Below are 57,671 nucleotides of genomic sequence, written 5' to 3' on the forward strand. Positions count from 1 at the left end.
CATATTTTCAAGTCTTTTCTTTGTAAGGGGATATGTTACCAACTCCAACGCTTCATCATTGTTGACCCATTTTACGTCAAGGCTCTCATCCCCCGTAGCAAGCTCTCCGCCTGTGTACTTGCAGGAAAAGTCAATGTTTACCACGTCTTTCTGAATGTTTTTACACACTCCTATGAAGCCTGTGATCTCAACATCTGCACCGGTTTCTTCTTTGATTTCTCTTATAAGTGCGTCTTGCAAAGCTTCTCCGGGTTCAACCATTCCCCCTGGATATTCCCAGCCTCTGTTCGGACTTTTCAGTAGAAGGATTTCGTCCTTATCGTTACGTACCAAGCCAGCTACAGAAACAAAATGTGTGTATTCCACTTTTCATTCTCCCACTAGTAAACTATGATAACAAAATCACCACAACTTGACCCGAGTGCTGATTATAACAAGTATTGCTCTATTTTATCCTTAATTATATTTGAGTTTAACGGCACTTGTGAAGACTCAAATGTCAGAATCATGTTATTTCCTGCGTGATAGCCATTCTGTTCATATATAGATATCTTTTTAATATTTTTATTAGCGTACTCCGGATCATCCATCATTCCAAAATGTTCCCATACATATTCTTTTCTTGCTCTTACATTAAGGCAGATGAAATCAGGTCTGGTTAAACTTTTTCCCATAGTAAGCGGATATTCATATTTATACGGTATATCATAATGCTCTAGAAGGTTTGCTATTATCACTTCTGATTTGGACCTTACCCTTACGCCATTTACGGAGTAGTACTCGTTTGTATCATCAAAGCCAAAACGTTCATATTCTTCGTTTTGCCATAGATCAACATATTCTTTGTCGGAAATGCTAATTGGCTCTAGAAGTCTTTTTCTTCCATCATTAAAGCGCTCTATCGCTTTTTCTACGGATTCATTTATTAACATGCTTTCATAGGAGTTTATGATGCTAAGTTCTTCCTTTGCAATCTGCAATACCAGTTGATTGTAATCTCTTTGCGCAAGTTTAGTTGCAATTGCAATTTCACGTTTAGGAATAAAAACACCATTTTTGTCTTGGGGCTTTTTCCTCCAATAATATTGGAAAGATTTATTACGCTTTAAAACTCTTAGTCCTCCTTCAGGAGCCTCTGCAATTTTTTGCTCCAGCTCTTTGATCATGCTCTCAAGCTCAGCCTTGCGCGCATTAACAGCGCATAAGGTCTCTCGGCTTGTTTCTACTTCTTTACAATCCTGCATAGATTATATTGCTCCTCCACATTTCTACTCATTTGATTATCAGATAATTCCGTCAAGATATGCCTTTGGGATGTACTGCTGTATGTATGTCACCACTTCCTATATCGATATGCATATTAACTTGGCTTGAAGCTAGTCTTTCGTATGTCTTTGGTTCCTTAACTCCCGCATTATCTGCTCTGCCTAAAGCAGCATTGCATATTACTTTGCCGCAACCAACCTATTTAATATGCATTTCACTCGAACTATGACAGCACTCGTCTTCAATATTGAGACAAGAAGCATATGAAACACTTCTTCATATCAAGTTTCGTATGTACTATGCCATATTCCGCACTCGTACAGGACTAACTAACGAGAACCAATGGTCCTTCAATGCATATTAACAGTTCAAATAAGCTTGTCTCATATGCAAATACCAAAAATAACCAATTCCAAAATTCATTCAGGGTATTTTTATAGCTATCTGCGAACCAGATCAGCTATTTCAAAAGAATTCTTGACAGAAATCTCTAGAATAGTATGAAAATACTATACACACGCTAGTAGTTTTTGTAAAGAGCAGGCCGCAGATTCTTTAACCTGCGGCCTGTAATTGAATTATTATATACTCTAAAAGGGTTGTTAAAAGGGTTGTATGCCCCCTTCCTTTACTTTGCTTCCTGCCATCTTCTCCCATCTCTGTTGAAAAAGTAACCCAGATTGATCCTGACTTCGCGCCTGCCAATGTCATCATTTGTATAGCAGCAGGTGTCAAAACCAACAAGCTCAAATCCCTCATGAAGATAAAAGCCTATGGCATTGGTGTTGCAGGACTGGGTCTCAAGGATTATAGCTCTTCTGTTCTGGGCCTTGGCCACCTCTTTTGCCTTGTCCATTAGCTTTTTGCCATAGCCCTTACCCCTGAGGGCATCTGACACCCACAGCTCAGTGACAAGAAGTCTGTTTGACCATTCTTCGGGGCATACCTCGATACATGCAAGCAGTTCATCGTTATCCCCCACAATTCCGAAGGCCTCGGCATTTTCCCAGTGATCCTGGTACAAAGAATCCGGATAATCATACTCTTCAGGTGTATGAAGTATCTCCTTCTCTGCCTTCTTTTTGACAAGTTCTATCTTGCAGCCCTCGCCATCAAGTGGCTTAATATCAAAATCGTAATAGCTGTCGCTCCTTGTAACAAGGGGAATCGCTACTCCTTTCCATTTCTCTTTTGGTAAATCAACAATATTCATGTAATTCTTATGTCTCCTCTAACAAGTCTCGTATTGTGTCTTCCTTGGGAACAGGAACCCAGTGTCCTTCAAGGCAGGTAGGAGCCTCAGACTTCCTGATGATCTCAGCCAGGCTCCTGCTAAGAGCGGGATCCTTTTTCCACTCCGGAAACGTACCGCAGGTAGCATCTCCAACGAACAAAACGCCCTCTCCGGGCACCTCAATAAATGTGGAATCATCGGTATGGGGCGCATCTGCACAGAAGACCTTAACCTGGCAATTACCTGCATCCAGCGTCATGCTATCCTTAAATACCATATCCGCCGGTGTTACGATCACTGGCCTGTTATCAGCATATTCTCGGCGTATACTCTCATGCATGTTCAAAAAGAACTCCGGCCCTTCCTCCGCCAGCCTGTTTCTAAAATCAATCAGATACTGATCAGTGCGTTCATTTGCAAGGCAAAGGCCATTCACCGCATGCATTCCAAAGGTATGATCCCAGTGCCAATGGGTTATCACGGTGAGCGTTGGAAGCGGAAGACCGTTCTCTTCCAGCGCTCTGTAAAACTCCCTTGTGTGGGCCTCAGAGTGCCCTGCGTCCACCGCAAGACTCCAATTATCGCCTCGGATATATCCAAGATTAGGCCTGTCCCGCTCTTCCTCCATGGGATAGTACCAGATTCGATCCGTCAGTCTTTTTAACATCTGTTCACCCCTCCATCTTTATTTCTACTTTCTTGCTATAGCTGTGAATTCCCCCGGAAGCTTCTCATTTTCCCAGGAAGGATGCTCATCAAATCTCTCCAACGTAAACCCATTTTCAATTATTGAATTGATGATTTCACTAATGGTGTACTTCCTGTAGTGGCACTTGGGAATCTGCTTACGGATCTCCTCGTCGTAGAATCTTGCGTGGGCCATCTCACCTTCAAATATGTCTGTGGAAAAATAGCTCATGGTGGGCTGCTGCAGTCCCAAAATATCCGATATCTTGGTAAAAGGGTGGAAGTCGCTGCAGATCATCTTGCCTCCGGGCTTAAGTAGTGACCTCATCACCTTCATAAACGCATCTATATCGTGGAAATAGTGAAGGATTCCGCCTTCCATGAATACCACGTCAAAATAGCCTTCGTACCTGCCCATGTCGATTTCCATGATGTCGCAAACTTCATAGGCTATCTTGGTGCCTGCTGCCTCAGCGGTTTCAACTGCATATTTCTTATTGGCTTCGGAGATATCAAAGACCGTCACCTCTGCTCCAAGTAGCGCCAACGGAACTGCCTTTTTACCGCAGGATCCGCATATATTGGCAACCCTTATACCTTCAAAAGAATCAAAGTAGCCTGCATACTGCTTGAGCATCTTCTTGGGATTTTCCTTGTCCTTCGCTGCCCGCTCCTTGGGCGTCCCCGCAGTTCTTACCCAGAAATCATATGCATCAAACTCCCAGGCCTTCTTGTGCTGCAAACTGTAGTCTTCCATGTCCTTCACCTCCCTGTATTATCCTTTTTCATACACTTACGCCCTATTATAACTATAAAAAAAGCAGCGTACAATCAGTATTTCCGATTATACGCCGCCAAATATGTCACTATTTTCAAGTATCTCGCCGCATCATGATACGCTGTACTCACTATTCATACGCATTCTGCCATTTTCACACATTGATATTTACCATGGCCAGGTCCGCCACTGCCATGCCCATTGAAAAAAACACCATAACTATCAGCAGAAATATCGCTGCCTTATCGTATACAAGCTTTTCCGTAATAACATTGGAGACAAGAAGTTCTATTCCAAGGCCGATGATGATCACAGGCCAAAATCTGAAGATCATTTCATAGCTGATGAGCCCAAGGAACAAATGAAGAATAAAACACACTCCCATCACGATCAGGGTAAGGCCTGTGGTTATGGAACCAACTCTGTGGATTCTTTCAGATTTTTCCATGGCTCAGGCCTCCTTTGTATTATCTTTCTGTGTAAAAAGCTCAGCACTGGCCACCACATCAGCAGCATTCTGCTGCTCTGTAAGTTCTTTCTTTTTGCCGCGGATAAGAACAAATCCTGCGACTATAAGTGCCAGAGCTATGATGGCGCTGGGCAGACGATCGATGATGGGGTAGATATAATCCCAATAGTCACCGGGAATGAACCTGGCGACAATGTCCAACAGATAATTCCAGAGAATTCCTCCTCCAACCAGTATCAGAGTAATTGAGGCAACCGTCCTTAACTTGGAGCTTGAGATCTTAAATGCACCTTTCCTGTCAAACTCTTCCCAAACGTACACATCTTCGAACTGTGAAAAGGTCATATCGTCCATCTTTGCGATGTTTCTGGCATGGAAAAAAGCGTAAAACCATACAATAGCAATAACCGCCATCAGGAAATCAAATCCTGTTACAGCCATAAATCCGCACAGCAGGAAAAATATGGCCATAAGCGTTACTCCATTTTTCATAAAGCCCATGTACATCTCAGCTGCCCCGGGGCAGAAGGAAAAAATAAATGTAAAGAATCTGCTTTTCTTAATTGGTCTCATAATATGCCTCCCTTATCATTTTAAAAATGGACTCGAGCCTTGGCAAAACGCCGTTACTCTCATCGCTTATCACTTCTTCTCTTGTTTTTACCGGTATTCTCGACAACACTTCTTCTCTGCTCTTAACCTGCGTTCCGGAGATTATGTCCTCTCTTGTTGGTACACTGGCTAGGTTGTTTTGCCTGATAAATGGTGTTATCGCAAGTATCATGATCGCTGCAGCTATGGATCCAAACACCTTTAAACAATACACTGCGAAGGAAACCGTATTCCGCGAAACTGCTTTTCTTGGAGGAACCGCTCTGATATTTGATTTCTTTTGAAGGAGTTTTTCTTTTTCCGTGATGTAATCAAGGACTTCGGCTTCCACACTTTCCGGGGCAGACACCGAAATGTCGCTCTCCGCCAGCTCCATCAGCTTATTAAGTTCGTCGTCCGATAAATATTCATAGTCCTTACTCATGCCAGCAGATCCTCCTTTCTCACAGTTTTTCTGAGCATTTCCCGGGCCCTATATATTCTGGTCTGAACAGTTTTTAGTGGAATTTTCTCTTTTTCCGCTATCTCTTTTGCCGTCAGGCCCTTAAGAAAATACATTCCGGCAATGGCCCCGTAGCCTTCGGGCAACTCATTGCATTTATGCTCAACCTGCCGGAGAACATCTTTTGTGGCAAAAAGACCAATTGGCCCTTCTGTGTTATCACCATATTCGGGAAGTTCATCCCCCGCTACAGGGAGCGTTCGTCTCTCGGCGGCCTTCAGATAGTCAATACATTTGTTGCTTGCTATCCTGCAGAGCCAGGCTTTCTCGGAGCCGCCCGTAAATTCCGACAGATGCTCGTAGGCTGAAATAAATGTGTCCTGGGTGATATCCTCCGCGGTAAAATAGTCACCGGTCATCTTAAGGCAGACTGAGAAAACCAGATTCTTATATTCATTCATAAGTTGTATAAGCTTATCTCGCGAATCCGTTTTCCCCACCTCCTTTTTCTCGCCTCTCATTTATTAAAACGAAATACCTTTGAAAAAGTCTTCAGTTTTTTTCAATTTTTTTACATTGAATACCGCCATCACAGGAAGAAGCATCAGAAAAATAAGTACCATTGCCACTGCGCCAACCTGACTTGCGGCCAGAGCAGAAACAACGTATCCACAGAATAAATTAAAGAGAGCATGTAGAACCATGCCGGGCCAAAGTTTTCCTGTTTTTACCCTAATATATCCCCACACCAGCCCGGCAATAAAGGTGGCAAAGAGCTGAGGTATCCCCTGGGATATGGCATGTGGGAGTGCAAAAAGAACTGCTGATATAATGATGGCTTCCTTCTTATCAAGTACCAGGAGCCTTTCAAGAACCATTTTTCTATAAAGAAGCTCTTCAAAAATCGGATTGAATATCAAAAGCAAAATTGCATAGAATATCCAGTTTTTTCCAAAAAGAGCCGCCGACATATCACTGCCGACATTTCCGCCAAGCACTCTGATAATGATGTTAGTAACCGTAGCCACAGGAATCGAGATTCCAAGCTGGATTATAAGACTTTTCAGCAATAGAGCGACTGTTACCGGAGCCTCCCCGCTGGAGCTTTCCTTTTCCATCTTACCTGCGATTAACAAGAAGCCTTCAATCCCCACTGTATTGGGGATAAACATAGCGCTCATAAACAGCATCATATTTTCAGGCAGCTTCCCGGAAAGTCTTGGTCCCAAAATCTTTGAAAAGCCCATGGTGATCAGAAACCACGCCATAAGTCCCAAGGCAACTCTCAACACAACTACTATACTATTCTTCTTCATCCCACTTCTGCTCCTTTCGAAATTCCAAAAGAGCATCGTTCATCTTATCCGTCTTAGCCTTTATCACAAAATAGGTTATTACCTGAACAACGGAAAAACACAAAAGAAAAATCCCTGCATAGATCGGAAGCCTGCTAAAGTCAGGTAATATCTGATTTTCCTGCCTTGAAACATCCATGGCAAATATCAGCGCCACTATCAGAAATAATGGCATAAAAATGAGATTTTTCACAATAAAAGGTTTATCCATCGCCCATTTGCTTGAATCCGCCAGGACTCTGAAAAATATGATAACCCCAAGCACAAGGAAAGTGATCCAGAGCTTGATAAGTTCCACGGGGCCTATATAGGCGCCTTCAAGCGCAAATGCTATCCCGACGAACAATGCTGTTATGGAAAAACATATGGCAGCTCTTGATATGCTTTTTTGAAGGGCTATCCTGATCCGGGCTCTATCTATAAACTTCTTTTCTTCTTTCATGATCAGCTGTCTCCTTTCATTCCAATGCCACGCCTAAAGTCTTCCACGTAGTTTCTGGAAACCACAACCCATTCACCACTTGATAGAAGGAGCTTAAGGCGCCTTGCGCTATCGGGAGATATCCTCCTGACAGCTCTGATGTTGACAATTACTGATTTTGAAATACGGACAAAATGGTCATTTGCCACCATGTCCTCTATGTCGTACATGGTTTTCCTGACCCTATAGATATCCGAATCCGTGCAGGCATAAACGTTTCTGTCAACGGCCTCGAAATAGAGAACCTTCGTAAGATACACCGGCACCTTGTCTCCGCTCTCTTTTTCCCCTATGACGACATTTGAAGCGGAATTAATGGCGCTTATGAGGTTCTCGACTTCGCCGTCCCTCTCCCTGCACCTTATTTCCACTTCCGTCTCTGCCAGATTTTGATTTTCCCGTACAAAAAGCTTCAATTATCTGCCTCCATGTGTCCTTTATACTATGCAAGCATTGCTCCATCAACAGGTTACGAATAACAGGTACATTTACGTGGATGAGATGCCATCATTCAACTTCTCCGGGCACATCATTATCTATTATTTCTTTTTCAGTTCGCATTTAGCACCTTTCTGATTTTGGTGTAATCATACTCCCCGGATATACATTACTTTATAAATCTTAGCAAAAAGTCTGCAATCCCTATAACCGTATATCCATGCTCATCTCTGGTTTCGTTAACAGGCCTATTGATCACCAACACCTTCTGAACCTGATCATTCAGCATGATATATGGCCTTATCTCTCTTGCCTTTGTATCAGCATTTGATATGTCCGTGGTTACTTGGATATAGTATGATCTCACTCCCTTTGTGGCGTAAAAATCTACTTCATTAGTTTTTCTAACAGACTTTCCCTTTTTATCTTTTTCAACAGAATCAAAAGCTCCAACGTTTACAGTATAGCCATTATAACAAAGCTCATTATAAACGATGTTTTCCAGCATCTGTCCCTCATCAGGAAAAGCAAAATTAAGCCTGGCATTTCGAAGTCCCGTGTCGCAAAAATAATACTTTCTTAATGCTCCAATCTCTTTCCTACCCTTAAGATCATATCGTGACGCTTCTCGGAGCAAAAAGGCATCCTTAAAGTATGCTATGTAATTTTCCACAGTCGTTCTGTTTATTTTTTCATGTCGTACGCTCACGAATGTATTTGCAATCTTATCAGCGTTTAGCAATGAACCCGTTGATGAACTGATTATGTTGCATAGTTCATCCAATGCTTCGCTCTTTTTTAGATGATTTCGCTCCACAATATCACTGAAATATGTAGTCTGAAAAAGGTTCTTAAGATATTCTTTTCTTTCTTCATCGCTCTTTAAAACAGCAAGAGGCATTCCTCCATACTGTATATATGAATAAATCGCATCTGTTGCTGATCCTCCTACATACTCAAAGTATTCTTCAAAGGATAACGGTGCCAACGCAATATTAGTTGCTTTGTCTCTAAATTCCGTAACAATATCGGAAGATAGCATTTTTGAATTAGATCCTGTAACATACAAATCTATGTTCTTTTCCCTTGATAATCCCAAGACAACGTCTACAAAAGATACTGTTTCTTCGGTATCTTCACCAGCCAGGACATGCTTTCCTTCTGTAAGCACCGGATTCATTATCTTATATACCTTTTGGATCTCATCAATAAAGACAAAATAGTCACCATCACCCTTACAATAATTCCGAACATATTCACCAAGTTCTATGGGATCACGATATTTGCTATTCCTATCATCGTCCAACTCCATAACAAGGATGTTCTTTTCCTGAACACCATTATTTATCAGGTATTCTCTATATATTTCTTTTAGCAAAAATGATTTCCCACATCGCCTTATGCCGGTAATAATCTTAGGGAAACCATTTTTTTGTGCATTTATAAGTTGGTTTAGGTATTTATCTCTCTTTATCATGTAATCTCCTAAATTGTAGAATTCTACATTTTTTTATATTAGTATTTTATCATTACCTCCGACTCTAAATCAATAAATCTGTAGAATTCTACATTTTTTGACATTTATTATTCCTAATCTTTAAGTAGCTTATCCAGTTCGCAAAGAAGCTTTTCTTTCATCTCCTCAAGTTCTTCGCGTCAATAAGTTATTTATAGCTTGCTCATAATCCGACTCAATGAGTATCACTTCTTCTCCTGCGGCTTTAAAACCATTGATAACCTGCTTGTTATCAGCCTTGAGAGTTATAGCCGTGCAGTACGAATCATCAATCCTTGATTCAATATCTGAGGCATGCGCCTTAATATCAGAAAAATGGGCGTCTATGTAATCATCTGTCAAGGCAAGACAAATAAAACGGATATCCTCAAGGTAGTCCTTACTAAAATCCTGTCTCCAGCCAAAAGGTACATAGCAGCCTTCCACAATAAGATTCTGCCTGTTCTCTATTGCTGTATTGACCATCTCCCGAACTATGGGCCACAGATAATCTGTAAGAACAGCGTCTGAATCTTCAGCAGTCAGCTTGGTATTACCACTTCTGACCAGCCCCATTTTGATATGGTCGATAGACACATATGGATATTTATATTTTTCAAGCATCTTCTGGGCAAGAGCCGTTTTCCCGGTGTGAGATGCTCCTGTTATCAATATGACCATGGCTTATTCCTCATCTTAAGTCCATTCTTGCGTATATCGTCCAGTTCCTCCGGTGTCAGGCATCCACTCTGATACAAACGAAGATATTCCTTGGAAACATCCGAATCGAAGATCAAGACATCGTCAGAACCAATAGTTACGTCTACACCGTTTCGATAAAGTTCCGCAATAGGGTGTGACTTCAGATCTTTTACCCTTCCCAGAAGATAGTTACTGGAAGGAGTAATGTTCAGTCTGATGTGATTGTCTGCGAGGAAGCGAATCACAGAGGGATCCTCTACAGCTGCAATGCCATGCTGAACCTCATCCAATTCCAGACATTCTACTGCACGTCTTACATCGTCTGCAGTTCCCCACTCACCTACATGGGCCTTTAACCTAAGTCCTTCGGCTTTTGCGCGTCGATAGATAGATTTGAAATTCTCTATTGGCTGAGCAAGCTCATCCCCATAAAGGTCAATTGAGTAAAACGCTTTGCATCCCCAAAAATGTGATAAACATTCCTCAAGATATGCTATGTCGCAATGCCTTGACATTCCTATCTGGAGCCGCAGCTCAATCTCAGGAGCAATTTCCTTGTGTGCAGATTCAAACGCCTCCACGAGCTCTTCTATATTTCCATGGAAGAACTCTCCAAGTCCCCAGACATCTTCGCCAATTTCCAGAATAGTAACTCCATCCTCTTTTGCCTGAGCAAAGGTTGCCTTAATAAGCATTCTACGGCCTTCAGGCGAGTTGAAATAATCTCCTATATTCTGAGCATTCCAGGCATGCATTTCATCCATGGAATGGAGTGGCTGCGTAATTGGCTGAATATCTCTTCCGGTATGCTCTTTCAAAAAACTTCTGTTCCCGCCCAGCACAAAATGATTGTGCAGGTCTGCCTTGGGACATTTACGTATATCCGCAAGGCTGCCCTGCTTGAGTGCATCTATGAATTCCATTTTTTCTCCTAATCGGTTATTCTCTGTTTTAGTTTCCGGGATAACTGATCTCATCAAGGCTCATCCACAGCGCTTCCTTGAGTGGATTATCCAAGCCTTCAAATTCCGGATCATAACCGGTTGTAGCCTCTGCTCTCTCTTCGTTTGATTGTTTCTTTTTATCCACTATCGTCCCCCTCCAGAAACGCTGATGTTTACTGTATCCTCTTGATGATACTATATCTAAATGCAGAAAAAAAGAGAGTTCAGAACTCTCTTCTTTCAATAAAGTCAAACCGCTTTTTCATTGTCCTTTGCTTCCAGATATTCTACGATAGACTCTGTATTTTTCTGGTAAGTGCCACCACCGTCTTGTCAATTTTTATCGTCTTGCAAATCGCTTTGCTTCCTTTTCTGTATGAACCTCCCGATATCTGGCCATTTTGTAATCCTCCTTTATCTGACCCTGAAAAAATAGAATACTTCAAACTTTACTCCTCTAAAAAGTGCATATACATTTTGTTGTCTATATAGTTCCGGATGTATTCGTCTGAAGTCACTCCAAAATCTTCCTCAAAGGAACCCGAGGATTCAACAAGGCTATCAAGGCCATACTTTGCGATAAGGTCTTCTGTGATAACCATGGCTGCTTGGTAGGTAAGGTCAAATCCAAGGTCATCCATTTTTTCCATGTTACCGGCTATGTCGTATACGTCTCTTATTGTTTTTATATACTTCAGATTCTCACGGGTTTCCGTTCCAAAGAAAGTCAGATCGGTAAGACCATTTGCATATTCATAGCAGGTATACTGATTATTCTGATCCTTATCTTTTTCTCTCAATTTCTGATAGTAATCTACTATTGTCAATTCATATTCTGCGGCTCCATCCTGTTCCATTTTTGCCATGGATTCATCATCTATAATGCCTTCTTCATACCATTTCTGGAAGGAGTCACCAAACATGTTATGACCACGCACATAGGCCTCCTCATAGTCCCTGCTGTAGTATACTGCCAGCCCTTCAGCAATCCAGCCTTCCTTAAAGGAATAGTTTAACGTATGATGGATATACTCATGAACGAAAGCAATTGGCTGAAGTAGTCTTATTACTCCATCTCTATATGTTGATAATTCGCCCTCGTCTGTCAGAGTAATCTGGACACTTTTGCGAAAGCTTTCTTCAGTATAAATGTCTGATTCTGCTGCGATTCTTTTACACAGATTTTGGATTCCCTCCTCCGCCTCGTACAGAAGACAGTAAACATCATCCACAGTTTTCAGCCACTCAACCTCTGTTATATCCCAGATGTTTCCGGCGCACTTAACAGTGGCGCCTGTTTGGCTTTTAACGGCTGTGGCAGCTTCTACTAATTCATCTAAAAATGGGAGGTATCTATATATAAAAAACCCGGAAACCATTGACAAAACCCGGCTCAGGAGCCAAAATCTTCATTAAATTGAAAAAAGTAACAGTTGGAGGAAAATTTAATGAGAAGAAAAGCAATTACTGCAGCTGCTTTGACCGTCCTTATGACCATGTCATTAGCAGGATGCGGTGAAAAAGCAGAGACCGTCTCTGCCAGCAGCGAGCAGGCATCTATTGTTGATGAACAGGCTCCTGCGACTGTTCCCGCATCACCTGAAACAAATGCAGCTGCGGAAGCAACATCTGAACCTGTTATTGTAGAGCAGATTGCAGAAGAACCGGTTGGCGATGCACCTATTGGGGATGGTGCTGTTGGAGATTCATATGTCACAGATGGTGATGAATACGCAACCTGGCTTACCGGCAGATATGTCTGCACAAATAAAAATGAAGAATCTCTTGCTTTTGAGTTTTTTGAAGATGGTACTGTAGATACTCCGTCTGATGGCAGCGGTACATATTACATCGATTTTGACTGTAACTTCACTGTAAATATTGGCACGCTTACCGGTAAAGGAAATTATGACCCCTTCACTGATACTATCGATTTTACATTTGGATATAGTGTCTATCACATGGAGCGCGATAAGGATTACGATAATTCTGACGTAGAAAAGAACGTTACATTTCTTGAAGGCACATACTATTGCCCTGAACACCCCGATCCCAGCGACGACCTTCATTTCCAAAAAGATGGCACCGTTGATCAGGCCGGTATGCCAGGAACATATCACATTGACTCTGACGGAACCATAAGCATCACATTCCCAAGTATTGGCGGCAGCGGAACCTACAACAAGGACGGTTCTATGGACATAACAGTTGGTAAATTAAAATATCACTACATACCGGACGATAGGCACTAAATAACTTAAGTTCAGTTGGTTACAATTTGTAACCAGCTGAGCTTTTTATATCAGGTGATTATACCCCCCGAACTATCTGATAATACTTAAAGTCAGCATCCTCATTCACATATTTAAAGCCAACTTTCTCCAAAACATGCTGGCTTCTCGTATTGGGTTGTATGGAATCTGCATACAGCGTTGGTATATCCAATTCATTAAAAACATAATCCACAGCAAGCTTCTCTGCCTGCGTCCCTATGCCTTGATCTTTATACTTTCCGTTTTTCAAACATATTCCTAATGTAGCGCAAGTATGATCTTCTATATTTTTTATGATTACTTCCCCGACAATCTCTTCGCCGTGCATGATTGCAAGAGTTTTTCTCTTAAGCGTCATCTGGCGTTTAATATATTGATCAACCTTTTCCTCACTGTACTCGTACGGAACGTACTTTGTTTTATCAAGCCATAGATCCGGGTCATTTTCATATTCTTTAAAATATCTGTGATACATTTCCGGAGTCATCGAAGTAAGGTAAATGGCTCTATCTCTATTGCCTGCAGTCATCTCGGCCATCTTAAGATCACATTCGTCAACATAACCGATATCTTCCTTTAAATCCCACAGACGGATTCGTTCCATTTCATCTCCTTCAGAGTGAATGAATGGCTGCAGTTCTGATAATTCACCGGTAAATACTGCCTGATATTTGATAATTCCCCTGCAATCTCTGACTTTAAACAACCCAGCAAATTCCAAATCCCTTTGTGTCTGATGCGTCTCTTCAAACAACTCACGAATCGCTGCCTCACGGGCTGTTTCTCCCTGCTCTATTCTTCCAGCAGGAAATTCCCACTGCCCTCTCCAGGAATTATATCCAATAAGAAATTCACCATTTACAGATATAACAGCAAACGCACCTGTAACCGGATCGTAGTTCTCTATTTCTTCCTCACTGACCTTTAAATATTCAAGCAGCGTCCATCCGCTTTTATTCTGTGCCAACATATCCTCCATCTATATTAAGTCCTCCTGCCCCCAGCGAGCTTTAACTAAACTAGGTAATTTTCAATCATAGCCTTTATTATATTAGAACTTAAGGCATGTTGAGAAGTTTCAAATGTCATTATCATGTTTTTTCCCTGAAAATATCCATTCTGTTCATAGGTATTAATCTTCGCTACATTCTTGTTGGCATAAGCTATGTTATCCATCATTCCAAAATGTTCCCATATAAACTCTTGTCTTGTACTCACATTTAGGCACATAAAATCAGGACGAACCGTTTCCTGTCCCTTTAGGGTGATTGGATATTCATAACGATAAGGGATGCCCTTTTGCTCAAGCATGTTAGCAATAATCAGCTCTGACTTGGATCTTACCCTGACTCCACAAGTTGAATAAAAGCTTATATCCTCGCTGACTGACATCGGCTCATACCTCACGCTGGTCCACCTCTCAACGAATTGCTCACTAGATAGTTCTATCGGAACAATCAACCTTCTCCTGCCGTCATGTAATGATTCATAGACGTCGGATATCATATTTTTTTCTAGAAGTTTTTCATATTTTTTTGTTAGCTTTATTTCTGCCTCTGCAATCTTTAATACTCTTGAATCATAGTCTTTCTGGGCAAGTTTACAGGCTAACTGGCAATTATCATCTTTAATGTACTCTCCATTAAAGTCTTTCGGATCAGTTCTATAATAATACTGAATACGATTTCCACTTCTTGAGATCCGTAATAGCCCTTCCGGCGCTTTGGCTATTGTCTTTTCTTTTTCAGTGATTATCTTTTTTAGGTATAAGTTTCTCGCCTTTAGCGCTTCAAGAAGCTCTTTTTCTTTATTTGCTCCAATAATTTCATTATACGTTTTTACTGTCATTATCATTTCCCCTTAGTATTAGTTATATTGACAGATAGATTCGGAAATTATCCTTCTCATATCCGTCGTAAATTCTTTAATCAGCTCGCTCAAACGGATATGATTCCAAAAACCAACTTATCTATCCGTCAATTTCGCTCTATATCTCGAAACTCCAGCAGATATAACCGCACAGATTGCCTCAGCTATCCGCCAACATTCTCAACATAATTCTCTTTTATACAGATAGGTTGTGCCAAAACAACCAAGCTATCCGTCATAATAATTGTTAAATGCATTTACTTGCAGATAGATAACACAAATCTCCTGGTTCTATCTGTATAATCTACAAAAATACTCAACAAGTGAAATCCTGGCCGCTCCAGAAAGAGCAACCACTTCAAAAGATACTTTGAAAAAAGAATTCTCTTGAAAATACAATGCATACTATACAGCAAAAAAACATGAAAGTAAAGGCTAGCTATTTCCGCCTTCCCCCTTGACCACCAAAATGCAAAAAACGGATACCTGTCAAGGATGCGCCTATGCGCACGATAGCTTGTCCTTGACAGGTATCCGTTTTTTGCTACAATGCCCTCTCTGTGGGAAGGCGGTTTATCACTCAAGCTCAATGTAGTAAAAGTTCAGTTTCTTCAAGTAATCATGCTCCTAAATAACAAATAACGAGCTACGTCGCATGACGCAGCTCGTAAAATTCCTTTTCGCCGGTAGGGCTCCCATCTGATAAAGTTCCCATTTCGCTTGGTAAGGAAACCAATACATCTCTTCGATGTAACTAAATACTAACATCTCCAAACATATGTTGAAATATCAAAAATACACAAATAATTTTCATTATAGTTAGACGTGATTACATTCCCCTATTGTCGTTAAACGGCTATGCGCTAACTTTGTGTATGCATCAATCCAGCCACGTTCTTCAGCAGTAGTATCAAGCTGACTTGAACAATAATCCAGGAATTCTTGATATCCCTGCATTGCCAATCTGTAATCCCCTGCATGATAGTAATTATCAGCCACCTCAAATAAAGCCTTAAAGCGCAAAGGATGAACATCGTTGTTCTCCCAAAACTGCTTATATAATTTACATGAATATGTATAATCGCCCGCCTTTTGGAGTTCCTGGGCTCGGATTAGTATGTCTGGAATATCTTTATTCATATTTCTTTCCACGCTATTTACCATTATTTCTTCGAATGTTAGCTGTGTCCTGAACTGCTTCAGGCAACCAATCTGCTTTGACATAATCAAGCGGAATGACTAATTCCTGGATTTTGTCATCCTTGCCAGGCCTCTTGATATCGTTTGGCAAATAATCCAGCCCGACTTCCCTTAAGCTCATAACACTATCATAAATCCATCCAACAGCTTGGTTATCACAATACAAGCAATAGCACCCAAACATCTTTTTTACCTTTACATCAAGCTCTATGAGTGCGTCTAACCATTCTTGAACTATTTGCGGATCTTCATAAGCCCTCTTATTCCCTCCGTAATGGTAATCTCATTTATCTTTTCCCACACATCTTTTCTATCATAATAATGCCGGAACAATATGATTTTTGCTCAAATCTTACCTGAGGAAACGATTTCTTGATTTCCTCCACAACAAAATATATCTCATCATCATCCCAGTCACCACCTTCTTCTGCCTTGCATTTTTCAAGATCTTCCCTTGTTTCAAATGCTACATCTCCAATAAGGATCTTTCCGTATTCATTTAACCTGTCTATTAGTTCTGAAAAGAACCCTATCTTCTGTTCATCTGTAAGATGATGTAGGGAATAAGTTCCAATGATGAAATCAAACTTACAATCCTTAAGCTCTTGGACTAATCCTTTTGAAAAGTCTCCTTGATACAGATTCGCATCTGGCATTTTCTCCTTAGCCAGCTCAATCATTCGCTCAGAGAAGTCTTGACCATATATCACGCACCCATTCTCATAAAGCTTTGTAGTAAGTGTACCGGTTCCAAAACCAATATCTAAAACACAGGCATTCTCCTTGGTCATAACCTCTTGAAAAATACCGCCTAAAACATTCTTATATCCTGCAAACGGATACCTTTCTTCTTCATCAGAAAGCCCTACATCTGCATCATATCCATCTGCCCATAAATCAAAGCCTCTATTATCTAGCATATACCCTCCGTAGATTCAGTTTCACCTATCTTGAATTCATACCACTCTTCATCTGTTTTCTTAAATCCTATCGATTCAAACATACACTGACTCTGTCTATTAAAGGAATAGATATTAGCCTTGACTGTCTGCATGCCTTTTTCTTTCGCCAATCTCAGCATATCCTGAATGCAACGTCTTCCAATATGCTGATTCTGATATTCCTTACATACCACAATGGCTACTTCAGCATTCTCCCTAAGCGAAACATCTCCAACCAGCGTCCCCTTGTACTCTATATAGTAACAATCTCCATGAGAACTGAGATAATCATACATACAATGCAAAAGCTCCAGATCATATGGTTCATCCCTGTTATCAACCTGCTTACAAACATCAAGGTCCTGATACCAGGGAAGTGATACCTCATCATTTCTGTAATATGGAATTAGTTTTATTTCATCATCTATAATTCGTTCTTTCATCTTTATTTTTCCTAACCTATTCTTTTACAGGTGATACCATTAAACATCAAGCAGTCCTTTTCAAACGTTAGTTTAAGCATGCCACCCTTTCTGCCATATTCCTTGTCCCCAATCTGCACTCTTTGGCGACACATTCATGATATCGTCCAGGTCTTTTATCGCTTCCTGTAATATTTCCTCATATATACCCATGATCATCATTGCCTGCTTTAACGACTTATGCTGATAACAATTGGTCACGCCTTTCTACATCTAAAGAAAATAAAGTCAGGGTGATGAACCACGCCGCCGAACTGTTCTGGATATTTCCGAATCATATCTTGAGGCACTCTTGATTCTTGACACTCTTCAATAACAAATCCTGCTGATACTATATCATTTACTAACGTCGCAAAAGTTCTGTGATAAAGCTCATATCCATCTACAACCCACTTTATATGCCTTATTCCTTCTATCCCATAGTTGTGTAAATTGGCATATAATCTCTCACCAGTTTCTGTTCTGGTATACCTGTCATAAACGCCATCGTAGGCGGTAGAAATCGGATGAGACATAGAAAACACGCATGCACCATCTTCTTTTAACAGACTATGGATATTCTTCATCAGTAAACCAAAATTCTCTACATAATCAAAAGCTAAAGAGCTGGTAACAACATCAAATTTTTCATCTATGTGAGCAATATCTTCAAAAGCCATTTTTCTATAACTGATGTTCTCTGCAGAATTATTAACTTTGGCATATGCGAGCATCTTATCGGAAATATCGATTCCCAGCACGGATTCGGCTCCGCATTTTGCGTATTGCATGGCATGTTGACCCATTCCACAGCCAAGATCCAGTATCCTTTTTCCACTCAGATCCGGCAGCATTGCTGTAATAATAGGTGTTTCAATCACATCATTAAAATTTATCTTATTGCTTCTAATACTTTTAAAATTATTATAAAAGGCATCGTTGTCATAAATATTCTGCTTTGCCATTCATCTTTACCTCTCTGCCTTTAGTAATGCATAGTAGCACGCATCACAAATTCCCTGATTATTCCAATCAGAACTTCTTAGAGTGCCTTCATACTTCATTCCGCATTTTTTCATTACTTTTCCCGAATTTGGATTCTTAGCATCATGCCTTGCTTCAATTCGGTTTACATCTACAACATCAAAAAGGAAATCAATAACTGCTGCCAATGCTTCAGAGGTGATTCCCTGATTCCACCATTTCCTTCCTGTGCAGTAGCCTATATGTGCGACTGAGGCTTTCTCTTTTATATGAACAACGGCTATATCGCCAACAGGCTCATCTCCATTTTCTTTTAGCACTATAGCCCAATGGTAATAGTTTTCATTTGAATAGCTTTTCACCCATTCATCTATAATCTGCCTCGTTACCTCCGGGCTTTCATGTGTAGGCCAAGTCAAAAATTTCGTAACCTCATCATCAGATGCCCAGTTCTTATACATAGCTGAAGCATCATCTTTAGTGTATCTTCGCAAAATCAATCTATCAGTTTCCAGCTGCAGTGTTCCAACATGATTCATTTTCCCCATACCTCTCCTTATCACTTTAATTCTTCAATGAAATTCAGCATTCTCTGTGTCGCAAGCTCATCCCGTGTCATTGAGCGTAATTCTTTTGCTGTTACCCATTTAAATGCAGATGTTTCTCCTTCCTGCAATATCACGCTGGTTTTATCAGCATCCGTCTCGCATAGGTAATCCACATATATTGATCTATGAAGATGATGCAGAACACGCCCTACCTCAGTAAGCTTATCCGCCTTAATTCCTGTCTCTTCTGAAAGCTCTCTCAGTGCACAGGTCAGCGGATCCTCCCCCTGCAGTGCAGATCCTCCGGCAGTGGCTTCCCACATTCCACCTAAATGCTTTCTTGGATCTCTTTGCATAAGCAAATAAGTGCCATCAGCGTGTCTTACTATTATTTCGCATACAAGGTGAAAAACTCCATCCGGTACCTCTTCCCCTCGAATCAAGGTCATTCCATCGATTTTATTTAGTTTTGCATCATAGGCATCCCATTGTTCCATAAATATCCTCCCGGATAGCATTCCTCCAACGTTGAATTCAATTATATCAAATATTCCTTGATTTTCTTTTCTACATATTTCAAATTTAGCGGTATTTTCACAGACTCCATAGAGATAATCATGTCCTTGCCAATACCTATCCCTGCTTGCTCATATATATGCAACTTTAATAATGCATTTTTAGCATATTCGCCATCAGTTATTAGTCCTAAGTGTTCCCAATAGATTGTCTTTCTCGTTCTTACATTTAGCAAAGCAAAATCCGGATACACTGTTCTTCCGTCATTCAATATCACTTGCGTCTCATAACTATAAGGTATTTCGTACTTAGCAAATAAATCTGCGAGTATTTTTTCTGACTTCGAACGAACTTTTTCTCCGCGTAATGTCTGATACAGTCCTTCTTCCGGGAAAGGATTCATTCCGCCCCTATTCATTGAACGCCACTCACTAATATAGCTCTCATCTGTTGGTATCAAGGGCTTGACCAATGCCTTTCTTGCATCGCTCAAATTATTATATACATCCTCGATTGAGCTAATATCATAAAGTTTCAAAAATCTTTCAATCCTATATTTCATAGTCAGAAGCTTATCAAGCACTACGTTATAATAGTCCCTCTGCACTATTCTTTTTACTTTATCAATATTGCTTTCTCTTATATACTCTAACTTTCCATCATCCTTTTCCAGATAATACTGATATCCATTCTTTCGTTTGGAAATTCTCACAGGTCTATCATCTTGTATTTTTATCGCATTTGCAGCCCTCTGTGTTTCACTGATCAGATTTTCCAGCTTAGAGGCCTGTTCTTTTAATTGTATTGAATAGTCTTCTATTGCTTTTCCCTCCATTTATCCAAGTTCTGTTTCTAATTTTTCCTGTCTGACACTTCTTTACTTCCCCGCCAGCTTTATAAGTGTCTATTATGAGTCTCTTCAAGCCTGTCCAACACTCAATCAGGTAAACATTGCTTCTACAAGTGCTCAAAACTATCTTTTTTACCACATTTAATACCAAGCAAGCACTCCTATATCAATCCTCTTAATCCACGAGTGTTGCACTGTCCAAAACTGACACTCCCTGTAAATAGTAGGCATCATCTGAGTGTTATGGTCCCAAAAGGTCTACACTCCTCTGTACATTGAATCGTTATCCGAGTGTTATTGCTAAGCAACGAACACTCGTCGCTTTATTCATTGGATTTATTCGTGGTAAGACAACTATCACCACAAAAGATTGCTAAAGAAAAATTAGAAATCTAGAAAAATATAACTCAAACCATAGAAAAAATCAACAAATAACCCGCAAAGCATTTTGAACACCAGCATCACAGGCCTGCTGCATCACTCCTCTTCTAGAAATCGCTTGAAAAGCAGCGATTTCTAGAAGCGTCTGTTGTCGCCAAATACTCTACGTATCATTCGAGTTCCACTGTCCCGGGCGGCTTGGAAGTAAGATCATACATTACGCGATTAACGCCCTTGACCTCGTTAATGATGCGGCTCATAACGCGCTGGAGGACTTCGAAAGGAATCTCGGTGGCCTCGGCTGTCATGAAGTCGATGGTCTCCACTGCGCGGAGAACCACTGCGTAGTCGTAGGTACGCTCATCGCCCATAACACCTACGGAGCGCATATTGGAGAGGGCAGCGAAGTACTGGTCTGGAAGCTTCTGCATCTTGCCTTCCTTGAAGGCCTCACCAAGCTCTGTACGGTAGATGTAGTCTGCATCCTGAACGATGCGAACCTTCTCGGCGTTAACTTCGCCGATGATACGAATGCCAAGTCCGGGGCCCGGGAAGGGCTGACGGAATACAAGGTATTCGGGAAGGCCAAGCTCAAGACCTGCCTTACGAACTTCATCCTTAAAAAGTGAGCGCAGAGGCTCGATGATCTCTTTGAAATCTACATAGTCGGGAAGACCTCCTACGTTGTGATGTGACTTGATAACAACGGATTCGCCGCCAAGTCCTGACTCTACAACGTCGGGATAAATAGTTCCCTGAGCAAGGAAATCCACGGTTCCGATCTTCTTGGCCTCTTCCTCGAAGACACGGATGAACTCCTCACCGATTATCTTACGCTTGCGCTCAGGCTCTTCGACGCCCTTAAGCTTAGCGTAGTATCTCTCTGCCGCATTTACGCGGATAAAGTTAATATCGAAATTACCATGAGGACCGAATACGCCCTCAACCTCATCTCCCTCATTTTTACGAAGAAGACCATGGTCTACGAATACGCAGGTGAGCTGCTTGCCGATGGCCTTGGCAAGAAGAGCTGCAAGAACAGAGGAATCAACGCCGCCGGAAAGAGCCAGCAGAACCTTGCCATCTCCAACCTTCTCTCTGATCTCCTTAACAGTATTCTCTACGAAGGAATCCATTCTCCAGGTTCCGGCAGTCTGACAGATGCCGCGAACAAAGTTGTGAAGGATCTCCTTACCCTTAACTGTATGGAGAACCTCGGGATGGAACTGGATCGCATAGAGCTTCTTCTCCTCCCAGGCTGCGGCTGCAACAGGGCAATCCGCGGTGTGGGCAACAATCTCAAAACCCGGAGCGATCTTGCTGATATAATCAAAGTGACTCATCCAAACAATGGTGTCATCTTCGATGCCTGCAAAAAGAGTATCCTTCGCACCATCGATATAAGTCTTGGTCTTACCGTACTCACGAACGGGAGCCTTCTCAACATTACCGCCCATAAGAAGCATCATGAGCTGCGCACCGTAGCAAAGGCCAAGAACAGGGATTCCCAGTTCAAAAAGCTCTTTGGTATAGGTAGGAGCGCCCTCCTCATAACAGGAGTTAGGACCGCCTGTAAGGATGATACCCTTGGGGTTCATCGCCTTGATCTGATTGATGGGGGTGCGGTAGGAATAAATCTCGCAATAGACGTTACATTCTCTGACTCTGCGGGCAACCAGCTGATTGTACTGTCCGCCAAAGTCGATAACTATGACCTTTTCTTCTGAAGCCATGCTTTCCTCCAATGTTTTATATAAACATAATTACTGCATAACTACTACGACGGGAATCTGAAAAAGCACATTCCCAATCGGGTTGATTATACAATAGGTCCATCGATTGCACAACCAACATAACTAACAAAACCATCCTTTTCAATCAGGATGGTCTGTCATCTATGCACAATGCACTGTTATTTCTGTACATTACCACTATTCATGCCCTGGCTGCTCTCCTCAAGAGGAAGCCAGTCTATCACCTTTTTAATCTGCTGATCCCAGAAGTCCCAGTCATGGCCGCCCTTTTCTTCATCCCAGGTAAGGTCAGCACCGTTTTTGACAAAAAAGTCTCTGAGTTCAATGTTGGCAGGATACAGGTCGTCCTCAGTTCCGCAGGACATATAGAGCTTGGGAAGAGGCTTGCCGTTTCTGACAAGTTCATTAAAAGCAACAACCGGGTTCATATTGGTCCCTGCCGCCTCGTCCACATCCCCCATAACAGCATACTCAAGGCCGAGATGTCCGATATTCTTGTCAAAAAGATGTACGGCTGAGGACAGTCCAACCACAGCGCCAAAAGTATCGGGATGGTTAAGTCCGTTTACAATCGCTCCGTAGCCGCCCATGGAAAGACCTGCAATATAGGTATCTTCCCTTTTATCAGATAAGGGGAACATTTTTCTTGTTATATTAACCAGCTCTTTTCCGATGAAATCAGCATAATGCACCTTGGTCACAGGACTGTTCAGGTAAAAAGAGTTATCTCCCGAGGGCATTACCACGGCAAGATTCTTCTCTTCTGCCCATCTCTGGATCCTGGTTCCGCTGACCCAGTCTGTGTAGTTGCCAAATACTCCGTGGAGAAGATAAAGGGTCTTGAATTTACCTCCCTTAGGCATTGCATAGTCGAAGGTGGTGTAATCCAACTTGTCAGCCGGAAGAATGACATTCACCGGCACGGTGCGCATAAGATTTTTGGATAAATAGTTTACCTGAATAAGTGCCATTTTATAAGAACCTCCTTACGGAAATAATTGACCTGTAGGTGGCGGGACTGTACTTGATTCCCGTCTTCTGGGTGCTGGCATGGACAATCTGTCCGCCGCCGATGTAGATTCCCACGTGTCCGCCGTAGTAGATGACATCTCCGGGCTGAGCGTTGGCATAGGAAACCTCTTTGCCGTAGGCCCCTTGCGCCCATGATGTTCTTGGAACAGATATTCCAAAGGCCTTGTAAACTGACTGAACAAAACCGGAGCAATCCGCGCCGTTGGTAAGGCTGGTTCCGCCGGGCACATAAGGATTACCTACAAAGCGGCAGGCATATGCAGCTATGTTACCTCCTGTGGCACTTCCGGGATTGGCTGTGTTACCCGAGCCGCCGGAGCTCTTGTTTCCACCGGAGCTTCCTGATCCGCTGCCGGAATTATCCGCCACGGTTCCGCTATCGCCGTTTTCCTTCTCCGCCTCAGCCTTGGCTGCATCCTCTGCTGCCTTGGCTGCCTCCGCAGCTTTCTTGGCAGCTTCCACTTCCTTCTGCTTGGCTTCAAGCTGCTTCTGAAGGGTTGCAATGCTGGCCTGCTGGCTCTTGACCTGAGCTGTATAGACAGCTGCGTCCTGCTTGGCCTTGGCAAGCTTCACTTCATAATCCGCATACTTGGCCTTGTAATCCGCAAGGAGCTGCTCCATGTAATTCTGCTCCTCTTCAAGCTCGTACTGTGAGGCCTCAAGCTCTGCTTTTTCCTCCTCAAGCTGATTGCCGTAGGCTTCTGCTGTGTTCTTGGCTGCTATATATTCCGCCAGCTTGATCCTGTCATATTCATACAGCTCTTCCACGTACTGAGCCTTGTTCAATGCATCCGAATAACTTGTGGCGGTCAAAAGAATCTGCATGTAGGAAAGATTCCCTTTTTCATACATGAACTTAACCCTGTCCACCATTGCTGCGTAGAGCGTCTCTTCCTGGGCCTTGGCGGCCTCGTACTCCTCATTGGTCTTCTCAATAAGAACCTGCTTGCCCTCAATATCCTCCTTGATAAGCTCGATGTCCGCCATCAGTCCCACGATTTCCTGCTGGGTCTCATCAATGGCATCCTGGGTCTCCGCCTCCGCATCGGAAATGTCATCAATCTTGTCATTGGCTTCGTTAAGCTTGTTCTGACTGGCATTTTTCTCGTTCTCAGCAGCTTTTTTCTGCTTCTCAAGTTCCTTCTTTTCCTTCTCAAGCTTCTTTTGCTGCTCCTGAAGCTCCTCGCTGGTGGTGGCAAAAGAGGAAAACGGACTTGCCGCAAGCATGCTGACAGCAAGCAGAGCTGCCATAAATCTATTTCTAACTAAACTTCTTTTCTTCATATTCCCCCGATTCAAATGAATCACAAAATATATACGCACTTATGAAAATACTACTAAATACAGTATATCAAACCAATAATCATCTATCCACTTAAGATGTCCTACGCTATAAAGAAAGACCCCCTTGCAATTTCCTGCAAGGGGGATGCCTATAGCCTGTACTATTTATGAATAATTTCATGTTTTAATGATATACGAATTGCTCCATGGCTACGCCATTCTCGCAATTCTACAAAAATTCGGAAATCGCGGGGCCCCTGCCCCACTTTATTCCCCTATATCATTAAAAATCACAGTTTCTGGGTGTTCTGGGATAAGGAATTACGTCGCGGATGTTCTCAACGCCTGTTAAGTACATGATGAGACGCTCAAATCCCATACCAAAGCCGCTGTGGATGCAGCCGCCGTATCTTCTGGTGTCAAGATACCAATCGATACCCTCTTTGTCTACGCCCATTTCGTCCATACGCTCGATGAGCTTGTCCAGATTCTCTTCTCTCTGGCTGCCGCCCATAAGCTCGCCTGCCTGAGGAACAAGAAGATCAACTGCAGCAACAGTCTTGTTGTCAGGGTTAACCTTCATGTAATATGCCTTGATGTCCTTCGGCCAGTCAGTGATAAATACAGGGCCGCCAAAGTGTTCAACGATGTATTTCTCATGCTCCTTAGCAATGTCCTCGCCGTAATCAGGCTGGAACTCCCACTTAACATCAGCGTTCTTAAGGATATCTACTACATCGTGGTGGCTGATACGTGTGAAGTGAGCATTAACAATATCGTTAAGCTTGTCCTTAAGTCCCTTGGATACGAACTGGTCGCAGAAATTGATCTCTTCAGGGCACTTGTCGCATACATACTTAACAACAAACTTGAGCATATCCTCTTCGATGTCCATAAGGCCCTCAAGATCGCAGAAAGCCATCTCAGGCTCGATCATCCAGAACTCGTTGGCATGGGTCTGGGTGTTGGAGTTCTCTGTTCTGAAGGTAGGACCAAATGTATAAATATCACCGAAAGCCATGGCGAAGGTCTCACCCTGGAGCTGTCCTGAACCGGTGATGAAGGACTGCTTGCCAAAAAGGTCTTTGCTGAAATCAACCTGTCCATCCTCAGTCCTTGGAAGATCGTTCATATTGAGAGTTGTGATCTTGAACATCTGATCTGAACCCTCACAGTCAGCACCTGTGATCAGAGGAGTGTGAACATACAGATATCCTCTGTCCTGGAAATATGTATGAATCGCCATTGCAGCAACACTTCTGATACGGAATACAGCGCTGAAGAGGTTGGTACGTGGACGAAGGTGTGCCACGCTGCGAAGGTACTCTCTTGTGTGACGCTTGGGCTGGATAGGATAGTTCTCAGGACAGTCGCCAAGAAGCTCAACAGCTGTTGCCTTAACCTCAAAGGGCTGCTTGTTTTCGGGAGTAAGTACCAGATTACCTGTTACCTTAACGCTGGCACCAACTCTTATTTTGGAGATGTCTTCAAAATTATTAAGTTCCTGATCGTAAACAACCTGCAAATTCTCGAAAAATGAACCATCGTTTACGTTAAGGAATCCAAACTGTGCCTGTGCGCGGTTTGTTCGTACCCAAGCGCAGATGGTCACTTCTTTGGAAGCGTATTCAGAGGTGTTTCTGAACAGCTCTTTAATTTTTGTTCTCATCTTTTTTCTCCTTAGTTATTATTTATTCTGCCGACTCAACAACATTAGCATGTTCTGAAAGGAAGCTCATAACCTTCTCGGCCATGAGGTTCTCTCTGTAAAGCTCAAGATCAAGAGAAGCCTTGTAATCCTCAAAGGAGCTAAAGCCTGTTGAAGAAGCGCTCTCGTATTTCTCCTTAAGGAAAGAGTCAACATCAGCCTCTGTGATTTCGATGCCCTGCTCGTCAGCGATTGCCTGGAACATTACGTACTGATTGGCCATATCTGTGGCTGTATTCTTGAAGTACTCTTCCTCAGTTCCTGCAAAGCCTGAGCTCTGCATCATAAGCTTAAGTACATCTGTAGCTGTAAGCTGCTGACCGTACATGTATGAATACATGGTTGCATAGTAGTTAAGCTGCTCAACCTGCTGCTTCATATATCTGTTGACAAGCTTCTCGGGAAGCTCTGCAAATTCTGTACCACTGGTAACGGTCTCAAGAACGCCGTTCTCAACTTCCTGCTTGTAGTTATTCTCTGCCTCTTCTGTGAGGGTCTTGTTAACATGGACATTCAGCTCCTCAAGGTTGCTGACATCCTCATAGCCAAGTCCTGCTGCCCACTCATCTGTAAGATCTGTGCTCTTCTCGCTGATTGTATTGATTGTTACAGTGAAAATAACATCCTTGCCTGCAAGATTGGCTGCTCCGTAGTTCTCAGGGAATGTGAGGTTAAGGTCACGGGTCTCTCCAACCTTAGCGCCGATAAGTCCGCTCTCAAAGCCCTCGATATAAGAATTAGAGCCGATGACAAGATCAGCACCCTGTGCTGTACCGCCATCAAATGCCTCCTTAGTATCGGCATATTTGCCTACATAATCGATATTAACTGTATCTCCGTCCTGAACCGGTCTGTCAACCTGGTTAAGGATAGGATTGGAACTTGTAAGTGTATTGTTGATATAGTCTGCAACATCCTCCTCTGTTACGTTGACAGGTGCAACCTCAACGGTAACTCCGTCATACTCAGTAAGTGTTGCATAATCGGAAGCCTTGATGTCCTGAAGTGACATAGTCTCAAGACCATCAACATATGCGGTTACATCAAAACCGTCTGTCTGTGAAGCTGCGGCCTCAGTGCCTTCTGTTGAAGCACTCTCACTTGCTGCGGGAGTCTCTGTATTTACGGACTCTTCCTTAACTGTTTCCTTTCCGCATGCTGCAACAGTTGTAGCCATTACAGTAGCTGTTAATAAAACTGCTAATTTCTTTTTCATAATTTCTCCTTCATATAGGCTAGTCTACAGTTAGCCCACACATATACTTTCAAATAATCTTTCTTATACTACCACACCTTATCTTCTTATTAAAGGGGAATCTGAAAAAAATGAAAATCATCAAAGATGAATGAAATAGCGCTGCGCAATTCATTGTTTTGCTCATAATTAATACCATGTTATCACATCATCGTTATCACGTGGTAACTCAGTAGCCCAAACTATTCCCCAAGATGATTGCTGCCCCCTCTTATGTAGACCATTTGCAGCATTTCTTTTATTCTGCATCGAAAGTTTTTATGGCTTATCGATACACAGGGGGAAAAAAGCGGAAGGCGGGACGATGGCGTGCAGTAATAAAAGTTTGTCTTATAACGCTGAGGCGAATTTATGAGCGCCTCAGATTGTCAGACGTTCGACTGTCCCGAACAGCGTGAGAGGAGAGCGTCTGGCAAGATGAGGTGCCATAAATTCCCGATGGGTTATGACAAAATTTTATTACTGTGCGTCATTGTTCAGACTTCCGCTCTTTTCCCCCGTCCTATCAAATCCATAAAACTTTCGTTGCCATATATAGGAAAGAATGCTACAATGGTCTAGCATTTATCAAGATTTATTCGGAGGTTTTAGTTGTGAATACCGGACTTATAGTATTTATCGTAATTATGGTTATTTTGGCTGCCGCAATCGTAGCCCTTATATTCCTTGGCAAAAGAGCACAGAAAAAGCAGGACGAGCAGCAGGCTCAGCTCGATGCCATGAAGCAGACCGTCACCATGCTCATCATCGACAAGAAGCGCATGAAGCTCAACGAGGCAGGTCTACCTCAGGCCGTTATCGAGCAGACCCCCAAGCTTCTTCGCAGATCCAAGCTTCCCATCCTTAAGGTAAGAGTTGGTAACAGAGTTATGAGCCTTATCTGTGATGAGAAGATTTTTGACAAAGTTCCCGTTAAAAAGGAAGTTAAGGCTTCCGTAAGCGGAATCTACGTAACAGAGGTTAAGGGCCTTCACGGCAAGGCTCCTGTTCAGGAAGAAAAGAAAGGCTTCTTCAAGAACCTTATTTCCAAGGCTCAGGAAAAAGCCGGTGTCAAGATGGTAAAGTAATAACAGAATATGTAAATAATAACCGGAGGCTGATCAAACAGTCTCCGATTTTTTTATCTCAATTATTATCATAGACGAGGACATCACCTGGCCTCCCATTTCAAGGGCATACTCAGCCATAAGCTTCATTTCTTCGTCCTGCCTTGTCCTTACAAGGTCAAAGCTGCTGGTCCTTACCGTCATCTCCATTGAGCCATAGGGCGAATGGTACTCTGTATCGTACACAAGTCCCTCGCCAAAGGCAAGCTTGGACTCCATGTCACCGCCTCTTATGATCTCAATTCCCTTGCCGTCAGGGGCGATGTTCACTTTGTTATTGATCTTAATACTTCCGTTTCCTGTGTCCTGCTCTTCCACATATTCCAGAATGCAGCCTCCGTCCTCGGTATCTTCAATATAGCCTGACGAATTGGTGATGATCTTCTCCGTGGGCTCGCCGTCTCTTGCGTGTATGCCGGTAACCCGGACTGTCACTTGTTTTTTCATAATAGCACTACTCCCTTTTGCGATCAGTTATCGGGATTGATGGGTCCCGACAGATACACCTCTTTGGTTATCTGACTTGCCAGCACTTTATCCACTGCCTCTTTTGCCCTGTTCTCATCTTCGAATATTGCAAAAACAGTGGGACCGCTTCCTGTCATAAATGCTCTGATAGCCCCCGCCTCTTCAAGAAGACTCTCCAGCTGTCCTATTTCGGAGTATCTTGATGCCGTCACAGGCTCCAGCACATTGCCTATCAGTTCACACATTTTGCGGATATCTCCTGTTTCAATGGCCCCTCTGATACCATCAATGTCCGGATGGTTCTCAATCTCCTTGCTGTCCAATTCCTTGTAGACCCAACCGGTGGACACATCGATTGGCGGCTTGGCAATAACTATAGGACACTTAGGAAGATCTTTAATGATCGTCAGTTCCTCGCCGATTCCCTCTGCCAGGGCAGTTCCGCCCATAATACAATAGGGGATGTCAGCTCCCAGCTTGACAGCCCTCTCACAGAGCTGCTCTTTAGTAAGTCCCAGTCCCCAGAGCTCATTTAATGCGGTATAGGCTGCTGCCCCGTCCGTACTTCCGCCCGCCATGCCGGCTGCCACGGGGATGCGCTTGGTGAGCCTGATGTCAGCGCCCTTTTTTACCCCAAACTCTTCCCGGAGCTGCCTTGCCACCTTACAGATAAGATTGCTGCCATCGGAAGGCACCTTGTCAGACTCGGTAAAAAGATTGATCTCACCGCTGTCATTATCTTCAAAGACAAGGGTGTCATAAAGGTCCACATTCTGCATTATCATTCGAACTATATGATAGCCGTCGGCTCTCCTTCCGGTCACATCAAGGCCCAGATTGATCTTGCCATAGGCTTTCTTTTCAATTGTCATATGTTTCCACCGTCCCGTTGTTATTACTGAAATCGATTAAGGGCAGATATTGTCTGCCTTTTACATTTTTGCACCCCAAAGATTCAAACTCAAGAAAAAAAGTCCAAAAAAATTAAAAAAATTTTTGTCGAAAGGCTAAAGTTTTTTAAAAATATGCCGAAAAGGAGATTAGGTAAACCATGGTTTTCGTTTCAAGCGCGGTATTTAGTTAACCTGTCGCGGAAAAGGAGTTCAGTATGGGCGTAAACGGAGTTACCGAGGTTACTAACAACATCGCAACCACCTATGCTTCCACCGTTAATCCTCAGGTTGAAGAAAAGAAGAAGGATCAGGAAGTACAGGCGAAACCGGAAGCTGCAGCCGTTTATGAGAAATCAGAGGAGAGCGCGCAAACTCCTAAGATTTCCCAGAAGGAAGCGGACAGAACCAAGATCATTAAGCAGATGCAGGCCGATGTGGCACAGCGCCAACAACAGCTGCTTGACATCGTCCAGAAGATGATGGGCAAACAGGCTAAATCTTACGGCATCGCAAATTCTGACAATGATGAAGATTCCATGTGGAAGTTCCTTGCAAAGGGAGACTTCACAGTAGACGCAGCTACCAAAGCACAGGCACAGGCTGACATAGCCGAGGACGGCTACTGGGGCGTCAAACAGACCTCAGAACGTATCCTTGACTTCGCCAAGACGCTGGCCGGAGATGATCCTGAGAAGCTGGAAAAAATGAGGTCTGCCTTCGAGAAGGGCTACGCACAGGCTGAAAAGACCTGGGGCGGCGAGCTGCCGGAAATCTCGAAACAAACCTATGAAGCAGTAATGAAGGGCTTCGACGATCTCACCGGAAAAACAGAGACTTAAAGTTGCTAGTAACGTATTGGACCGGGTACCCACAGTACCCGGCCCAATTTTTTTATGCCCTGTTATAAGGCTTTATTCCACTATACCTCTGAGCTCATTAATATCCTCAACGCCGTATCTGATCATATACTCCTCAATTCCCTTAACTACCTTCTCAGTTGTATAAGGATCATGGAAGTTCATTGCTCCCACTGCAACTGCGGTTGCACCTGCCATAATAAACTCAATGGCATCCTCGGCGTTAGCAATTCCGCCCATTCCGATTATGGGAATATTAACAGCGTGAGCCGCCTCATATACCATGCGGACCGCTACCGGCTTGATTGCAGGACCTGACAGGCCTCCTGTCTTATTGGCCAGCGCAAATTTCCTCTTGTGAATGTCAATCTTCATACCTGTGATGGTATTGATAAGAGAAATCGCATCCGCTCCCGCAGCCTCTGCAGCCTTGGCCATCTCGGAGATACTGGTGACATTGGGGCTTAGCTTCATGATAATGGGCTGCCTTGCCACCTCTTTTATTCTGGAAGTTATGTCAAAAAGGGCTGCACTCTTTTGTCCGAAGGCGATGGCTCCCTCCTTGACATTGGGGCAGGATACGTTGATCTCCAGCATATCAACTCTCTCCTCGTCCGCAAGCCTCTCTACAACCTCTAAGTAATCCTCCACGGACTTACCGCAGACATTAACAATGACCTTAGTATCATATTTTTCCAAAAACTTAAGGTCCCTGTCTGCAAAAACTTCAACGCCCGGGTTCTGAAGTCCGATGGCATTGAGCATTCCGCCGTACACTTCCGCAACTCTTGGAACCGGATTGCCGGGCCAGGGCACATTGGCAACGCCCTTGGTGACTACCGCTCCCAGTTTATTAAGATCTACAAAATCCGCATATTCCATGCCTGATCCGAAGGTTCCGGAGGCTGTCATTACCGGGTTTTTGAATTTAACTCCTGCTATCTCAACCTGTGTATTCATCTTAGCCTCCCTTACATATCCAGATCTTCTGCGTCAAACACCGGTCCGTCGGTGCAGATGCGGGCGTTGTTAACGTGTGAATGATGATCTTCCCTGGTTGTCTTGCAGATACAGCCAAGGCAGGCTCCGACGCCGCAGGCCATACGCTCTTCCAGTGACAGATATGCCTTGATTCCCTTAGCCTGTGCGTACTCCTTGATGGCCCTGAGCATAGGCATGGGGCCGCAGGCAAATATAACATCCGCTTCCACATTCTGTTCTCTCATGGCATCAATGACATTTCCCTTGGTGCCAACGCTGCCATCCTCCGTTGCGATGTGTATCTGTGAATAAAGTGAGAATTCTTCCGAAAGAAATGTATCCGAATTTCTGTAGCCCATAACGGCACTTACAAGCACAGGCTTAACCGGCGTATCCGCCTCGGACAGTCTCTTGGCCGTCTCAAGAAGCGGCGGAACTCCGATACCTCCGCCCATTACAACAACTTTTTTGCCTGCTGCAGCCACAAGAGGAAAGCCGTTTCCAAGAACGCCAAGGATCGTCATATAATCCCCCGGCTGATACAGCGCAAATTCTGCAGTGCCGCTACCCACAACTCTGTATACGAGGCGAATAGCGCTACGCTCCTTGTCCACTTCGCAGATACTGATGGGTCTTGGAAGGAGTGTTGCCTTATTGGTGGGATATACCCCCACAAACTGCCCCGGACAAGCATCCTTCGCTATTTCCGTCTCAAGCCACAGATCATAGATTCCCTCAGCAAGAAGGCCCTGGCTCAAGACCTTTGCTTCTTTTTTCATCTTAACTGACATCTGAATTCTCCCTGATTAAACCATTATCCCTGATATACAATTTTTCCTCTGCAGATTGTACCATAAATCCTGCCCGGAAGTCTCTGCCCAATGAAAGGTGAATTGGAAGATTTGGAAACACTGCTGACATAGCTCCATTCCTCTTCGGGGTTAAATATCACAAGATCAGCGTAGCCGCCTTCCTTCACAGCTCCCGCATCAAAGCCGTACACTTTGGCTGATCCAAGGCTCATTCTATCCAGCAATTCCATAAGAGTAAGATACCCCGGCTTCACCAGCTCTCTGATTCCAAGAGCCAGAGAAGTCTCAAGTCCCGTGATTCCGCTGGGCGCCTTCACCAGGTCACCCCCCTTCTCCTCTCTCGAATGTGGAGCATGGTCTGTGGCGATCATCTCTATAGTTCCATCCTTAAGTCCCTCGATTATAGCCCTGCGGTCACTCTCAAGTCTAAGGGGCGGATTCATCTTGGCCAGCGCTCCGTATTTAAGCACCGCATCCTCTGTCAGGGTAAAATGGTGTGGTGTTGCCTCGGCGTGAACCTTAACTCCCCTCTTTCTTGCCTGCCTTATAAGCTCCACTGACTCCGCTGCGCTGATATGCTGCACCACGATGGAAGCTCCGGTCTTCTCTGCGATGTCGATGTCTCTTTGAACCATTGAGATCTCAGCATCTCTGGGTGAACCCTTGATTCCAAGCCTCTCGGCTACCGCTCCGGCATTTATTCCGTTCTCGCTGATAAAAGAGGGATTCTCTTCGTGAAGACTTATGACCTTATCCCTCTTAGCTGCCTCAACGCAGGCTCTCTCCATGAGATCCGCATCAGTTATAGGCTTGCCGTCATCGGTAAAAAGAATCGCTCCTGCTTCGATAAGTGCGTCCATGTCCACCAGCTCTTTTCCCGCCATTTCCTTAGTGACATTGCCGCAGCAAAGGACATTTATCCCTGTTACAGCACCCCTTGCAAGCACATCCTTGATTGTAGCCACATTATCCATATGAGGATTGGTATTTCCCATCATCACAACGGTGGTAAAACCGCCCTTGGCAGCCGCAGTCGAACCGCTTATTATATCTTCCTTAAAGGTAAATCCCGGATCTCTGAAATGCACATGGCAGTCCACCAGACCGGGCGCCACAACCTTGCCCTCAACATCAATGACCTGATTCGCACTGTCCTTCTCATACTCCGCTATATGGTCACTTCCCGGTTCGCAGATCACGGTTATCCGCTCGCCATCTATAACAATATCTCTTATTTCATCGGTCCCACTTGCGGGATCAATAAGCCTTCCACCCTTTAATATCAGCATTTCGGTCTCCTTTTTCCTTAATCTAATAATTGACTCTCCACAAATTCTCTGAATCTGGGAAGCTTGATTCTTATCTCACCGCGAGTCTCAATATCTATTATTCCTTTTTCTGCCAGCCTTGCTCTTGGTATAGACCACTCACTGTGATTTTTTTTCGTAAGTGTAAGCAGTTCTGTCGCACTCATTGTTTCTTTTTTTACAATAAAACTTAAAAACCACTTATCCTTAGGTGTCAGTTCACTCCAGATTTTCTTATATACTTTTTCGGAAAGAACATCGTCAAAAGCACGCAGCACCTCAGAAGTCATGGTCTCTTCCTTGCTGTCCCACATATACTTCCCCAATGTCTGGTACGCATAGGCATACCCCTTGGTCATGAAAGCCATCTTCTCTGCTTCTTCATAGGAAACATTAAGAGTATTCTGATAATCATCACGAATATAAGTTATATTAAGGGGTGTCATTTCATACTTGGTAGCCCTTAGGAAAAATGTCAGTCCATCTGCGTTTTCTAAGCTCTCAATATCTTCATACAGCCCCGCTACCACCGCAAAGATCGGGAGATTTTCCCTTATAAGTATCTGGAATTCCTGTATAAAATCAACTATCCCCTTGGTTTTCCTCGCTTCATCGATGGTAATCAAAAGCCGCTTCTTTTTCTTCTTTAACTCCTGAAGCAAAACCTTTAAAGCATAATCAATACTGGCTACCGGACTCTTTTTCGAAATGCTGAGTCCTATTCCGAAGGCAGACAGATTAAGATTAGCATCAACAAATTTCGTTAAAAACGGAACTGCACTGTATAGATTGGCAACTATCTCGCTGATAATATCTGAGTCTGAACGAATTCCGATTACAACCCAATCGTCATCTCCTCTGAATTTACGCTCTATATCGGTGAGAGTAACAGTCTTGCCGGTCCCCCTTATTCCCGTAAGCTTAAAGATCTGCTCGTCAGGTTCATCACTTCCGAACTCCTCTGCTATGCTGTCTATTATGAAATTTCTGCTCAGGTATTTGGTGGGAATCTTACCAAAGCTGATGGTATAAGGGTTTTTTACTGCCATAACGCCTCCGAAACAATTCATATAAAACGGTTTATTTTATATAATTCTATATAATAGTATATAATACTATATAATTCTGTTCAATATATATAATTCTATATAATTCTTGTATTTTTATATAAATCAGTGTTTCATTTTTCGTGAAGTCATGAGAGAATATATGAGTCAATTTATCAGTAATGTTTGAAAAGAGGATATTTATATATGATTCGCAGTATTATCGTTGTATTATTTGTTGCCATATTCCTTATCCTAAGCCTTCCCATTCAGGGAGTCTTATGGATAGTCGGAAGATTCAATCCCTGGGCCAAAAAGACAGCATCTCTTGCCATAGTCAGCTGGGCCTTCAGAGTGGTTGCCTTCTTAAGCGGAGTTAAGAAGACCATTATCGGCGAAGAGAACGTTCCCAAGGACCAGTCGGTTCTCTATGTTGGAAATCACAGAGGTATCTTTGATATCGTGCTGTGCTACCCAAGAGTTCCCCGTCCCACAGGCTTCATCGCCAAGAAGGAGATTCTCAAGGTTCCGCTTCTTAATATATGGATGATCTACATGGACTGCCTCTTCCTTGACAGAAGCGACATCAGAAAGGGCCTTGAGATGGTCCTTACAGCCATCGATAAGGTCAAAAACGGTATTTCCATCTTCATCTATCCCGAGGGAACCAGAAACAAGACCGACCAGCCTCTTGGCGAATTCCATAAGGGAAGCTTCAAGATCGCCCAGAAGACCGGCTGCCCCATCGTACCCGTAGTTATCAATCACTCCGAAGAAGTTCTTGAAAAGCATATGCCCTTTATCCGCAGCACCCACGTTACCATCGAGTACTGCAAGCCCATAATCATCAAGGATCTGGACAAGGAAGACCAGAAGAACATTGATCAGTATGTCAAGAACATCATCGAACAAACATATTTAAAGAACCAGTAATACAGGTCTTTCAGCAAATTTTCAGACGCCTTCATCTTAGTATGACAGGCGTCTTTTTTTAATGAAATGTATTGAATATAATTATTAAATTTTTCGAATATTTCGATATTTTTTGAATTTTACTCTTTGTTGTATGGGCAAATCGTAGTATTATAGGAAAAGTATGATAAATGTTACAAGGGGAGTAAAACATATGAAAAAAAGATTGTTGGCCTTATTGCTATCCGTCTCACTCGCAGCGGGAAGCTCAGTAATTTCCTATGCATCCGACTACGAGCCACTTATTACAGAAGATGTAACAGAATTATCGTCAGAAGCGAAAGTTTCGGCTGATGATGAAAATACTGACGAAATAACAACAGACAGCACTACTGAAGACCTATCTGCAGAAGAACTTCTTTTGGAAGAGCTGTCTGAAGAAGAACTTTCTCAGGAAGACTTTTCTGAAGAACTATTGCAGGAAGAATTCTCCGAAGAAGACGCCAACAATTATGAGGTATCAGAATACCCCATCATAGGTTCAGGATACATGGAGATTGAGAATGCCCCGAATATTGTCAATCCTGACATGTCAGGATCCTACTCTCCAAGAGAAGAGGGCTGTCTTGGTCATACCCAGGCAAGTAACGATTATTCCTCTCTCTCTTCCTATAAGACTTCCGGCCTTCCTGCCCTTCGCAACCAGTCTCCCTGGGGAACCTGCTGGGCACATGCCGCTATTGCTCTTGCCGAGATCAATCTGATCAAGCAGGGAATCTACTCCTCAGGAAACATCGATCTATCTGAATTTCACCTTGCATATTTTTCCTATAACTCAGTCAGCGATCCCCTTGGCGGTACAGCCGGAGACAGTAATAAGTTCAAGGGTTCAACCCATATTCTCAACAGAGGAGGCAATCTGCAACTGGCCCAGAACGTGCTGGCTTCCTGGGTTGGCGCAGCAGATGAATCCACTGCTCCTTACCCCACTTCCGAATCCGCATATAAGGCATTAAGTAGCAGTATTGCCTACACTGACAAGGCCCATCTGACTGATTATCTTATCGGAAGCGTCGCTAGCGATAAGAACAGTATCTCCTCCGTCAAAAATCTTATCTATAACTATGGCGCAGTTAACATCGGTGTCTGCGCCGACGAAAGCTACTATGACAGCACCCACAACAGCGTTTATACCCCCGTTAATGTAAGCCAGAATCACGACATCGTACTGGTAGGATGGGATGACAATTTTTCCCGCAATAATTTTATTACCAAGGCTCCCGGCGACGGCGCCTGGATTGTTAGAAACAGCTGGAAAACAGCCTCTTCATCCGCAAACAGTTTTCGCGGTTACTACTATCTGTCTTATTATGACAAGTCCATTTCCGGAGCTGCGATATCCTTTGTTTTCAAAAAGAACAGCAACTATGACCACAATTACCAATACGACGGCGGAATGCAGACAGGCACAGAGAGCTCAGCTGCTGCCGCTGCCAACGTTTTTACCACCAAAGGAAACGAGGATCTGACGGCGGTATCCTTCTATGCTCCCACCCCCGCCTCCTCCTATGACATCAAGATCTATACGCACAAGAGCAGCACCGTTACCAATCCAGAGAACGGCACACTTGTGGGTTCAGCCAGCGGTCAGACCACTTACACAGGCTATTATACCGTTGACCTGACATCACCGATATATCTTGCAGCCGGCACCACCTTTGCTGTCGTAATAACTCTCAAACAAAACGGAGTAAATGCAGGCTACGGCTATGAATCCGCAGTTCACTCTTCGAATTGGTACGATGTAACCACCTCCGCCAAGGCTTATCAGAGCCTGTGCAAATACAGCTCAGGCTGGCAGGACTTTGGCAGCAAAACCAAAGGTAATCTGAGGATCAAGGCTTTTACCAAGGATGCCAAGGCCAAAACAGTGGATGCCACCAAGGTCACCTTTGACAAAGTATCAAACGAAGCCATCTCGCTGGATGTAAATGCCAAGACCACTGTCACAGCCACTGTTTTACCGGAAAATGCCACCAACAAGGCCATCACCTGGAGCACCGGCAACAAAAACGTGGCTGCCATATCCGCATCAGGAAACAGTGTTACTATTCAGGGTGTTTCCTCCGGATCCACAACTGTCACAGCTTCCGTAAACAGCGGCAAGCTCAAAGCCTCTTTTACCGTAAACGTAGTTCAGAAGCTAGGCTCACTCTCCGTGACAGGCGCTTCATCTCTGACCAAAGGAGACACCGCGCAATATACGGTTACTCCCGTCCCTTCTTCCTATAAGCTTGGGACCGTTACCTGGAAGAGCTCAAACACTTCCGTACTCACCGTCAACAGTTCCGGCAAGGCAACCTGCCTCTCTGCCGGCAAAGCAAGGATTACCGCGACATCAGAGGGCATATCAGCCTACATCGATGTAACCTGTGTTGAGCCCGAACCGGAACCCGAGCCTGTACCTATGGAACCTGAGCCGGAACCCGAGCCCTCTGAGCCCGCACCTTCGACACCCACTGAGGATTGGGGCGACATTATCTCCGAAGATCAGAAGCTTTTTGCCAGCGTCAAGGATGTACCCGATAAGGTATGGATCGCAGGTCAGAGCGACACCCCCTACACCGCAGGCCCCATAACCTTCGATGATCTTCGTGTATACGACTGCAAAAAACGACTCACCATAGATAAAGATGTCACCATCAAATACAGCAACAATACCGCTGTCAGCACCGCCACAAGTAAGGCCAAAATAACCGTGACCGGTATTGGCAATTTCAAGGGAAGCACCGCCTTCTACTTCAGCATTCTTCCCCTTGATATCAGTAAGGCCAAGCTTGCGGATATTTCCCTTGAATACAACGGCAAGGTGCAAAAGAGCAACACCAAGGTTCTCTATAAGATCGGCGATACCTACTATGCGCTTGTGAAGGGTACTGATTATACCTGTGACTATTCGCTGGTTAAGGCAGATCCCGGAACCTACAAGGTCACCATAACCGGCAAAGGCACCTATACCGGCACAACCTCCTTCAACGAGATCATTTTTGAACCGGATTCCAAGATAAATATTGCCAAACTCAGTTTCAGAGCAATTACCGTTCAGAAGGCAACCGGCAAAGAGATACGCCCGGAGGTGGTTGTGACAGATACCGCCAACAACTATGTCCTTACAAGCAAGGATATGTCCGTTGAATACTACAACAACATTAATCCCGGAACCGCGACGATTATTATCAAGGGAAAAGGAAACGTCTACACCGGCAGTAAGACAATGACCTTCAGGATAAAGGCCACCTCCATCGCCAAGGCAAAAGCTGATATCAGCCCCATGTCCTATACCGGAAACGCCCTCTCCCCCTCCTATACTCTGACCATCACTTCAGCACAGACCAAGGAGCCGGTGACACTTGTTAAGGGCAAGGACTACACTGCAGAGATAAGCGGTAACGTCAACGCCGGCAAAGGAACAATTACCTTCAAAGGAATCGGAAAATACACAGGAACCTGTACCAAGACCTTTAAGATCACTCCCTGCGATTTTACACTCGGATCCGTTTCGCTTAAGTCCGGAAACCGCAGCTCCTCCTCACAGGAGGCAAGCCTGGGCTCCTTTACCTACACAAAGGGCGGAGTACAGCCATCCTTGAGCCTCTCCTACAAGGGTCAGTCCCTTGTAAACGGCAGAGATTACACCGTCAAATATATTAACAACAAGGCTGTGGGTCAGACAGGCGCCAAGCAGCCAAAACTTGTAGTAACCGGCAAGGGCAACTTCAAGGGAAGCTTCACCAGAACCTTCACGATCAAGCCTTCAAGTCTTAGCAAGACTACAATGAGTATCGACGATGTTGTCTATGTAGGTAAATCCGGCATCTGCAAGCCCACCATCTCCATCTACGATACCAATGGAGCTAAACTCACGGCAGGAACCGACTATGATAAGACCTTCAAGTTCACCTACACCGACGGAAACTACAAGAAAAAAGGCGGAGTCGTAGACAGCAAGGACATTATCCCCGCCGGCACCAAGATAACCATCACCGTCACGGGAAAAGGGGGCTACGCCGGCACAACCAAGTCAGCCAATTTCACCTATGTAAACAGGTCCCTGAATAACGCCACCGTCAAACTCAGGAACCCATCGGTGGTGTACACAGGTAAGGCTGTGTCTGTCAGCACATCGGATTTTACCGTAGCCTCAGGCAAGGATGTATGGCCAACAGGAGCTTATAAGATTGCAAGTATCACACCGGCAACTGATACAGGGGTGGTAAAAGTGACACTGAAGGGTGTCGGAAAATATAACGGAGAATACTACGGCGGACAAAAGACCGTGTCCTTTAAGATAACCGCTAAACCAATCGGATGATCATAAGTAAAGCCCGGGGAATCCAAACAGATTTCCCGGGCTTATTATATCTGTATATATTCTGTAACTCTTAGCCCTTGGCGCCCTTAGTACCGCCGCCAAGCTTAACGCCTTCCAGAACGTTGGTCTCAAAGGAATAAACCACCTTGTGAGCCTCTCTGTCGGCCTTAAGTGCCAGCTCGATCATATTATCAAGAAGTACCTCATACTTCATTCCAAGAGGCTCCCAAAGATAGAAGGAAAGAGAACCCGGAATAGTATTGATCTCATTCAGGTATACCTTGCCACTGGCCTGATCCAGCATAAAGTCAATTCGTGAAACACCGCTGCAGCCAAGGCAGGTAAAGGCATCAACTGCCATTTTTCTGATCTCATCACGCATCTCGGAAGTGATATCTGCGGGAATCTTTCTCTTAAGTGAAGCCATTCCCTTGCTGCCGCCGCTCTTGGCACCGCCCTTAGCTGAGCCCTTGGCTCCGCCGATATACTTATCCTCGAAAGAGAGGATCTCATCTGAGTTGATAGGTTCCTCGCACTCCGATGCCTGTGCGCTCTCATAGTCACCAAGAACTGCGCAGTTGATCTCCTTGAGGTCTGTGATAGCAGGCTCAACAAGGATCTTCTTGGAAAACTCAAATCCAAGCTCGAGAGCTTCCAACAGTCCGTCTCTGTCAGATGCCTTCTTGATTCCGATGCTGGAACCAAGATTAAGAGGCTTGATGATCACAGGATAGGCAAAAGCCTTCTCAATCCTGGAAACAAGTGCGTCAACATCCTCATAGTCCTTCCATGTATAGCACTTGCAGTCAAGTACGGCGATTCCGTTGTCCTTAAGTACAGTCTTCATAACATACTTGTTCATACCAACAGCTGATGAGAGAACATCGCAGCCAACCACAGGAAGTCCCAGGGTAGCAAGGAAGCCCTGAAGGGTTCCGTCCTCAACGTTTGTTCCGTGAACAATAGGGAATGCAACGTCAACGGTTGTGATAACGTTGTTACCAAACTTCTTCTGAGGGTATCTTACAAGAGATACTGTCTCCTTATCCTTGATCCACACTACCTGTGTGCTCTTACTAAGAAGCTGTGGAATATGTGTATATTCCTCGATCTTGCCGATATCCTCGCCAACATAGAAATCATTTTCCTTGGTCATGTATACGGGGATAACCTCGTACTTATCCTTGTTGATATGTCCTATAGCCTGGATTGCAGAGATAATTGAGATCTCATGCTCTGTACTTTTGCCGCCGAATAAAACCGCTACTTTTAACTTCATAATATCCTTCTTTCTTAATAAAACCTATATCAATAATTATCGGGAAGATCGTTCTCCAAAAGGATTACCTTATCCCTTCCCGCATCAAGCTCATACATCAGCTGTGAAGCCTCATTGAAGCTGTTCTTCACAAAGAGCCTCTCGCTGTCAAAGCCGGCCTCCAAAATGCCCTCTTTAATGGCATGGGTCTGCTTCTCTCCAACAAGAATAATATAATCGCAAACAGCTGCTGCCTGCTTGCCAAACTCCTTGTTGTACTCATCCTCTTTTTCACCCAGCTCAACCATTCCGGGGGTAACCAGGATCTTGACGTTTCCTTCAAAAAGAGAAAGTGTATCAAGAGCAACCTTGGCTCCGTTGGGATTGGAATTGTAAGCATCATCCAGAATAGAAACATTGCCGTGCCTTGTAAGTTCAAGTCTGTGAGGCACGCTCTGAAGGCGCCTTACCGCCATCTTCAGCTTGGTAAGGGGTATGCCCAGGCTGCTGGCGCAGGCAATTGCTCCCATGATGTTCTCTACATTGTGCTGACCCACAAGTCTTGTGGAAAACTCAGCTGTCTCGCCGGCAGGAGTTGTTACGGTAAAGCTTGTTCCTGCTCCGGTAACCTTAAGGTCTGTGGCCCTGAAGTCGCATCCTTCAGACAGTCCGTAGGTAACGGCATCCTTGTATTTCATATTGGCGCGAATGATCTCATTGTCGCCGTTGACAAACTTAAGGTGCTTGCCGGGGGCCTTGCCCTCCTCCTTCTCCTTCTGATCCACCGCATCCAGCAGCTCATACTTGGTGCTGATGATGTTATCAAGACTGTTAAAGGTCTCAAGGTGCTGGTAGCCGATAGAAGTGACGATTCCGTCATCAGGATGAACAAAATCCGTGATCTCTTTTATATCATGTAAATGCCTTGCTCCCATCTCGCAGACGAAAATCTCATGGGTAGGCTTCATATGCTCTCTTATGGTTCTGACAATTCCCATGGGAGTGTTGAAGCTCTCCGGTGTCATAAGGACCCTGAAGCCCTCGGACAAAAGAGTTGTCAGATAGTACTTAACGCTGGTCTTACCGTAGCTTCCGGTAATGCCTATGATTCTAAGGTTCTTGTTGCTTCGAAGAATTCTTACCGCATCGTTAATATAATGCTGATTGATGCCCTTTTCAATTGGCATATTGATGAAATTGGCAATTGCCGGGATAAAAGGAATCAGCGCCATATAAATAAACGCAGGTCTGTATATATTTCCACCAATTGACGCATTGCCCCTTGCAGATTCTATAAGCAAAACAATCCAAGGAAGGAAAAGTATCAGAACTGACAATACAGTGTATGTCGCAAACAAGCGCTTAACTCTGGCTGTTACCACGAACTTTTTCTTGGCAGGCTTTGGTATATACCTAAAAAGAAGCCACAAATATGCAGCGCCAAGCACAAGTCCTCCTGCAATTCGCACAGGCTTGTGAAGAAGTTCCACCGCTCTCTCGGCAATTCCCCTTATTAAAAAGAGAAAATGCGCCAGCAGCAACAGCTTACTGTTTCGCAGGTGTCTGAAATACCCCTGGAACTGATAGCTGGAGAGCTGCAGCATATGGGTGTGATAACGAAGTCCCAATACCGCTAAGATTATCGGCGGTGCGTACACCAACAAAACTAATGCAAAAACCATAAAAAACCTCACATCAAGTAAACTTTAGTCAATTCCCAAAAAACTTCCGAGAATCCTGTTGTACAGAACAGGGTTCTCTAAAAATGAATAGTGGCCAACCCCATTAATAACAGCAAGCCCTGCCTCAGGCATAAGTTTCTCCATCTGCTGCCCGTCAGAAAGCGGGGTCGCAGTATCCCTGTCCCCCCAGATAAGAAGAGCCGGCATTGTAACAGAAGGCATATAGGGCGCAAGATCCTCATTGACCACCTTAACAAGACTCTGTCTCATAACAGGCGAAGCAGCCGCATAGTCCGCACTTCCGAACTTCTTCTGAAGAGCATCCAGAGTTCCCGGGAACAGCTTGACGATTCCGGTCTTGGTAATAAGATTCTTGTAGAACTTGTATCTCTTGGTCCTCTTATTCTGAGCCTTAGTCCTCACAGGCTTGATTCCCGCAGCATCTGTAAGAATAACCTTCGGCACGGTAAAATCAGCCTTGATCCTTCCGTCATGTACTGCGCTGGTGAGCTTGATTATAACCCTGCCTCCCATGGAATGGCCAAGGAACATGATCTCCTTCTCATCAGGATACAGCTCCTTAATAAAAGCCAGGACAAAATTCACATAATCATCCACATCCATAGGCTCTTTTGGCTCATCGCTCTTACCAAAGCCGGGCATATCCATCGCAACAACGTGATACTTACCCTTGGTAAAATCAATAATGCCCTTAAAGAGCTCAATGTTGGAGCCCCATCCGTGCAGAAGCACCAGCATGGGTCCTTGTCCCTCATCTATATAATTGATATTAAGTCCATTAATATTTGTATTCATATCGTAACCATCTTAGCACCGACCACCGGCCTTTTCAAATTCCTTATCCTTGCAAATACATGGTAAAAAATGCTGATATCACTTAACGCCGCCCAGCATCAGTATCAAAAGCGCATCCTGCTGCGGATCGTGCATAACACCACTCCTGCCGGCATCCGCATATGTCCTCTCTGTGTCATCCGTAAGGTAATTCACAGCCTCCGGATTCATTCCCAGCATATAATGGGCGTGATTTTCAATAATCGTGGTATATTCGTGGTTATAGATAATATGATTGGTTATTGACAGGCACCTCATATCATCCAGCATTTTCTCAAAATCGCCAGGATTCTCAGGCTCAGCTACTTTAAAAACCTCCTCCGAGGATTCCTTGGCAATGTCCTCCGCCTCTTTCATAAGAGCCTTCATTATAACGCTGCAGCGCTCCATATCAACGGGCTGGCTCGTAGAAATATAGGTCACAGCCCCCAGGAAAATATTCTCATCCTCATGAAACTTATCCATAAAGTCCTTGCCTGCAAAAAAGCTGTCAAGAACCTCCACGTAGGTATCACTTCCCGTCGCTCTGTAGAGCTGCGCGGCAGCCTTGAATGCCCCGCTGCTATCCTCAGCCTTCTGGTTGTTCAAAAAGCAGGTAAAGGCCTTATCGGCAGCCCTAAGACAGGTAGTTGCATAGGAAGAATCATACTTCTGATAAAAATAGGAAAATCTGGCCATCATGGATGCAAAGGATATGGTGGCCTCCATTGACACCGGTGTCACCACAACAGGTCTTGCAAATACGTCCTCGTCCTCTGACCCGGTCGTAAGAGCAGCTCCGTACTCGCCTCCGGTCTTTGGATCCTGCATCTTAAGAAGCCAGTCCACCTCATATCTGATCTCATCCAGAATATCCGGAACACCGTTGCCGCTCTCCGGAATCCCGCTGTCATCGGTATAAGACTCGGGATTAAGCTCATAGGCAATAAGAAGCTCCTCCGCTATCCGGCTGCCAAGAGCAGCGTCTCTGTCACCCTGGCTGTCCATGTGCCAGCCTCCGGTAGCATCCAGTTCTGTCTGGGGATCCTCCTTGAGATGTGCCATAGCGGTATGACAGGCGCTGTGGGCATTCTTGCCGGCATTTTCCTCAGATAGGCTCGTTCCGCATCTATTAATGTAATATCTCTTGCAGGCACTGCTCAGCAGCTCGTCGTACAGATTCTCTTTAATCGTAAAAGAATAGGACTCGCCCAAGGTATCCGTATAAATACAGTATCTGCCCGGTTCCTTGAACTCCGTAAACCTTGCTGCGCAGTACTCCTCATCACCGCTTCGTCCGTAGCTCTGTACCTGTCCGGTATATACAACATCCCCGGTATCAAGGTTTTTAACAAAGAAGTCGCCTTCAAGATCAGTGCCCTTAAATATCACCATCTTATCAGAGTCCGTTTTAAATCCGAGCTGATCCACAAGTGTTCCCGGAAGCTGAACCGGCGACTCATAATCGGTGCTGATATCCCCTGAGACCATATTTACCGGAGCTGCTACAGGTGCCTCGCTTTTTTCCTCAACCGAAGAAGCGCCGCAGCCTGCGACGCTTCCAAGCAGTATTGCAACTGCCAAATATTCAGATAATCTGTCCGCCCTCAAAAAATGCTTCATAACACCTTTATTTTACGCGGTTATAGTTAATCAGGCAACCATCAAGAATAATTTGTCTCTCATCATCGGTAAGTCCGCCAAGAGTCAGGGTAAACTCTGTGAGTGCGCCGTCCTTAACTGCGAAGGCCCTGATCTCGCTGTCCTTGTTCTCAACTGCCTTCCTGATTCCGGGAAGGAAGATGTAGTCAAGGTTCTTGAAGGGAAGCTCGCCCTCCTTGATGATGAAAGGAAGCATACCCCAGTTGATAAGGTTGGAGCGATAACGCTTGGTGGCATACTCGTTGGCGATGTTAGCCCAGCCTCCGAGAACCTTCTGACAGGAAGCTGCCTGCTCTCTCGCAGATCCGTCACCGGGCTTAACTGCGAAAATGGTGGAGCCAATGCCGGTGTTGGCTGCGCTCACCTCAGGGAACTGTGTAAGTACAGCCTTAGCTGCTGCAGCGGTGTCCTCGCTCATCTTGTCAAAAGGAACATCCTCACGTCTCTTAAGCTCCTGTGCATATACCTCTTTGGCTCTTCCAACGTACTCAGGATCCTTTCTGGAAAGAGTGAACTCCGCAAGACCAAGAGGATTGGATCTGTAGGAGGAAGTCTCACCTGAAGGAATGAGCTCATCGGTAGTTGTTACGGGATCGTGGATCTCAGAAACAACCTTAAGGAGGAGATTGTCGGTAAGTGCCACCATGCTGGGCCAGTCCTTGATGTTGGGACCAAGCTGAAGCTCTACCGAAGGGTCTGCCTTGCCCTTGGAATCAAATACGCGGTTAGCGTAGATCTTGCTGTCAAAATGATATTTGTACTTCTCGAAGCTAGCGTCAAACTCAGTAGCCGGAGTCAGTATGCCCTGATTAGCTGCGGTTGCGGCAATTGATCTTGCATCCATAAGTGCAACGGAAGCAACCTGGCCGTTCTGAACCTTGGAACCTTCTCTATTGGGGAAGTTTCTGGTTGAATGTCTGATACTGAAGGCGTTGTTGGCAGGTGTATCTCCGGCGCCGAAGCAGGGTCCGCAGAAAGCAGTCTTGAGGATCGCACCTGACTCAAGGATTGCTGCTGCCGCTCCGTTTTTGACAATCTCCATATAAATAGGTGTGGATGCGGGATATACACTAAGGGTGAATCTGTCGTTACCGATGAACTTGCCCTTAAGGATATCAGCTGCAGCGCAGATATTCTCAAATCCGCCGCCGGCGCAGCCTGCGATGATTCCCTGATCAACAAGGAGCTTGCCGTCCTTAATCTTACTCTGAAGTGAGAAATCAACCTTGTCACCAAAGCTTACCTTAGCGCGCTTCTCAACGTCTGCAAGGATATCAGCCGCATTTGCGTTAACCTCTGCGATCTCATATACGTTGCTGGGGTGGAAAGGCATTGCGATCATTGGATTAAGGCTGGAAAGGTCAACCTTAACAACTCCGTCGTAGTAAGCAACCTTGCCGGGCTTAAGCTCCTTATATGCTTCGCTTCTACCATGGATCTCATAGAAATCCTTGATCTCATCATCTGTCTGCCAGATTGAGGACAGGCAGGTGGTCTCTGTTGTCATTACGTCAACGCCGATACGGAAGTCAGCGGACAGCTTGGCAACGCCGGGTCCTACGAACTCCATAACCTTGTTCTTGACATAGCCGTCGCCGAATACCTTGCCGATTATGGCAAGAGCCACGTCCTGAGGTCCAACTCCCTTCTTGGGTTCGCCTTCAAGATAGATGGCAACAACGCCGGGCATATCAACGTCGTAGGTCTGTCCAAGGAGCTGCTTAACCAGCTCGGGGCCGCCCTCTCCGATAGCCATTGTACCCAGTGCTCCGTATCTTGTGTGGGAGTCGGAACCAAGGATCATAGCTCCGCTCTCAGCCAGCATCTCTCTTGCAAACTGATGAATTACCGCCTGATGAGGTGGTACATAGATTCCGCCGTATTTCTGAGCTGCGGTAAGTCCAAACATGTGATCATCTTCGTTGATGGTTCCGCCTACCGCGCACAGTGAGTTATGGCAGTTGGTCAAAACGTAGGGAATAGGGAATTTCTCAAGTCCTGAAGCTCTTGCTGTCTGGATGATTCCCACGTAGGTGATGTCATGGGAAGTAAGCTTGTCGAACTTGACACAGAGCTTGTCCATATTTCCGGAAGTGTTGTGTTTACTGAGAATTCCGTAAGCGATGGTGTTCTTTTTAGCGCTCTCCTTAGTTACAGAGCCTTCTCCAAGAGCAGCCAGCTGAGCATTAGCCTGTGAATCATCGGGTATCAAAGTATTACCATTTACCAGATAGCATCCGGTTTCCAACGTTGTAACCATAAAATTCCTCCTGCCTTTTTGTACTTTTTTATTGCCGTCATACATGTATACAATTATTCTAAGCGCCATAATACCATAATCGGCACCATGTTGGTAGTGGCAAAATTAATGTGAATCGAGGATTTTCTGCAGTTCTTTTGTAACAAGTTCATATCCCGCGAGCCTAAGGTCCTCTCTGAAGGCCGCCACCTCTTCCTCCGGACTCATCCTGTAGTTACCGTAGATTATCTCCGGGATGTATTTGGCGCATACTTCATTAATCCTGTCCACTCTTTCGCTTATATCTGCCGTGGCAAAAGGATATTGATCCCAAGGGTAGTCCATGGCCACCTGCTCATACTCTTTTAACAGCTCATTGTAATCCTCCCAGGCAGCTCCGGAATCCTGTATCTCCAGAGCATCACGCCTGCCCCACCAGAAGTTGGTGGTTATGCTGTCCTTGTCGGGATTGTAGCCGCTTGGCTTCTCCAGCATGCCCTCATCGTTGATCTCATACTGAGTCCCTTCTATTCCATATCGGATGAGCCTGTAGCAGGTCTCGTCGTTTCTAAGATAATCGTAGACCATAAGGGCTTTTTCCGGATTCTTTGACCTTGCGCTGACGGCCATTGCCCCATGAAGTATACTGGTTCGAAGGAGATTCCCGGATTCCTTGCCAAACCAGAAGAACTTCGCATCAGCCCCCACCTGCGACAGTTCAAGGGAAGGCTTGGTCTCCGTGTAATATTTCTGCGTGTGGTGCTGATCCACAGAGGTGATTCCCTGCAGGAACTCCTCAGTATTGTCGCCGGCAACGGAATTATCAGATCTGAATACCCCGATCTGGTTCCACTCCCTCATGAGCCTGGCGAACTCCACCAGTTCCTCTCCTTTGTAAAAAGGGGATCTTAGCGTACCCAAATCGTTGTTGTACGCACCCCATATTCCGTATGTTGTTATTTCATAAATTGGAACATATTTGGTCTTGGACATGAGATAGCCCAGCGCCACCACAGAAATGTCGCCGGAAGCATCCCAAGGTATCATGTCGGGATAATTCTCCCTGACATACAGAAAATAGTTAGTCAGATCTTCCCAGGTCTCCACAGAGTTGATCCCCGCCTGCCCTGCGATATCACCTCTGTAGATAAAGCCGTGGTTGGTCCACTGCTCATACTCATTCTCCGGGATAAAATAGATATTACCGTTATACTTACAAGCCTCCCACTGGGAGCTGCTGACATTGGCATAGGTCCTGGGACAGTATGTCCTTATCATTTCCTCCGTCATGGGAAGGAAATTGCCGTTTACAACATTTTTCCAGGCATCAAGCCAGTCCGTTCCGGTCCCCACCAGGTCGATGTTAACCGTCTCTTCACTCAATGTCCGGTTATAATTCTCAAGATAATCGGTCCAGCTGACGTAAAAAATATCCAGCCTTGCGTTTATCTCTTTTTCCAGAATCTTATTGATCCTCTCCACAACCTCCTCGGTCCTTCCGTTGGTTGGTTTGTCACCGATGGTCATATAGGTTATGGTTACCGGCTTTTCCATGAAGTTAACAGCCGGATAGAGCGAATTTTCCCTGCTGCCGCCCATGCCGCAGGAGCACAGTATCGGCAGTAGCAATACTATTACAAGTACCATGGAAAAAAGTCTCTTTTTCAACCGGGATTCCCTTTCTGCTCTTTTTCAGCTTTGTTTCTGATCCTCAGTTCCACAAAAAATTCCTTGAGAAGGGCGCTGCACTCGGCCCCAAGAACTCCTCTTTTTACCGTGACCTGATGATTAAAATCAGGGTTGTTCAAAATATCAAGTACTGTACCGCCGCAGCCGGACTTAGGACTCTCAGCTGCCATTATAACCTCCGGGATACGGGCCTGAACTATGGCTCCGGCGCACATCTGGCAGGGTTCAAGGGTCACATAGAGTTTGCACCCCTCCAGTCTCCAGTCTCCTATTACTTTACTGGCCTTCTTGATAGCCGTGATCTCCGCATGGGCCAGCGTTGTCTTGTCTGTATTTCTTCTGTTGTAACCACGGCCTATGATCTTGTCCTCATAGACTATGACGCAGCCGATGGGCACTTCTCCCAGTTTGTAGGCTTTTTTGGCCTGGGTGATGGCCGCCTTCATATATTTGATGTCCTGCTGCTCCTCCGGGCTAATCTCCTGCCGGGGTCTTATCTTTTTTGCCATATAATAACAATTCCTTTTGTCATTTCACACATTTCATATCAAATTAGTAGTAATTGCCAAGATTATCTGATATAATAGGCAACACGCTATTTTAATTATAAGTTCTATTAACATAACACGCAAATCCGGATACAAGGAGAATTAAATGAGAATTTCCACCAAAGGCAGATATGCCCTCAGAGTAATGATAGATCTTGCAGTTAACGACAAGGGTGAATTCATCGCCCTCAAGGATATTTCCGCAAGGCAGAACATCACCATCAAATATCTCGAGCAGATTGTGACCGTCCTTAACAAGGCCGGCTTTCTTCGCAGCATGCGCGGCAACAACGGCGGACACCGCCTGGCAAGAGCCCCCAAGGACTACGTTGTGGGCGACATCCTTCGCGTGATGGAAGGTAACCTTTCCCCCGTGGAGTGCGCCGCCAAGGAGAGCGGTGTTGAGTGCCCCTTATCCGACAACTGCGTAACCTTAAGCTTCTGGCAGGGGCTGGATAAGGTGGTTAATGATTACGTGGATAAATTCACCCTGGAGGATCTTGTGGTTCAGTACCGTAGGGGCGAGAGTGATTGAGGTAGGCACTACATTTAACTAAAGTGACAGGCACTACATTTAACTAAAGTGACAGGCACTACAGTAAACTAAAGTAAAAATCACTTTAGCTTACTGCAGTGCCTGTCACTTTAGTTAAATGCAGTGCCTGTCACTTTATCCCGCCGCAGTGCCTGTCACCAAAAAGCGGCTCTGGGAGAGATGCATGCACGTCCCCCGCAAGCAACAGGCACCCTTACAACACATGAGAGGTTCTGTTTAGTGCTGCTTCGTTCCCGACCTGACACGGTTCGCAGATTCCCATTGCATAAGACCCGCTGCTAAACAAGAAGGACTGCTACATACACCTCTCGCAAAGCCGCTATATAAATATACTTAAAATTAGTAATTTTAGCAAGTACTATTTTATCAGCTGTTTCTGCTCTCCAGATACTTCATATAGCTGATAACCATGAGCGCGATCTTGAAGGTCAGCGCATCGTCAAACTTTCTGACATCAAGTCCCGAGCTCTTTTCCAGCTTCTCAATCCTGTACACCAGCGTATTTCTGTGAACAAACAGCTGTCTTGAAGTCTCAGACACGTTCAGGTTGTTCTCAAAGAACTTGCTGATGGTGTTAAGAGTCTCCTCATCAAGGTCATCCGGAACCTCTTTTCCTCCGAAGATCTCATCTATAAAGATCCTGCACAGGCTCTCGGGAAGCTGATAGATAAGCCTTCCGATTCCCAGCTCGTTGTAAGCATTGACTCTCTTCTCTGCGTAAAAGATTCTTCCAACATCAAGGGCCATCTTGGCTTCCTTGTAGGACTTGGACAGGTCCTTGATCTCCTCAACGATGGTTCCGTAGGATACCCTTACATTAAGCATCGCCTCGGTATTCATCATATCCACGATGGTCGTGGCGATCTGCGCAATGTCGTTGTAATTCTGGCTTCTGGCGAGAGTCTTGATAAGAATGACGTTATTCTCATCAACTGCTGTCACATAGTCCCCGGAGTGCTGACCATACATGCTGCTCAGTAGCTCCTGAGCGGTGTTGTCCTGGGAGTGCCTTGTCTCAACCAGAATAATAACGCGGGGAACATTGACCTCGATCTTGAGCTTCCTGGCCCTGTTATATACGTCAATAAGAAGCATATTGTCCAAAAGAAGATTCTGGAAAAAGTTGTTCCTGTCGAACCTCTCCTTGTAGGCAACTATAAGATTCTGCAGCTGGCTGACACCGATCTTGCCGATCATGTAGGCGTGCTCGCTGTCGCCCTTGGCCAGAAGAACATAAGCGGGATCTCCCTCATCCAGCACCTTGAACAGATGAACATCTCCGATAACCTGGGAATCCACCGGAGAATTGGCAAAACCTATTATTATGGAAATATCAAGAAATTCCCTCTCTGAGGTTGCTGCCACCACTTCTCCACCAAGATCCATGACACATAGCTCAACCTTGGAAATGGCCCCGAGTTCCTCAATACTTGCTCTTATAGTCTGCGCTGATATCATAACTATTGCTCCTTTTTTAGGCATTTACTGCAAATGACACTATATCACATTGATGCGAATTGCTCCATATCTAACATTATAATAGCACAATCTTCCCGGAGTATGTTAAAATCCACAATATATAGAAGCACAATTCACATTTTATTGTTTTTATTCCAAAAAAAGAATACGCGCATGGCCGCAGTATTTCTTCTGGCCAACGGTTTTCTACGCTTGCCGGTCTTGTGCTACAAGAAAATGAGCCGCGGTTTCCCGCGGCTCATCATCTGCCATCTCGTGAATTTTCCGGCAAGGCACGACATTACCACTTCCTCTTCCGGAAGCAATCCGGCCCTTATCATTCCTACGTCTTTTTCCCGTTTCAACGTTCCTGTTCACTATCTTCTTGAACTTACATAACATCAAAACCTCATCTCAAAGCACTAGCTTCACACTTACATATTCACAGTATTAAGTTTTCAGAAATCCTTTGGCCCTCCTGCCTCCTTCTGTTTCCGTAATCCATCGCATCGTACCCCTTAACTTCGTGGGCCCGACTACTGCATACTAACGTAGTTCCGTAGAACCTATAACCCACAAGGGCGCCTACTTCGATCTTCAATACATCCTTGTCCCAACTTCCGATAATCGATTGAACCGGCCGAAGCCGCGAGCAACCAACCCGGGCAAGTTATTAAAGCTGTCCCATTATTCACATCTTTTCAGGAACGCCTCGCCATCTCTTGATTCATTTTGAGTAATTCTAGTTACTCAATATCCTCGTAAAATGACGGCCCTTGCCAGAACGTACTCCATCTTTCAATAAACTCTTGTAGACATCCATCTCCAACTTTTCCGTTAACGTACTTCGGGGACCTCTTCAAACCCTCTCTCAAGGGTCCGTCCTTCGACACCCATCGCTATGTATGTCGCCATGAAAGGCGAGAATCGGCTTTAATATGGCAGCCCCAGAATTGATGCAAGCATCATCCTCTTCATCTCCGGATCGTTCTCAAGGAGATTGTAATATCCTCCGATTTCGGTGATATTCAGAGGTGCGGGAATTCGGGCTCTTGCTGTATCGCATTCCATTGCAGCTTTCCTGAGAGCCAGCCTTTTAAGTTCCATGGCTTCCTCTGAGGTCTCCTGTTCCAGAATCCTGGCCAAAGCAAGCTCAATAGCCTCTGTTCCGATGAGTTTTTCAGCCTCTTTTTGAGTCTCTTTTCCGCCTTCTTTTCCGGTCTCTTTTCCGGTTTCCTTTCCGGTCTCTTTTCCGGTCTCTGCGCCGGTCTCGGCCTTAGGATCTTTATCTTCAGTTCCCATATTTTTTCTCCTTTTCCGCTGCGTTCATTTATCTATGTCACCGATAACATAATTGTGTATTATCATGATTTCCTTGCATCTGTCTTTGGTGCATCTGTTTTCTTGTCGTCAGTTTTCTTGTCATCAGGTTTCTTGTCATCAGGTTTCTTATCATCAGGCTTAGCCGCATTTGTGTCTCCACCCGGCTTGCCGCCCTGAGATCCACCCTGTCCGCAGCAAAGTAGCATATACAGAGCCTCAACAAGCATTTCGAAAGCTGTATGGGATCCGCCACCGCCTGCTCCTCCGGTTCCACCGGCTCCGCCGCCTCCGGAATTGCCATCTCCATTCGGCTTGTTGCCGCCATCCGGATTATTCGGATTACCCTGATTTCTATTTCCGGACTTGGCTGATTGCGCCTTCATTACCTCGGTAGCATAGTCTACGACTTTGTTGACCATCTCCGCATTCTTGTTAAGAACAGTATCTCTTCCCGTCGCATTTGACTCAGTTGCTTTACTCAGAATTTCAGCTGTCCTCTCGATTCCGGTAATATCATTGAATTCCGGAGGAAGCTTTTCTACGAGGCTCTTGATTACATCGTTTACGCTTGTAGGAGTAGCAAGCGCAGGTGATGATATTCCAATAGGCTTAAGTTCTGCAGTGGTCTTGCCGCTTAGATAATCTGTCTTATTCAGGTAGGTGCTGTCAAGCGTCATGGAATCGATAGGTGAATCCTTCCAGTTCCAGAACCTTGTGATATCAATCTTTTCACTTACATTCGTAGCTCCGAGAACGGCTTCACCTATCATGCCATCTGTAGGAATGGATATAACCGTCGACGGTGATCTGAAGCAGGATGCGTGATACAGATACAGTGCATCCTGAACCTCTGCTGCCGTTTTTCCCAGTTTAACAGCAAGTTCTTCCGGATATGTGAACGGGAACAGTATACAGTTTCCATAGAATCCGAGAGGTTTTTTTACATTGATGCAATTAAGAAGAGGAATATCTGAAATATCTTTCTTAGCATCATCACCGATATCACCATAGTAGTTATCAAAATCCATATCTACATTGTACTGCTCAAGAAGCATAGCAAGATCATCTGTCGTCATCGACTGCCATACAGCCCTTGAATAGCGCAGGGTATTGGTCACAATATGCTGGAAAGTTCTCTCAATTTCCTGGAACCCTGCCACTGTAAGCTTAGGAGTTTGTCTTCCATAGGAATGCACGACAGGACTCCGTGACAGCACCGCTTGTGTTTCAAGTGCCGGGCCTTTGGTTAATCCTTCATACACAGTGATTTTCAGATTTCCATAGGAATACAACTCGCTGGCACTGAATGTTGCTATCGGATTAAAATACCACTCAGGAAGTCCTTGCTTGAACTGCGCAACAACTTCCGACTCTCGGTCACGGTCTTTCGTATTATCATATAACTTGTTCATCCAGAGTTTGTAATTCTTAATCGCATAATTTTCTGATTCCGTCTGATCCTTCTCATCCTGGGATAAAGCATAATCCCATCCGTCAGTAATGCTATTTCTTATCTCAAGCTCTGAAATATTATCCTTGGTGGTTCCATAGGGCAAAAGGAACTCAAAAGAAATTGAATTAACATATTCAGCGTTATAATTCCTGCTAAATATTACAGCCTCTTTAACTTCCTGCCTTGTATGAGGTTCATGTGCAAGCTCATTAGCATTGGAAATATTAAATTCTTTCGCTGCAAAACCGAGACCAAGCTCTCTCAGAATAAGTGGTGAATAGGTGTAGTTAATCACCCTTCCATATATGGGCTTAGTTCCGTTATCAAATGAGATCTTTGCTGACAGATTATCAAATTCCAGGAAGTTTCCGGTTACCTCAATGTAATATCTTTCATCTGTCGTATTTAGATCAAACTTATCAATTTTAAAATATGGCATTGCATAAAACTTCTGCATCAGATCAAGACCGTTTCTGTATGAATACGGTATCATACTTCTGATTGCACTATAATGCCTTATGACGTTCTGATATCTGCTCTTGAAACTTGAACAGGTCATCTCGGAGGCACTGCTGAGCTTTCCGCTTTCACACTCAGGTCCATACCCAAAGTTTAGTTCCAAAGCTTGAGTCTCAGGTAAAAATCTTACCGGTTTAAGCGGTACAAATAGTACCAGATCGATTCCCTGTATTGCAGTCTCCAATCGGTATCTTCTCACAACCTCCCAATACTGCACTGTCATTGTGTGAGAGTGATTGTGATTGGCTACTATCTTTGTTGCAACAGAATCTCTCTCCTGACTTGTGGCCGCACGAATATTGACTCTGTTAGCCCTTTCATAGAGGCTTGCAGCAACCGTGAAATTCTGGTTGAAGGCCTGCGCAGCAACAGAAGCTTCATTATGCCTGTTAGTCTGACCGGCGCTGGAACTTGCGCTCCCACTGGATTTGGAAGTTGCCCCTGAGCCGCTTCCAAACAGGCCTCCAAATATTCCTGAAATCGCACCAAAAATTCCTCCACCGGCACTTCCACCTCCGGAGGTAGTCTTTGTAGAATAATCCATCTCGGAATATCCGTACATACTCTGCCCCATAGCATAGTCATACATTGCCAGGATGGCATCTGTCTGCGATTGTGTCTGGCTCGTTGACTTATAGTCCTGCGCATCAATATTGTCCTGAATCGCATATGAACTGCTACTGTCCCTTACAATAAGTCTCTGTTCCTCGCCCGGAGCCAGTATTAATGAATACAGAAGCTCGCCAAGCGCAAATCCATCCGGAACCCATGACTGGCTCAGGTTAAGGGTATAGCCCATACCAAGAGATGACATGATAGGATACCCATCAGGGTTCCTGCCAAAACTTTTTTGGAATTCCGTCACATCTGCTGGCCTATCCAGCTTACGACGTTGTCTTTTCTTACCCTCCTCATCATAATCGCCCATTTCAGGATATATTGACGGTTCAACCAACCTCTGAAGCAGTGAATAGCTAAAGGTTCTTGAGGGCGCCTTATCTGTCGGAAGCATAACCGCATCTTCGCCTTCGCCCATTAGCTTCACACTTGGAAGAGCTTTGGGATGATCATCCTTATACCCCTTAAAGACTTCCTCAATGAGTACAAAGCCTTCCTCTCCATCCTCAAGGCCATACTTCCATACAAGTTCAATGAGTCCAATAAGATAAGAAACCTTCCTCTGTTTTTCTTTCTTCGGAGCTTTTTGGCCAAAATCCTCATCAATGATACAGTCTCTTGCCTTGCGATAATTGTTTATCTCACCCTCAAGATACTTATCTATCATCTGTGGCAGCATCTTGTTATAATTTAGCTGCAGATTCTTGGTAAGATCATCGTCAAGATCAAGGATCTCGACCCTGTTCCTGAGCTTTTCAAGCAGTTCCTTTTTGGCTCTGGTCTCAATTGTTTCCTCATCATCTTTGGCAGACTCAATCTCTGCATGAAGATCAGCCATAACCTTAACTATTTTCCGGTCATAAGTATAAACACTGATTATATTGTTATACTCATCAATTGTTTCCAGATCCTCCAAAAGCTCAGAGGTCGATTTTTTTATCATCGAATCCTTAACAACTGCATTTCTTATAAGATCCACCACATCAAATTTGAAGACCTGCTTACAGCCTCCCTGGGAGATGGTAAAAGTAATAAAATCCCCCCATGTATAGTCCTTTGGAAGAGTAATGATAAAAATACCCTCTGCATTCGTATATGCAAAATTTTTCTCTGAAGCCG

The 57,671-nt window shown here is 44.5% G+C and carries 54 protein-coding genes and 1 other RNA gene (2 of these 55 cut by a window edge); 7 read left to right on the forward strand and 48 right to left on the reverse strand.

From position 1 onward, the window contains the following. From NXH67_RS07700 to NXH67_RS07780, 17 genes are all read right to left on the reverse strand, one after another. Positions 1-366 carry the 5' portion of an NUDIX hydrolase gene (locus tag NXH67_RS07700; protein WP_272796989.1) on the reverse strand. 90 nt of this gene lie to the left of the window's left edge, so only the first 366 of its 456 coding nucleotides appear in the window; the start codon lies at positions 364-366; its stop codon lies beyond the left edge, outside the window. A gap of 62 nt (positions 367-428) precedes the next feature. Then, positions 429-1,244, reverse strand: coding sequence for a hypothetical protein (locus NXH67_RS07705; protein ID WP_272796990.1), 816 nt, complete (start codon positions 1,242-1,244; stop codon positions 429-431). 650 nt (positions 1,245-1,894) lie between these two features. After that, a complete protein-coding gene (locus tag NXH67_RS07710; RefSeq protein ID WP_272796991.1) occupies positions 1,895-2,479 on the reverse strand; it encodes a GNAT family N-acetyltransferase in 585 nt (194 codons plus the stop codon). Between the two features lie 7 nt (positions 2,480-2,486). After that, positions 2,487-3,167 carry an MBL fold metallo-hydrolase gene (locus NXH67_RS07715; RefSeq protein WP_272796992.1) on the reverse strand — a complete coding sequence of 227 codons (681 nt, stop codon included), beginning with the start codon at positions 3,165-3,167 and terminating at the stop codon, positions 2,487-2,489. A gap of 24 nt (positions 3,168-3,191) precedes the next feature. After that, the gene (locus tag NXH67_RS07720; protein WP_272796993.1) at positions 3,192-3,944 is read right to left on the reverse strand and encodes a class I SAM-dependent methyltransferase; all 753 of its coding nucleotides are present in this window, start codon (positions 3,942-3,944) and stop codon (positions 3,192-3,194) included. 175 nt (positions 3,945-4,119) lie between these two features. Beyond that, positions 4,120-4,413 carry a LiaF transmembrane domain-containing protein gene (locus NXH67_RS07725; RefSeq protein WP_022779010.1) on the reverse strand — a complete coding sequence of 98 codons (294 nt, stop codon included), beginning with the start codon at positions 4,411-4,413 and terminating at the stop codon, positions 4,120-4,122. A 3-nt stretch (positions 4,414-4,416) separates the two neighbouring features. Next, entirely contained in the window at positions 4,417-5,007 is a 591-nt protein-coding gene (locus tag NXH67_RS07730; RefSeq protein WP_022779009.1) for a hypothetical protein, read from the reverse strand. Then, a complete protein-coding gene (locus tag NXH67_RS07735; protein ID WP_272796994.1) occupies positions 4,994-5,470 on the reverse strand; it encodes a hypothetical protein in 477 nt (158 codons plus the stop codon). Before NXH67_RS07735 ends, NXH67_RS07730 begins: the two co-directional genes overlap by 14 nt. Continuing rightward, on the reverse strand, positions 5,467-6,009 hold the full coding sequence (locus NXH67_RS07740) for an RNA polymerase sigma factor (protein WP_272796995.1): 543 nt from the start codon (positions 6,007-6,009) through the stop codon (positions 5,467-5,469). Before NXH67_RS07740 ends, NXH67_RS07735 begins: the two co-directional genes overlap by 4 nt. Positions 6,010-6,012: 3 nt before the next feature. Next, positions 6,013-6,804 carry a CPBP family intramembrane glutamic endopeptidase gene (locus NXH67_RS07745; protein WP_272796996.1) on the reverse strand — a complete coding sequence of 264 codons (792 nt, stop codon included), beginning with the start codon at positions 6,802-6,804 and terminating at the stop codon, positions 6,013-6,015. Next, on the reverse strand, positions 6,791-7,285 hold the full coding sequence (locus tag NXH67_RS07750) for a DUF3021 family protein (protein WP_272796997.1): 495 nt from the start codon (positions 7,283-7,285) through the stop codon (positions 6,791-6,793). Before NXH67_RS07750 ends, NXH67_RS07745 begins: the two co-directional genes overlap by 14 nt. 2 nt (positions 7,286-7,287) lie before the next feature. Continuing rightward, the gene (locus tag NXH67_RS07755) at positions 7,288-7,740 is read right to left on the reverse strand and encodes a LytTR family DNA-binding domain-containing protein (RefSeq protein WP_272796998.1); all 453 of its coding nucleotides are present in this window, start codon (positions 7,738-7,740) and stop codon (positions 7,288-7,290) included. A 191-nt stretch (positions 7,741-7,931) separates the two neighbouring features. After that, positions 7,932-9,239 carry an ATP-binding protein gene (locus NXH67_RS07760; RefSeq protein ID WP_272796999.1) on the reverse strand — a complete coding sequence of 436 codons (1,308 nt, stop codon included), beginning with the start codon at positions 9,237-9,239 and terminating at the stop codon, positions 7,932-7,934. A gap of 165 nt (positions 9,240-9,404) precedes the next feature. Further along, entirely contained in the window at positions 9,405-9,938 is a 534-nt protein-coding gene (locus NXH67_RS07765; protein ID WP_272797000.1) for an AAA family ATPase, read from the reverse strand. Next, a complete protein-coding gene (locus NXH67_RS07770) occupies positions 9,926-10,882 on the reverse strand; it encodes an adenosine deaminase (protein WP_272797001.1) in 957 nt (318 codons plus the stop codon). Before NXH67_RS07770 ends, NXH67_RS07765 begins: the two co-directional genes overlap by 13 nt. Positions 10,883-10,910: 28 nt before the next feature. Then, positions 10,911-11,048 carry a hypothetical protein gene (locus NXH67_RS07775; RefSeq protein WP_022779002.1) on the reverse strand — a complete coding sequence of 46 codons (138 nt, stop codon included), beginning with the start codon at positions 11,046-11,048 and terminating at the stop codon, positions 10,911-10,913. Positions 11,049-11,352: 304 nt separating this feature from the next. Then, complete coding sequence (locus NXH67_RS07780; RefSeq protein WP_272797002.1) at positions 11,353-12,282, reverse strand: hypothetical protein; 930 nt, start codon at positions 12,280-12,282, stop codon at positions 11,353-11,355. 69 nt (positions 12,283-12,351) lie between these two features. Between NXH67_RS07780 and NXH67_RS07785 the strand changes: the two genes are divergently transcribed. Continuing rightward, positions 12,352-13,155, forward strand: coding sequence for a hypothetical protein (locus NXH67_RS07785; protein WP_272797003.1), 804 nt, complete (start codon positions 12,352-12,354; stop codon positions 13,153-13,155). 58 nt (positions 13,156-13,213) lie between these two features. Here the strand turns inward: NXH67_RS07785 and NXH67_RS07790 are convergent, their stop codons facing one another. The 14 genes from NXH67_RS07790 to tig all read right to left on the reverse strand — a co-directional run bounded on the left by NXH67_RS07790 (position 13,214) and on the right by tig (position 27,920). Continuing rightward, positions 13,214-14,155 (reverse strand): GNAT family N-acetyltransferase, encoded by a 942-nt coding sequence (locus tag NXH67_RS07790; RefSeq protein WP_272797004.1) that lies wholly within the window; start codon positions 14,153-14,155, stop codon positions 13,214-13,216. Positions 14,156-14,190: 35 nt separating this feature from the next. Continuing rightward, positions 14,191-15,024: a hypothetical protein gene (locus NXH67_RS07795; protein ID WP_272797005.1), complete on the reverse strand. Its 834-nt coding sequence runs from the start codon at positions 15,022-15,024 to the stop codon at positions 14,191-14,193. Between the two features lie 840 nt (positions 15,025-15,864). Then, on the reverse strand, positions 15,865-16,269 hold the full coding sequence (locus NXH67_RS07800) for a tetratricopeptide repeat protein (RefSeq protein WP_272797006.1): 405 nt from the start codon (positions 16,267-16,269) through the stop codon (positions 15,865-15,867). 263 nt (positions 16,270-16,532) lie between these two features. After that, positions 16,533-17,165 (reverse strand): class I SAM-dependent methyltransferase, encoded by a 633-nt coding sequence (locus tag NXH67_RS07805; protein ID WP_272797007.1) that lies wholly within the window; start codon positions 17,163-17,165, stop codon positions 16,533-16,535. Next, the gene (locus tag NXH67_RS07810) at positions 17,159-17,629 is read right to left on the reverse strand and encodes a GNAT family N-acetyltransferase (protein ID WP_272797008.1); all 471 of its coding nucleotides are present in this window, start codon (positions 17,627-17,629) and stop codon (positions 17,159-17,161) included. The genes NXH67_RS07805 and NXH67_RS07810 overlap by 7 nt, the downstream gene beginning before the upstream one ends. A gap of 236 nt (positions 17,630-17,865) precedes the next feature. Next, on the reverse strand, positions 17,866-18,612 hold the full coding sequence (locus NXH67_RS07815; RefSeq protein ID WP_272797009.1) for a class I SAM-dependent methyltransferase: 747 nt from the start codon (positions 18,610-18,612) through the stop codon (positions 17,866-17,868). A gap of 6 nt (positions 18,613-18,618) precedes the next feature. Next, the gene (locus tag NXH67_RS07820; protein WP_330676641.1) at positions 18,619-19,179 is read right to left on the reverse strand and encodes a GNAT family N-acetyltransferase; all 561 of its coding nucleotides are present in this window, start codon (positions 19,177-19,179) and stop codon (positions 18,619-18,621) included. Positions 19,180-19,190: 11 nt separating this feature from the next. Next, the gene (locus NXH67_RS07825) at positions 19,191-19,676 is read right to left on the reverse strand and encodes an NUDIX hydrolase (RefSeq protein ID WP_272797010.1); all 486 of its coding nucleotides are present in this window, start codon (positions 19,674-19,676) and stop codon (positions 19,191-19,193) included. Positions 19,677-19,717: 41 nt separating this feature from the next. Next, positions 19,718-20,530: a hypothetical protein gene (locus NXH67_RS07830; RefSeq protein WP_272797011.1), complete on the reverse strand. Its 813-nt coding sequence runs from the start codon at positions 20,528-20,530 to the stop codon at positions 19,718-19,720. 566 nt (positions 20,531-21,096) lie between these two features. Then, positions 21,097-22,659: a glutamine-hydrolyzing GMP synthase gene (guaA, locus tag NXH67_RS07835; RefSeq protein ID WP_272797012.1), complete on the reverse strand. Its 1,563-nt coding sequence runs from the start codon at positions 22,657-22,659 to the stop codon at positions 21,097-21,099. 179 nt (positions 22,660-22,838) lie between these two features. Then, a complete protein-coding gene (locus NXH67_RS07840; protein ID WP_022779946.1) occupies positions 22,839-23,651 on the reverse strand; it encodes an alpha/beta hydrolase in 813 nt (270 codons plus the stop codon). A gap of 1 nt (position 23,652) precedes the next feature. Beyond that, positions 23,653-24,996: a C40 family peptidase gene (locus NXH67_RS07845; protein ID WP_272797013.1), complete on the reverse strand. Its 1,344-nt coding sequence runs from the start codon at positions 24,994-24,996 to the stop codon at positions 23,653-23,655. Between the two features lie 283 nt (positions 24,997-25,279). Beyond that, a complete protein-coding gene (asnS, locus tag NXH67_RS07850; protein WP_272797014.1) occupies positions 25,280-26,665 on the reverse strand; it encodes an asparagine--tRNA ligase in 1,386 nt (461 codons plus the stop codon). Positions 26,666-26,687: 22 nt separating this feature from the next. Beyond that, positions 26,688-27,920: a trigger factor gene (gene tig, locus NXH67_RS07855; protein ID WP_272797015.1), complete on the reverse strand. Its 1,233-nt coding sequence runs from the start codon at positions 27,918-27,920 to the stop codon at positions 26,688-26,690. Positions 27,921-28,552: 632 nt separating this feature from the next. On the opposite strand from tig, the gene NXH67_RS07860 reads away from it, so the two are divergent. Beyond that, positions 28,553-29,026, forward strand: coding sequence for a type II secretion system protein (locus NXH67_RS07860; protein ID WP_272797016.1), 474 nt, complete (start codon positions 28,553-28,555; stop codon positions 29,024-29,026). A 33-nt stretch (positions 29,027-29,059) separates the two neighbouring features. Here NXH67_RS07860 and NXH67_RS07865 read toward each other — a convergent pair whose 3' ends face one another. Both NXH67_RS07865 and ispE read right to left on the reverse strand, forming a co-directional pair. After that, the gene (locus tag NXH67_RS07865) at positions 29,060-29,512 is read right to left on the reverse strand and encodes a DUF1934 domain-containing protein (protein ID WP_022779741.1); all 453 of its coding nucleotides are present in this window, start codon (positions 29,510-29,512) and stop codon (positions 29,060-29,062) included. Positions 29,513-29,535: 23 nt separating this feature from the next. Further along, a complete protein-coding gene (ispE, locus tag NXH67_RS07870) occupies positions 29,536-30,405 on the reverse strand; it encodes a 4-(cytidine 5'-diphospho)-2-C-methyl-D-erythritol kinase (protein ID WP_272797017.1) in 870 nt (289 codons plus the stop codon). A gap of 236 nt (positions 30,406-30,641) precedes the next feature. Here ispE and NXH67_RS07875 point away from each other — a divergent pair, with 236 nt between their 5' ends. Then, the gene (locus NXH67_RS07875; protein WP_022779743.1) at positions 30,642-31,265 is read left to right on the forward strand and encodes a hypothetical protein; all 624 of its coding nucleotides are present in this window, start codon (positions 30,642-30,644) and stop codon (positions 31,263-31,265) included. A 72-nt stretch (positions 31,266-31,337) separates the two neighbouring features. On the opposite strand, the gene NXH67_RS07880 is transcribed toward NXH67_RS07875, so the two are convergent. Genes NXH67_RS07880 through NXH67_RS07895 form a run of 4 tightly spaced genes read right to left on the reverse strand, consistent with a single transcriptional unit; the run spans position 31,338 to position 35,432 of the window. Further along, the gene (locus NXH67_RS07880) at positions 31,338-32,243 is read right to left on the reverse strand and encodes a dihydroorotate dehydrogenase (RefSeq protein WP_022779744.1); all 906 of its coding nucleotides are present in this window, start codon (positions 32,241-32,243) and stop codon (positions 31,338-31,340) included. An 11-nt stretch (positions 32,244-32,254) separates the two neighbouring features. Beyond that, positions 32,255-33,055, reverse strand: a complete 801-nt coding sequence (locus tag NXH67_RS07885; protein ID WP_272797018.1) for a dihydroorotate dehydrogenase electron transfer subunit — start codon at positions 33,053-33,055, stop codon at positions 32,255-32,257. Between the two features lie 23 nt (positions 33,056-33,078). Continuing rightward, complete coding sequence (locus NXH67_RS07890; RefSeq protein ID WP_272797019.1) at positions 33,079-34,365, reverse strand: dihydroorotase; 1,287 nt, start codon at positions 34,363-34,365, stop codon at positions 33,079-33,081. Positions 34,366-34,382: 17 nt separating this feature from the next. Continuing rightward, positions 34,383-35,432, reverse strand: a complete 1,050-nt coding sequence (locus NXH67_RS07895; RefSeq protein ID WP_022779747.1) for a hypothetical protein — start codon at positions 35,430-35,432, stop codon at positions 34,383-34,385. A gap of 204 nt (positions 35,433-35,636) precedes the next feature. Here NXH67_RS07895 and NXH67_RS07900 point away from each other — a divergent pair, with 204 nt between their 5' ends. Further along, a complete protein-coding gene (locus NXH67_RS07900; protein ID WP_272797020.1) occupies positions 35,637-36,362 on the forward strand; it encodes a lysophospholipid acyltransferase family protein in 726 nt (241 codons plus the stop codon). Between the two features lie 193 nt (positions 36,363-36,555). After that, positions 36,556-40,713, forward strand: coding sequence for a lectin like domain-containing protein (locus NXH67_RS07905; RefSeq protein ID WP_272797021.1), 4,158 nt, complete (start codon positions 36,556-36,558; stop codon positions 40,711-40,713). A gap of 70 nt (positions 40,714-40,783) precedes the next feature. Here NXH67_RS07905 and NXH67_RS07910 read toward each other — a convergent pair whose 3' ends face one another. From NXH67_RS07910 to tadA, 7 genes are all read right to left on the reverse strand, one after another. Next, entirely contained in the window at positions 40,784-41,992 is a 1,209-nt protein-coding gene (locus tag NXH67_RS07910) for a D-alanine--D-alanine ligase family protein (RefSeq protein WP_022779750.1), read from the reverse strand. Between the two features lie 29 nt (positions 41,993-42,021). Continuing rightward, positions 42,022-43,653 carry a UDP-N-acetylmuramoyl-tripeptide--D-alanyl-D-alanine ligase gene (locus NXH67_RS07915; RefSeq protein ID WP_272797022.1) on the reverse strand — a complete coding sequence of 544 codons (1,632 nt, stop codon included), beginning with the start codon at positions 43,651-43,653 and terminating at the stop codon, positions 42,022-42,024. Between the two features lie 24 nt (positions 43,654-43,677). After that, positions 43,678-44,469, reverse strand: coding sequence for an alpha/beta fold hydrolase (locus NXH67_RS07920; RefSeq protein ID WP_272797023.1), 792 nt, complete (start codon positions 44,467-44,469; stop codon positions 43,678-43,680). Positions 44,470-44,547: 78 nt separating this feature from the next. Further along, entirely contained in the window at positions 44,548-46,110 is a 1,563-nt protein-coding gene (locus NXH67_RS07925) for a glycoside hydrolase family 9 protein (RefSeq protein WP_272797024.1), read from the reverse strand. Between the two features lie 7 nt (positions 46,111-46,117). Beyond that, a complete protein-coding gene (locus NXH67_RS07930) occupies positions 46,118-48,409 on the reverse strand; it encodes a hydratase (RefSeq protein ID WP_022779754.1) in 2,292 nt (763 codons plus the stop codon). Positions 48,410-48,514: 105 nt separating this feature from the next. Then, on the reverse strand, positions 48,515-50,056 hold the full coding sequence (locus tag NXH67_RS07935; protein WP_272797025.1) for a DUF3502 domain-containing protein: 1,542 nt from the start codon (positions 50,054-50,056) through the stop codon (positions 48,515-48,517). Then, positions 50,053-50,586 carry a tRNA adenosine(34) deaminase TadA gene (gene tadA / locus NXH67_RS07940; RefSeq protein ID WP_272797026.1) on the reverse strand — a complete coding sequence of 178 codons (534 nt, stop codon included), beginning with the start codon at positions 50,584-50,586 and terminating at the stop codon, positions 50,053-50,055. The genes NXH67_RS07935 and tadA overlap by 4 nt, the downstream gene beginning before the upstream one ends. A 145-nt stretch (positions 50,587-50,731) precedes the next feature. Here tadA and NXH67_RS07945 point away from each other — a divergent pair, with 145 nt between their 5' ends. After that, a complete protein-coding gene (locus NXH67_RS07945; RefSeq protein ID WP_022779757.1) occupies positions 50,732-51,160 on the forward strand; it encodes an RrF2 family transcriptional regulator in 429 nt (142 codons plus the stop codon). A 157-nt stretch (positions 51,161-51,317) separates the two neighbouring features. Here the strand turns inward: NXH67_RS07945 and ffs are convergent. After that, an RNA gene (ffs, locus tag NXH67_RS07950) (signal recognition particle sRNA large type) lies at positions 51,318-51,552 on the reverse strand. Beyond that, the gene (locus NXH67_RS07955; protein ID WP_022779758.1) at positions 51,548-52,639 is read right to left on the reverse strand and encodes a PucR family transcriptional regulator; all 1,092 of its coding nucleotides are present in this window, start codon (positions 52,637-52,639) and stop codon (positions 51,548-51,550) included. The genes ffs and NXH67_RS07955 overlap by 5 nt, the downstream gene beginning before the upstream one ends. A 174-nt stretch (positions 52,640-52,813) precedes the next feature. Here NXH67_RS07955 and NXH67_RS07960 point away from each other — a divergent pair, with 174 nt between their 5' ends. Further along, a complete protein-coding gene (locus NXH67_RS07960; RefSeq protein WP_272797027.1) occupies positions 52,814-53,038 on the forward strand; it encodes a hypothetical protein in 225 nt (74 codons plus the stop codon). Positions 53,039-53,572: 534 nt separating this feature from the next. On the opposite strand, the gene NXH67_RS07965 is transcribed toward NXH67_RS07960, so the two are convergent. After that, positions 53,573-53,941 carry a hypothetical protein gene (locus NXH67_RS07965; protein WP_272797028.1) on the reverse strand — a complete coding sequence of 123 codons (369 nt, stop codon included), beginning with the start codon at positions 53,939-53,941 and terminating at the stop codon, positions 53,573-53,575. 62 nt (positions 53,942-54,003) lie between these two features. After that, a protein-coding gene (locus NXH67_RS07970; protein ID WP_272797029.1) for a DUF4332 domain-containing protein crosses the window boundary here: on the reverse strand, positions 54,004-57,671 show its 3' portion. The gene runs 772 nt beyond the window's last position; only the last 3,668 of its 4,440 coding nucleotides appear in the window; its start codon lies off the right edge, out of view; it ends in the stop codon at positions 54,004-54,006.

Source organism: Butyrivibrio sp. DSM 10294, from assembly GCF_028539135.1.
Lineage (GTDB): Bacteria > Bacillota > Clostridia > Lachnospirales > Lachnospiraceae > Butyrivibrio.

What these genes read in the sequence shown, in the direction of transcription:
- NXH67_RS07960 (WP_272797027.1), top strand. Translation starts at nt 52,814, where the DNA reads ATGGCCGCAGTATTTCTTCTGGCCAACGGTTTTCTACGCTTGCCGGTC.
- NXH67_RS07745 (WP_272796996.1), bottom strand. Translation starts at nt 6,804, where the DNA reads ATGAAGAAGAATAGTATAGTAGTTGTGTTGAGAGTTGCCTTGGGACTT.
- NXH67_RS07780 (WP_272797002.1), bottom strand. Translation starts at nt 12,282, where the DNA reads ATGGTTTCCGGGTTTTTTATATATAGATACCTCCCATTTTTAGATGAA.
- NXH67_RS07830 (WP_272797011.1), bottom strand. Translation starts at nt 20,530, where the DNA reads ATGGAGGGAAAAGCAATAGAAGACTATTCAATACAATTAAAAGAACAG.
- NXH67_RS07740 (WP_272796995.1), bottom strand. Translation starts at nt 6,009, where the DNA reads ATGAGAGGCGAGAAAAAGGAGGTGGGGAAAACGGATTCGCGAGATAAG.
- tig (WP_272797015.1), bottom strand. Translation starts at nt 27,920, where the DNA reads ATGAAAAAGAAATTAGCAGTTTTATTAACAGCTACTGTAATGGCTACA.
- ispE (WP_272797017.1), bottom strand. Translation starts at nt 30,405, where the DNA reads ATGACAATTGAAAAGAAAGCCTATGGCAAGATCAATCTGGGCCTTGAT.
- NXH67_RS07880 (WP_022779744.1), bottom strand. Translation starts at nt 32,243, where the DNA reads ATGAATACACAGGTTGAGATAGCAGGAGTTAAATTCAAAAACCCGGTA.
- NXH67_RS07710 (WP_272796991.1), bottom strand. Translation starts at nt 2,479, where the DNA reads ATGAATATTGTTGATTTACCAAAAGAGAAATGGAAAGGAGTAGCGATT.
- NXH67_RS07720 (WP_272796993.1), bottom strand. Translation starts at nt 3,944, where the DNA reads ATGGAAGACTACAGTTTGCAGCACAAGAAGGCCTGGGAGTTTGATGCA.
- NXH67_RS07845 (WP_272797013.1), bottom strand. Translation starts at nt 24,996, where the DNA reads ATGAAGAAAAGAAGTTTAGTTAGAAATAGATTTATGGCAGCTCTGCTT.
- asnS (WP_272797014.1), bottom strand. Translation starts at nt 26,665, where the DNA reads ATGAGAACAAAAATTAAAGAGCTGTTCAGAAACACCTCTGAATACGCT.
- NXH67_RS07895 (WP_022779747.1), bottom strand. Translation starts at nt 35,432, where the DNA reads ATGGCAGTAAAAAACCCTTATACCATCAGCTTTGGTAAGATTCCCACC.
- NXH67_RS07930 (WP_022779754.1), bottom strand. Translation starts at nt 48,409, where the DNA reads ATGGTTACAACGTTGGAAACCGGATGCTATCTGGTAAATGGTAATACT.
- NXH67_RS07770 (WP_272797001.1), bottom strand. Translation starts at nt 10,882, where the DNA reads ATGGAATTCATAGATGCACTCAAGCAGGGCAGCCTTGCGGATATACGT.
- NXH67_RS07795 (WP_272797005.1), bottom strand. Translation starts at nt 15,024, where the DNA reads ATGACAGTAAAAACGTATAATGAAATTATTGGAGCAAATAAAGAAAAA.
- NXH67_RS07900 (WP_272797020.1), top strand. Translation starts at nt 35,637, where the DNA reads ATGATTCGCAGTATTATCGTTGTATTATTTGTTGCCATATTCCTTATC.
- NXH67_RS07920 (WP_272797023.1), bottom strand. Translation starts at nt 44,469, where the DNA reads ATGAATACAAATATTAATGGACTTAATATCAATTATATAGATGAGGGA.
- NXH67_RS07725 (WP_022779010.1), bottom strand. Translation starts at nt 4,413, where the DNA reads ATGGAAAAATCTGAAAGAATCCACAGAGTTGGTTCCATAACCACAGGC.
- NXH67_RS07825 (WP_272797010.1), bottom strand. Translation starts at nt 19,676, where the DNA reads ATGGAACAATGGGATGCCTATGATGCAAAACTAAATAAAATCGATGGA.
- NXH67_RS07805 (WP_272797007.1), bottom strand. Translation starts at nt 17,165, where the DNA reads ATGCTAGATAATAGAGGCTTTGATTTATGGGCAGATGGATATGATGCA.
- NXH67_RS07840 (WP_022779946.1), bottom strand. Translation starts at nt 23,651, where the DNA reads ATGGCACTTATTCAGGTAAACTATTTATCCAAAAATCTTATGCGCACC.
- NXH67_RS07730 (WP_022779009.1), bottom strand. Translation starts at nt 5,007, where the DNA reads ATGAGACCAATTAAGAAAAGCAGATTCTTTACATTTATTTTTTCCTTC.
- NXH67_RS07965 (WP_272797028.1), bottom strand. Translation starts at nt 53,941, where the DNA reads ATGGGAACTGAAGATAAAGATCCTAAGGCCGAGACCGGCGCAGAGACC.
- NXH67_RS07820 (WP_330676641.1), bottom strand. Translation starts at nt 19,179, where the DNA reads ATGGGGAAAATGAATCATGTTGGAACACTGCAGCTGGAAACTGATAGA.
- NXH67_RS07875 (WP_022779743.1), top strand. Translation starts at nt 30,642, where the DNA reads ATGGGCGTAAACGGAGTTACCGAGGTTACTAACAACATCGCAACCACC.
- NXH67_RS07915 (WP_272797022.1), bottom strand. Translation starts at nt 43,653, where the DNA reads ATGGTTTTTGCATTAGTTTTGTTGGTGTACGCACCGCCGATAATCTTA.
- NXH67_RS07800 (WP_272797006.1), bottom strand. Translation starts at nt 16,269, where the DNA reads ATGTCAAAGCAGATTGGTTGCCTGAAGCAGTTCAGGACACAGCTAACA.
- NXH67_RS07785 (WP_272797003.1), top strand. Translation starts at nt 12,352, where the DNA reads ATGAGAAGAAAAGCAATTACTGCAGCTGCTTTGACCGTCCTTATGACC.
- NXH67_RS07955 (WP_022779758.1), bottom strand. Translation starts at nt 52,639, where the DNA reads ATGATATCAGCGCAGACTATAAGAGCAAGTATTGAGGAACTCGGGGCC.
- NXH67_RS07865 (WP_022779741.1), bottom strand. Translation starts at nt 29,512, where the DNA reads ATGAAAAAACAAGTGACAGTCCGGGTTACCGGCATACACGCAAGAGAC.
- NXH67_RS07925 (WP_272797024.1), bottom strand. Translation starts at nt 46,110, where the DNA reads ATGAAGCATTTTTTGAGGGCGGACAGATTATCTGAATATTTGGCAGTT.
- NXH67_RS07945 (WP_022779757.1), top strand. Translation starts at nt 50,732, where the DNA reads ATGAGAATTTCCACCAAAGGCAGATATGCCCTCAGAGTAATGATAGAT.
- NXH67_RS07750 (WP_272796997.1), bottom strand. Translation starts at nt 7,285, where the DNA reads ATGAAAGAAGAAAAGAAGTTTATAGATAGAGCCCGGATCAGGATAGCC.
- tadA (WP_272797026.1), bottom strand. Translation starts at nt 50,586, where the DNA reads ATGGCAAAAAAGATAAGACCCCGGCAGGAGATTAGCCCGGAGGAGCAG.
- NXH67_RS07735 (WP_272796994.1), bottom strand. Translation starts at nt 5,470, where the DNA reads ATGAGTAAGGACTATGAATATTTATCGGACGACGAACTTAATAAGCTG.
- NXH67_RS07815 (WP_272797009.1), bottom strand. Translation starts at nt 18,612, where the DNA reads ATGGCAAAGCAGAATATTTATGACAACGATGCCTTTTATAATAATTTT.
- guaA (WP_272797012.1), bottom strand. Translation starts at nt 22,659, where the DNA reads ATGGCTTCAGAAGAAAAGGTCATAGTTATCGACTTTGGCGGACAGTAC.
- NXH67_RS07910 (WP_022779750.1), bottom strand. Translation starts at nt 41,992, where the DNA reads ATGAAGTTAAAAGTAGCGGTTTTATTCGGCGGCAAAAGTACAGAGCAT.
- NXH67_RS07790 (WP_272797004.1), bottom strand. Translation starts at nt 14,155, where the DNA reads ATGGAGGATATGTTGGCACAGAATAAAAGCGGATGGACGCTGCTTGAA.
- NXH67_RS07715 (WP_272796992.1), bottom strand. Translation starts at nt 3,167, where the DNA reads ATGTTAAAAAGACTGACGGATCGAATCTGGTACTATCCCATGGAGGAA.
- NXH67_RS07705 (WP_272796990.1), bottom strand. Translation starts at nt 1,244, where the DNA reads ATGCAGGATTGTAAAGAAGTAGAAACAAGCCGAGAGACCTTATGCGCT.
- NXH67_RS07885 (WP_272797018.1), bottom strand. Translation starts at nt 33,055, where the DNA reads ATGTCAGTTAAGATGAAAAAAGAAGCAAAGGTCTTGAGCCAGGGCCTT.
- NXH67_RS07905 (WP_272797021.1), top strand. Translation starts at nt 36,556, where the DNA reads ATGAAAAAAAGATTGTTGGCCTTATTGCTATCCGTCTCACTCGCAGCG.
- NXH67_RS07760 (WP_272796999.1), bottom strand. Translation starts at nt 9,239, where the DNA reads ATGATAAAGAGAGATAAATACCTAAACCAACTTATAAATGCACAAAAA.
- NXH67_RS07890 (WP_272797019.1), bottom strand. Translation starts at nt 34,365, where the DNA reads ATGCTGATATTAAAGGGTGGAAGGCTTATTGATCCCGCAAGTGGGACC.
- NXH67_RS07810 (WP_272797008.1), bottom strand. Translation starts at nt 17,629, where the DNA reads ATGAAAGAACGAATTATAGATGATGAAATAAAACTAATTCCATATTAC.
- NXH67_RS07765 (WP_272797000.1), bottom strand. Translation starts at nt 9,938, where the DNA reads ATGGTCATATTGATAACAGGAGCATCTCACACCGGGAAAACGGCTCTT.